The organism is Viscerimonas tarda (genome assembly GCF_054601255.1).
In genome coordinates this window covers 1-57671 of the sequence record NZ_BAAHWV010000017.1, presented here as the reverse complement: position 1 = coordinate 57671, position 57671 = coordinate 1, and the positions used below count along the sequence as shown (strand labels likewise).

Annotated in this window: 37 protein-coding genes (1 of these 37 running past the window's edge); 19 read left to right on the top strand and 18 right to left on the bottom strand. The window is 45.3% G+C overall.

Going from position 1 to position 57671, the window contains the following annotated elements:
* The 12 genes from ACYPWY_RS09125 to ACYPWY_RS09070 form a co-directional block, all read left to right on the top strand.
* Positions 1-684, top strand: the final stretch of a protein-coding gene (locus ACYPWY_RS09125; protein WP_459685218.1) for an efflux RND transporter permease subunit. The gene continues 2340 nt to the left of window position 1, outside the view; the window shows 684 of its 3024 coding nt (coding positions 2341-3024); its start codon lies off the left edge, out of view; it ends in the stop codon at positions 682-684.
* A gap of 126 nt (positions 685-810) precedes the next feature.
* Positions 811-2106, top strand: coding sequence for a TolC family protein (locus tag ACYPWY_RS09120; RefSeq protein ID WP_459685217.1), 1296 nt, complete (start codon positions 811-813; stop codon positions 2104-2106).
* Positions 2107-2566: 460 nt separating this feature from the next.
* Positions 2567-5086 carry a glycoside hydrolase family 95 protein gene (locus tag ACYPWY_RS09115; RefSeq protein ID WP_459685216.1) on the top strand — a complete coding sequence of 840 codons (2520 nt, stop codon included), beginning with the start codon at positions 2567-2569 and terminating at the stop codon, positions 5084-5086.
* 116 nt (positions 5087-5202) lie between these two features.
* Entirely contained in the window at positions 5203-8529 is a 3327-nt protein-coding gene (locus ACYPWY_RS09110; protein ID WP_459685215.1) for a glycosyl hydrolase family 28-related protein, read from the top strand.
* Between the two features lie 185 nt (positions 8530-8714).
* Positions 8715-12008: a glycosyl hydrolase family 28-related protein gene (locus tag ACYPWY_RS09105; RefSeq protein WP_459685214.1), complete on the top strand. Its 3294-nt coding sequence runs from the start codon at positions 8715-8717 to the stop codon at positions 12006-12008.
* 6 nt (positions 12009-12014) lie between these two features.
* Complete coding sequence (locus ACYPWY_RS09100; RefSeq protein ID WP_459685213.1) at positions 12015-14309, top strand: GH92 family glycosyl hydrolase; 2295 nt, start codon at positions 12015-12017, stop codon at positions 14307-14309.
* A 35-nt stretch (positions 14310-14344) separates the two neighbouring features.
* Positions 14345-17026, top strand: coding sequence for a glycoside hydrolase family 3 N-terminal domain-containing protein (locus ACYPWY_RS09095; RefSeq protein ID WP_459685212.1), 2682 nt, complete (start codon positions 14345-14347; stop codon positions 17024-17026).
* A gap of 205 nt (positions 17027-17231) precedes the next feature.
* Positions 17232-18518 carry a glycoside hydrolase family 71/99-like protein gene (locus ACYPWY_RS09090; RefSeq protein ID WP_459685232.1) on the top strand — a complete coding sequence of 429 codons (1287 nt, stop codon included), beginning with the start codon at positions 17232-17234 and terminating at the stop codon, positions 18516-18518.
* Positions 18519-18577: 59 nt separating this feature from the next.
* On the top strand, positions 18578-21442 hold the full coding sequence (locus ACYPWY_RS09085) for a glycoside hydrolase family 3 C-terminal domain-containing protein (protein ID WP_459685211.1): 2865 nt from the start codon (positions 18578-18580) through the stop codon (positions 21440-21442).
* Between the two features lie 200 nt (positions 21443-21642).
* Positions 21643-23376 carry a family 43 glycosylhydrolase gene (locus tag ACYPWY_RS09080; protein WP_459685210.1) on the top strand — a complete coding sequence of 578 codons (1734 nt, stop codon included), beginning with the start codon at positions 21643-21645 and terminating at the stop codon, positions 23374-23376.
* A gap of 27 nt (positions 23377-23403) precedes the next feature.
* A complete protein-coding gene (locus ACYPWY_RS09075) occupies positions 23404-25140 on the top strand; it encodes a family 43 glycosylhydrolase (protein ID WP_459685209.1) in 1737 nt (578 codons plus the stop codon).
* Between the two features lie 25 nt (positions 25141-25165).
* A complete protein-coding gene (locus ACYPWY_RS09070; protein WP_459685208.1) occupies positions 25166-27496 on the top strand; it encodes a glycoside hydrolase family 31 protein in 2331 nt (776 codons plus the stop codon).
* A gap of 246 nt (positions 27497-27742) precedes the next feature.
* Here ACYPWY_RS09070 and ACYPWY_RS09065 read toward each other — a convergent pair whose 3' ends face one another.
* The 7 genes from ACYPWY_RS09065 to ACYPWY_RS09035 form a co-directional block, all read right to left on the bottom strand.
* Positions 27743-28126 carry a VOC family protein gene (locus ACYPWY_RS09065; protein ID WP_459685207.1) on the bottom strand — a complete coding sequence of 128 codons (384 nt, stop codon included), beginning with the start codon at positions 28124-28126 and terminating at the stop codon, positions 27743-27745.
* A 73-nt stretch (positions 28127-28199) separates the two neighbouring features.
* A complete protein-coding gene (locus tag ACYPWY_RS09060; protein ID WP_459685206.1) occupies positions 28200-29606 on the bottom strand; it encodes a TldD/PmbA family protein in 1407 nt (468 codons plus the stop codon).
* Between the two features lie 149 nt (positions 29607-29755).
* On the bottom strand, positions 29756-32308 hold the full coding sequence (locus tag ACYPWY_RS09055) for a hypothetical protein (protein ID WP_459685205.1): 2553 nt from the start codon (positions 32306-32308) through the stop codon (positions 29756-29758).
* 134 nt (positions 32309-32442) lie between these two features.
* On the bottom strand, positions 32443-33852 hold the full coding sequence (locus ACYPWY_RS09050) for a M16 family metallopeptidase (protein WP_459685204.1): 1410 nt from the start codon (positions 33850-33852) through the stop codon (positions 32443-32445).
* Positions 33853-33937: 85 nt separating this feature from the next.
* Entirely contained in the window at positions 33938-35251 is a 1314-nt protein-coding gene (locus ACYPWY_RS09045; protein ID WP_459685203.1) for a M16 family metallopeptidase, read from the bottom strand.
* Between the two features lie 113 nt (positions 35252-35364).
* On the bottom strand, positions 35365-37236 hold the full coding sequence (locus ACYPWY_RS09040; RefSeq protein ID WP_459685202.1) for an ABC-F family ATP-binding cassette domain-containing protein: 1872 nt from the start codon (positions 37234-37236) through the stop codon (positions 35365-35367).
* Between the two features lie 148 nt (positions 37237-37384).
* A complete protein-coding gene (locus tag ACYPWY_RS09035) occupies positions 37385-38977 on the bottom strand; it encodes a mechanosensitive ion channel family protein (RefSeq protein WP_459685201.1) in 1593 nt (530 codons plus the stop codon).
* A gap of 96 nt (positions 38978-39073) precedes the next feature.
* On the opposite strand from ACYPWY_RS09035, the gene ACYPWY_RS09030 reads away from it, so the two are divergent.
* Positions 39074-40534: an ATP-binding cassette domain-containing protein gene (locus ACYPWY_RS09030; RefSeq protein WP_459685200.1), complete on the top strand. Its 1461-nt coding sequence runs from the start codon at positions 39074-39076 to the stop codon at positions 40532-40534.
* Between the two features lie 123 nt (positions 40535-40657).
* A complete protein-coding gene (locus ACYPWY_RS09025; protein WP_459685199.1) occupies positions 40658-41068 on the top strand; it encodes a hypothetical protein in 411 nt (136 codons plus the stop codon).
* A gap of 102 nt (positions 41069-41170) precedes the next feature.
* Here the strand turns inward: ACYPWY_RS09025 and ACYPWY_RS09020 are convergent, their stop codons facing one another.
* Both ACYPWY_RS09020 and ACYPWY_RS09015 read right to left on the bottom strand, forming a co-directional pair.
* Positions 41171-41476, bottom strand: coding sequence for a helix-turn-helix transcriptional regulator (locus ACYPWY_RS09020; RefSeq protein ID WP_459685198.1), 306 nt, complete (start codon positions 41474-41476; stop codon positions 41171-41173).
* Positions 41477-41644: 168 nt separating this feature from the next.
* Positions 41645-42292: an HAD family hydrolase gene (locus ACYPWY_RS09015; RefSeq protein WP_459685197.1), complete on the bottom strand. Its 648-nt coding sequence runs from the start codon at positions 42290-42292 to the stop codon at positions 41645-41647.
* A gap of 419 nt (positions 42293-42711) precedes the next feature.
* On the opposite strand from ACYPWY_RS09015, the gene ACYPWY_RS09010 reads away from it, so the two are divergent.
* Positions 42712-45051 (top strand): DUF2264 domain-containing protein, encoded by a 2340-nt coding sequence (locus ACYPWY_RS09010; RefSeq protein ID WP_459685196.1) that lies wholly within the window; start codon positions 42712-42714, stop codon positions 45049-45051.
* A 193-nt stretch (positions 45052-45244) separates the two neighbouring features.
* Here the strand turns inward: ACYPWY_RS09010 and ACYPWY_RS09005 are convergent, their stop codons facing one another.
* The 8 genes from ACYPWY_RS09005 to ACYPWY_RS08970 form a co-directional block, all read right to left on the bottom strand.
* A complete protein-coding gene (locus ACYPWY_RS09005; RefSeq protein WP_459685195.1) occupies positions 45245-46000 on the bottom strand; it encodes an SDR family NAD(P)-dependent oxidoreductase in 756 nt (251 codons plus the stop codon).
* A gap of 312 nt (positions 46001-46312) precedes the next feature.
* On the bottom strand, positions 46313-48154 hold the full coding sequence (locus tag ACYPWY_RS09000; protein WP_459685194.1) for a 4-hydroxy-3-methylbut-2-en-1-yl diphosphate synthase: 1842 nt from the start codon (positions 48152-48154) through the stop codon (positions 46313-46315).
* Between the two features lie 23 nt (positions 48155-48177).
* Positions 48178-50163: a DNA primase gene (gene dnaG, locus ACYPWY_RS08995; protein ID WP_459685193.1), complete on the bottom strand. Its 1986-nt coding sequence runs from the start codon at positions 50161-50163 to the stop codon at positions 48178-48180.
* 19 nt (positions 50164-50182) lie between these two features.
* A complete protein-coding gene (locus tag ACYPWY_RS08990) occupies positions 50183-50365 on the bottom strand; it encodes a hypothetical protein (protein WP_459685192.1) in 183 nt (60 codons plus the stop codon).
* Positions 50366-50813: 448 nt separating this feature from the next.
* The gene (locus tag ACYPWY_RS08985; protein ID WP_459685191.1) at positions 50814-52205 is read right to left on the bottom strand and encodes a GDSL-type esterase/lipase family protein; all 1392 of its coding nucleotides are present in this window, start codon (positions 52203-52205) and stop codon (positions 50814-50816) included.
* Positions 52206-52207: 2 nt separating this feature from the next.
* Positions 52208-53089, bottom strand: coding sequence for a DUF6599 family protein (locus ACYPWY_RS08980; protein ID WP_459685190.1), 882 nt, complete (start codon positions 53087-53089; stop codon positions 52208-52210).
* A gap of 12 nt (positions 53090-53101) precedes the next feature.
* The gene (locus tag ACYPWY_RS08975; RefSeq protein ID WP_459685189.1) at positions 53102-54007 is read right to left on the bottom strand and encodes an aldo/keto reductase; all 906 of its coding nucleotides are present in this window, start codon (positions 54005-54007) and stop codon (positions 53102-53104) included.
* Between the two features lie 43 nt (positions 54008-54050).
* Positions 54051-55247 (bottom strand): aldo/keto reductase, encoded by a 1197-nt coding sequence (locus ACYPWY_RS08970; protein ID WP_459685188.1) that lies wholly within the window; start codon positions 55245-55247, stop codon positions 54051-54053.
* 440 nt (positions 55248-55687) lie between these two features.
* Here ACYPWY_RS08970 and ACYPWY_RS08965 point away from each other — a divergent pair, with 440 nt between their 5' ends.
* From ACYPWY_RS08965 to ACYPWY_RS08950, 4 genes are all read left to right on the top strand, one after another.
* The gene (locus tag ACYPWY_RS08965) at positions 55688-55858 is read left to right on the top strand and encodes a hypothetical protein (RefSeq protein ID WP_459685187.1); all 171 of its coding nucleotides are present in this window, start codon (positions 55688-55690) and stop codon (positions 55856-55858) included.
* A gap of 545 nt (positions 55859-56403) precedes the next feature.
* Positions 56404-56643, top strand: coding sequence for a 50S ribosomal protein L28 (gene rpmB, locus ACYPWY_RS08960; RefSeq protein WP_459685186.1), 240 nt, complete (start codon positions 56404-56406; stop codon positions 56641-56643).
* A 28-nt stretch (positions 56644-56671) separates the two neighbouring features.
* Positions 56672-56860 (top strand): 50S ribosomal protein L33, encoded by a 189-nt coding sequence (gene rpmG / locus ACYPWY_RS08955; RefSeq protein WP_459685185.1) that lies wholly within the window; start codon positions 56672-56674, stop codon positions 56858-56860.
* 15 nt (positions 56861-56875) lie between these two features.
* Complete coding sequence (locus ACYPWY_RS08950) at positions 56876-57034, top strand: DUF4295 domain-containing protein (protein ID WP_459685184.1); 159 nt, start codon at positions 56876-56878, stop codon at positions 57032-57034.
* A 252-nt stretch (positions 57035-57286) separates the two neighbouring features.
* Here the strand turns inward: ACYPWY_RS08950 and ACYPWY_RS08945 are convergent, their stop codons facing one another.
* Positions 57287-57589 (bottom strand): nucleotidyl transferase AbiEii/AbiGii toxin family protein, encoded by a 303-nt coding sequence (locus ACYPWY_RS08945; protein WP_459685231.1) that lies wholly within the window; start codon positions 57587-57589, stop codon positions 57287-57289.
* Between the last annotated feature and the right edge of the window lie 82 nt (positions 57590-57671).

The window sequence follows — 57671 nt, the reverse complement described above, 5'->3', positions numbered from 1 at the left end:
AGTGTGGCTCCACCTCAGTTGTATCGCTACAACCGCTTTAATTCGGCAACCGTATCCTCAGCTCTTGGCGAAGGGGTTACAATTGGCGATGCCTTGAACGATTTGGATGCAATAGCAAAAGAAACGCTCGACGATACTTTTCGCACAGCCCTTACGGGAGACTCGAAAGATTTCCGCGAAAGTTCATCCAGCCTGATGTTTGCTTTTGTGTTGGCTATCATACTAATCTTCTTGATTCTGGCCGCTCAGTTCGAGAGCTTTAAAGACCCGTTTGTTATTATGCTGACGGTGCCGTTGGCCATTGCCGGCGCCTTGATATTCATGTATTTTGGCGATATAACGATGAACATATTCAGCCAGATTGGTATAATCATGCTGATAGGTCTTGTGGCTAAAAACGGTATCCTGATTGTGGAATTCGCCAACCAGCGTCAGGAAACAGGAATGAACAAACTGGAAGCCATACAGGGAGCTGCCGTTCAGCGCCTGCGCCCGATTCTGATGACGAGCTTTTCGACCATTCTGGGGCTTTTACCTTTGGCCTTTGCCAGCGCAGAGGGCGCCAACGGGCGTATCGCCATGGGGGTGGCAGTAATTGGCGGTATGCTGGTTTCAACCTTCCTCACCATATTTGTGGTGCCGGCCGTATATATGTTTGTATCTACCGATAGAAGCAAGAAATAACAATGAGATTAATAAGAATAATATGCCAATGTGTCAATGAGACTAATGAGTTCATTATCACTTGCGTCAATTTGTATATTATTCACATTGGCACATTATTCGTATTATTCACATCCATTTAACCCTATGAAACGATCAATAATTATACTACTACTGGTTTTCCCTGTTTTGTCGAATGCGCAGGATTTGTACGATCTCAAGCGGTGTATCAAAGTGGGATTGGAGCAAAACTATGCCCTTCGGATTGTGCGGAACGAGCAGACTATTTCGGACAACAACACCACGGCAGGAAATGCCGGTTACTTGCCAACGCTCGATTTGAACGCCGGTTATTCGGGTTCGCTGATGGATACCGATAATGGTACGGTTAAGAATGACGGAGTTCATAACCAGCAATTAAACGCCGGATTAAATCTGAACTGGACGGTATTCGATGGCTTTAATATTCAGGCGAATTACGACAAGCTGAAAGAATTGCAACAGATGGGCGGATTAAATACCCGTGTAGCTATCGAGAATTTCATATCCGGTTTATCTGCCGAGTATTACAATTATGTGCAGCAAAATATCCGCCTGAACAACCTTAAATCGGCGGTAAAACTCTCAAAAGAACGCTTGAGAATTGTTGAAGCGCGCTACAATATTGGCTCCATGTCGCGCCTCGACCTGCAACAGGCAAAAGTAGATTTCAATGCCGATAGCTCGAAGTTAATCAGGCAGTACGAAACGCTTTTTACATCGCGAACAAAACTCAATCAACTGATGGCCGCAAAAGATGTGGAACAGCCCTTGCTTGTTACCGATTCGGTTATTAGCGTCAATGCCTTGCTGCAAAAGGACGAAATCAGGGAAAATACATTGGCTCAGAATCCCTACCTGCTGCTTTCGCGGAAAGATATAAACCTGAGCACCTTGGATTTAAAACAGGCAAAAAGTCCCAATTATCCCTATCTGCGCCTGAATGCCGGATACGGATACACTAAAAATATGTACGACTCCAATACCTCATTTCAAAAAAACAGGGGTCTCAATTACGGACTGACCCTCGGCTACAACCTCTTCGATGGTTTTAACAGCAGCCGCAAACAGAAGAATGCCAAAATACAAGTGCAAAACAAGGAGTTGCAATTTCAGCAGCTTCAACAATCCATCGAAACAGATTTATCCAATGCCTGGATGGCCTACATAAACAACATCGAATTAACCAAGCTGGAAAAAGAAAACCGCGGAACAGCCAGGGAAAACTACGAAATAGCCATCGAACGCTACCGCTTGGGCGATTTGTCGGGTATAGAGTTGCGCGAAGCACAAAACAGCCTCCTCGAAGCCGAAGAACGACTGGTACAAGCCCAATACAGCACAAAACTCTGCGAAATATCACTGATACAAATCAGCGGACAGATAATTAATCTGTTGGATTAGGTTCAAGGTTCAAGGTTCAACGTTGTAGGGGCTGTCTCAAAAGTATTTTTGAACGCAAATAAATTATTTCAATTAAATAAAAAAAAAAGATAGACTGGCTTATTTGCGTAAATTTGTGTAATTCGCGTTCTTTTGAGACAGCCCCACAGGTGATAAATGTAGGGGTGCATCGAATGACACTCAATTTTCAATTCTCCATTCTCAATTCCCTCCCCCCCTTATTGTAAAATATACATACCTGAATTAACCTGTTAAGAATGTAGATTTATAGGCGACACCTAAAAAGCCAAAATCGAACATATAGAAGAATTTAGCCGCTTAACTACGCCCAAATTAGCTAAAAACGCATTTTAATTGAATTTTAATTTCTAATTAATAAAAGATTCATCAATAAAGTAATACCTCGCGCCTATCTTTGCCGGAAAATATACAAATCATTAAATCACAAAATACCATGTTTATGAAGAATCAATGTATTAGATTCAATTTACAAATTGTAGTATTTTTATTTTTTTCCTTTTCGTTTTTCGCTCAGGAAATAAAGGGAGAAAGTAATCAGACGTCCGGCGATGTGCTTCCCGCAAGCCAGCGCAAGGAAAAAATCACCGCAAAATGGACAGATCGCGCCATTTTTTCAGGAAAGAAAGATAAACCGGCAGGCAAAGATGTACTCTGGTACCGCCAGTCGGCCAAAGTATGGGAAGAAGCCTTAGCGATAGGCAACGGCCAGCTGGGTGGAATGATATTCGGCGGCGTTTCGGACGAACGCATACAGTTCAACGAAAGTACGCTGTGGGACGGCTACACATTGGACCCCAATAACAGGGAATCGCTCAAGGCGTTGCCCGAAATACAGAAGTTGATGTTTGAAGGCAAAAACGATGAGGCCGTGAAATTGGCCGGCGAAACAATGATGGGCAAGCCAAAAGGGGTGAAACCATTCCAGTCGCTGGGCGAATTGTGGTTCGATACGCCCGAAGTAAATGCCGCGAACTATGTACGGAGCCTCGATTTGGCTACCGCTATCGTATCGTCAACGTACAATAGCAGAGGGGTTGAATATACCCGCGAAAGTTTTTCTTCGGCAGTTGATAACGTGATTGTCTTGCAGATAAAAGCATCGAAGAGAAATGCCATCAACGGCTCATTCACCTTGCGAAGAGACAAAGATGCCGAGTGCGTACAGCATCCGGCCGATGCCAATTCGCTGCTGCTGAAGGGCCGAATAGACCGCAAAGACGAAGACGGTAATCCGCGCGGATTGAGTTTTGCCTTGCAGGTAAAAGCTGTTGTCGATAAGGGTTCGGTAAGTTTCGAGGGCAATGTGATGAAGGTTAAAGATGCCAATACGCTGACGTTGTACATCGCCGGAGCAACCAATTACCCGGGCTTGAAAAATATAAACAAGGGCATTCGTTTTTCGTCAACCGATCCTGTTGAAGAAAACGTAAAAACAATAAAGAATGCCACTGCTAAATCGTATAACAAGCTGAAAGACGCACATATAAAAGAATACCAACAGTATTACAACCGTTTCCAATTAGACTTGTTGCCCGTATCGGTCGAAAATGCTACTGTACCGACAGACGAATTGATAAAACTGGCAAAAGAAACCGGTAAGCCCGATTTGGGATTGGTAGAAACCTATTTCCAGTTTGGCCGTTACTTGTTGATTTCCAGTTCGCGTCCGGGTACTATGCCCGCCAATTTGCAAGGCCTGTGGGCATGGCAGATGAATCCGCCCTGGAATGCCGATTATCACACCAACATCAATTACCAGATGAATTACTGGCCTGCCGAAATCACCAATCTGTCCGAAACACATCTGCCGATGTTTGATGTGATGGATGCCTTGTCCGAATCGGGAGGTAAAACAGCGCAGATAATGTATGGCGCCAAAGGCTGGGTGGTACACCACTTGACCGATGCCTGGGGATTTACAGCTCCTGCCGACGGCGTTCAGGGTATTTGGCCGGTAGGTTCGGCTTGGTTGGCGCAACATCCTTGGGAACATTATTGCCATACACTGGACAAGGCCTTCCTCAAAGATCAGGCTTATCCGCTGATGAAGGGCGCTGCCGAATTTATTTTAGACTTTTTGGTGGTAGCTCCCCAAGGTACAGCTGTACCCGGAAAATTGGTTACAAATCCGTCTTACTCGCCCGAAAACAGCTTTATTCTGCCAAGTACAGGACGTGGAGCCAGCTTTACTTATGCTGCGACCATGGACTTGGAGATTGTACACGATTTGCTCACCAACTGCATCGAAGCCAGCCGGATTCTGGGCGTGGATGAGGCGTTCAGAGATAAATGCAAGGCTGCGCTTGGCAATCTGGCTCCAATACGCATCAGTAAAGAAACAGGGCGTATTATGGAATGGGTGGAAGATTACAAGGAAATCGACCCGCATCATCGCCACACATCGCATTTGTTCGGCTTGCACCCCGGTAATCAAATATCGGTGGTAGGTACGCCCGAATTGGCTGCGGCTGCCCGCAAAACACTGGAAGCCAGAGGCGATGCCGGAACAGGCTGGGGATTGGCATGGAAAATAAACATGTGGAACCGCTTGCATGACGGGAACCACGCCTTCAAGTTGTTGTCGGTATTGATAAGCGAAAAAACATTGCCCAACTTGTTCGACGATCATTCGCCTTTCCAAATAGACGGAAACTTTGGCGCTACTGCTGCCATTGCCGAAATGCTGGTACAAAGCCAGGTTCGTACTGCCGATGGCGGTTTCGAGTTGCATTTGTTGCCCTCCTTGCCCGACCAGTTTGCCAATGGCTCGGTGAAGGGAGTAAAAGCCCGCGGCGGTTTTGAAGTGGATATGACTTGGAAAAACGGCGAGCTAAGCGCTGCAAAGATAAAATCGGCCAAAGGCGGTAAATTGCATCTGCGCTTGGGCGAAAACAGTCAGGTTTACGATACCAAAGCAGGTGGAACTGTACAAGTGGATGGAAAATTAATTAAAAAATAAGTTTAAAGTTCAAAGTTCAAAGTTTCGGGTTCAATGTTAATACCAACCGGTAACAGTTTGAACCCGCAGCCTGAAACTTTGAACTTTAAACTTTAAACTTTAAACTTAAAAAAGATATGAAAAAAATGAGACCTTTATTTATTTTGTTGCTGTCTGTCTGTTGTTTGCAGACCTATGCCCAGTCTCCAAACTGGAAAGTGATAGAGTCTGAATACGAAACAGACGATGTGGGCGTAATGACTTATAATGTTAAAGATGCACCATTTAATGCCAAAGGCGATGGCGTAACAAACGACCAGCCTGCTATCCGAAATGCAATAGCCAAAGCGAAAGCCGATGGCGGTGGTGTGGTATTTATTCCGAAAGGAATGTATAAAATGAATAATATTATTACGATTCCTTCGGGAGTAACTGTGCGTGGCGAGTGGAAAAAACCCGTCAAGGGGCAGCCCATCGAAGGAACGATACTGATGGCGGCGAATGTTTCCCGAGGGTACGACCGGAACAGGGATGCCTCGTCGTTCATAACCATGCAATCATCTACCAGCCTGACAAACATTGCTATTTGGTATCCCGACCAAAAACCCGGTAATATTGTCGCTTATCCGCCGACTATCATGTACGGACAGGATGGACAATGGGGAAATGACTATTGCAATGTGCGGAATGTTACGCTGGTTAACTCCTACAACGGGGTTTGCTTGTCGAGAACCAACGGCGGTGGCTGTCCGAATATTTACGGATTGTATGGCACGGCTCTTTCGGTAGGTGTTGAAATTGATAACATTGCCGATGTGGGTCGTTTTGAATGGATAGATTTATCGCCCGATTATTGGGCAGGTTCGGGTCTTGCCGATGCTCCTGCGCTGGACGGCGCTCATAAAAGCCATATTTACAACAACGCAACAGGTATTGTGATGAGGCGTAACGACTGGTCATATACTTGTTATGTGAATGTAGAAGGATACAAGACAGGTTTTTCTACACTGACTTCTCCTTCGGGAGTGCCGACAGCCGGTTCCCCGAATGGGCACAACTATAAAATGACATTCAAGAACTGTAAAACAGCCGTGTATAGCGAAAGTAGTGCAGGTGCAGGGCTTATGTTCTCAGGAGTCAATGTAGATAATTGTGAAAATGGACTGGTTGTTGGCAGTGGCGAGGGATCTATTGTTCAGTTGATAGACTGGAATATCAATGCTTCCAAAAATGCTGTTCAGGTGGAGAATAACGCTTCTAAAAAGGTGATGATGCAGCAATGTACTGTTGCCAACGGAAAGGTAATAGCTTTGGGTGGTGTGCTGATGCCGACAAACTGCGATTTTAACAACAGCGCCCCACAAATAACCATCGGTAGTGGCGCCCGTGCCATTATCACCGGAAACAGGTTTGCGCAGGGTGTCGATATTGTTAACAATTCGATGTTTAAATGTGCTATCGACCACACTCCGGTTGCTGCGCCTGCACTTCCGGCTTTTGCCGAGTTTAAAACAAAGGTAGCAAAACCGGCAAAAAACGACCTGTATGTTGTAACTAAAGCGCCTTATTTTGCGTATGGCGACGGGGACACCGATAATACGGCCATTATTCAACAGGCCCTGAACGATGCGGGCGCTAACGGTGGCGGTATTGTGTATATTCCGGCTGGACACTTCAAAGTGTTGGGAAATCTGACCGTGCCTACCGGTGTTGAGTTGAAAGGAACAAACGATTTTGGCTCGGTGCCGAAAGGCCCCGGTTCGGTGCTGGAAGTATATGCCGGAAAAGGAGACCCAACAGCTCAGCCTTTCCTCAAACTCTCGCAAGGCAGCGGTGTCAGGGGAATTGTGTTTAACTATCCCGAACAAATGTGGACCTTGTACCCCAATTGGTACGACTATCCGTATTGTATTCAGGCAACCGGCAGCGATGTGTATATCATGAATATCGGTTTACGCGCCGTAATGCATGGGGTGGATTTGTTTACTTACAAATGCGACAACCACTACGTTGATTACCTGGCCGGACACGTTTTTGAAACAGGTATCAAAGTCGGCGGCGGTTCCGAAAACGGTATAGTATGTAATACCCAGTTTAACACGCTTGTTTACTCAAACGGACGGGAATCCAAGTTCGGAACATGGCCAAACTCACCCGATAACAATTCGGCCACTACGCCAACCGAAGAGTACAACAAGGCAAAAGATGCCTGTTACAATTACAACTGGGATAAGCTTGACTTCCTGACTTTGGGTAATTGCAAGAACGAAACCTTGTATAATATTTTCCATTATGGTTCGCAACGCGGATTGATATTTGGCGATGAAAGCGGCAGCCCGACAGGTATTTCGATGGGTACGGCTATTGACGCATCGCGCAAGGCGGTTACATACCGAAGCCTGGGCGCCGGAGGATTTGATATGATTAACTCTCAAATAGTTTCTACAACCGGTAGCAATACAACCGAACCGACTACCTTTATCGAAACAGCCGCCGGATTTACAGGCACAGCCCGATTGTTCAATTCCGATTACTGGGGTGGAACCAACCGTGCGATTACGGCCAATGGCGGAAACCTCGAACTTTATCAGGCACACTTTAACGCGTCGGGAAGGATTCAGTTTGGACTGATTGCCAATAATGGCTTCATTAAATTATTAAATTCGGATGCTGTGGCTATTTCGACTTTATTGACTACAAATAAAGAATCGCAAGCCTGGATACAATCCTCGGTTCTTAATTACGCAAATACCGATACAACGAAATACAATTCGTGGAAAAATAACCTGTCGGTTTCGCCTGTATTTGCCACAACAGCTACATTGCCACGGACAGGCTGGATAGCCTCTTCGTTCAATTCAAATGCGCACAACAATGCTATTGACGGCAACATAACTACACGATGGAGTACCGTTGGCGCTCAGGCTGCAGGGCAATGGTTCGCCGTAAACACCAAAGCGCCGGTAAAATTCAACAAGATTATTTTGGACTCTTCTCCCAGTTCAAATGACGGTCCTGCGGGATATGCCGTTTATCTATCAAGCAATGGTACAGACTGGGGCGAACCTGTTGCAACAGGCATTGGTGCGAGCGTTACTATTATCAGTATCCCCGAAACCACATCCCAATATGTGAGAGTGCTGCAAACAACTACCGGCGTAAAAAGCGGTTACTGGTCAATCCACGAGTTCTACCTGGCTTATGTAGAGGGAGAGGAAACAGCTGTCCGTCCCGACTATGCACAAAACAATCATCAGGTGTTTGTTGCAGACGGAACGCTTTACTTGGAAGGATTTGCCAGCGAACCTGTTCAGTTGAATGTGTATAGCATTTCGGGACAAAAGGTATTATCCGCTGCTTCGACCACACCGGCTGTTGATGTTAGCTCTTTGCCAAGCGGCGTTTATATCGTTGACATTAAGCAGGGTGGAGAAGTTTACCGTGCCAAGGCGCTGAAAAAATAATATAGAAATGTAGGGGTTGTCTCATAAGTCATCTTTATAAGGTTGTCATTGCAGGCTCCGACCCGCAATCTCCTGACAAGGGCACAAATTTGAACTTCAGTTAGGAGATCCCGTGTCAGGCACGGGATGACAGGCTTTTGAGACAGCCCCCTACACAGAAATTGAAATTGTAACTAAAAAATAAAATGAAAAAAAAATTACACTTGTTGTGTTACTTATTTGTATCCTGTTTGCCGCTAGTGGCGCAAACTCCGGCTCCCGATTGGAAGGTTATCGAATCGGAAAACCCTACGGATGAGGTTGTTGTTCAAACATTCAATGTCGTTACCGATTACAAGGCCAAGGGCGATGGCACAACAAATGACACACAAGCTTTTCAGAATGCACTAAACAGGCTTGGCACACTCAAAGGAGGCGTTTTGTATGTTCCTGCCGGAAAATACAAAATCACAACGAAATTGAATATACCGAAAGGCGTTTCGATACGTGGCGAATGGAAAAAACCCGTAAAAGGACAACCAATAGAAGGAACCATCCTGATGGCCTATTATGGTGCAGGAAGGGATATGATGGACGAATCGTATGCCTTTATTACGATGGAACCTTCCACGCTGGTATCGAACCTCTCTATCTGGTATCCCGAACAAGACCCCGGCAACATCAAAACCTATCCGCCGACTATATTGATGGGGAAACCCAGCTATTGGGGAAATGACTATTGCAATGTGCGGAATGTTACCTTGGTCAATTCGTATAATGGCGTTTGCTCCAACAAAGCAAACGGGGGCGGTTGCCACAATGTGTATGGATTGTACGGAACGCCTCTTTCGATAGGGGTGGAGCTGGATAATCTGGCCGATGTAGGCCGTTTGGAATGGATCGACTTCTCGCCCGAATATTGGGCTGGTTCGGGACTTGCAAATTCTCCGGCATTGAATAGCGCCTATAAGGATTGGATTTACAACAACGGAACAGGTATTATGATGAGGCGTAACGACTGGACATACACTTGTTTTGTGAATATAGATGGATATAAAACGGGTTTCTCGGCAAGTCCGTCCCGTGTACAGGGCAATCCTAACGGACACAACTATGGCGTTAGCTTGAAAAACTGTAAAACAGCCGTTTATGTGGATGCGGTGGCCGAATCGGGAATTATGTTTACACGCTTCAATGTGGACAACTGTGTGAATGGCGTGGTTGTGGCCGACGGCACACCTGGTATTATCCACTTGAATAACTGGACGATTAACGCTACATCCAATGCTGTTTTGGTAAACCCAAATGCGGCAACAAAAGTGATGATGGAACAATGCCTTGTTAATCAGGGTCGTGTGAATATGAAAGGCTCTGTATTACTGGCGAATAACAACGATTTCAACAATGGCGCTCCTCATATAACCATCGGTACAAATGCGCGTGCCAACATCACCGGCAACAGGTTCTCGTCCGGGGAACCTGATATTCAGAATAATTCGATGTTCAAGAATATAATCGACCACACTCCGGTGGCAGTTGCAGCTTTGCCCGCCTTTCCCGAGAGGAGAGCGCCGGTAACAAAACCTGCAAAAACCACAAATGCCGACCTGTACGTCGTAACCAAAGCGCCATACAATGCCGTAGCGAATGGAACCACCGATAACACGGCAGCCATTCAGCAAGCATTGAACGATGCCGGAGCAGCTGGTGGCGGCCTGGTGTATCTGCCTGCCGGAAAATACAAGGTACTGGGCAATCTGACCGTTCCCACAGGGGTGGAATTGAGGGGAGCAAAAGACCTTTCGGCAGTACCTGAGGGGCCTGGCGCCATTCTCGAAGTGTATGCCGGAAAAGACGATAACACAGCAGAGCCTTTTTTGAAGTTATCGGAAAGAAGCGGTATCCGGGGTGTTGATTTCAACTATCCCGAACAGCTGGCTACCTTGATGCCCAACATGCACGAATATCCGTATTGTATCCAACTAATGGGTAAGGATATATATGTTGTGAATGTCGGCATACGCGCTACGATGTACGGCCTGGATTTGTTCAGCTACAAATGCGATAACCATTATGTGGAATACCTCGCCGGCCACGTTTTTAAAGTCGGAATTAAAGTCGGCGGCGGAGCGGAGAATGGCGTTATCTATAATACCCAGTTCAATAACATTGTGTATGCTTACGGAATGCAATCTAAGTTCGGCGAGTTTCCTAACTCACCAACCGACCCAAGCAATAACCCGCTGAAGCAAGATTGCTACGACTATGGCAGTGATAACCAGCAATTCCTGATTTTGGGCAATTGCAAAAACGAGACATTATACAACGATTTTCATATAGGTTCGCAGGTTGGTGTTACCTTTGGCGATGCCTCCGGCGTTCCATCCGGCATATCCATGGGCATGGCTGTTGACGATTCCCGCAGGGCTTTGCGTTTTGTAGGCTTGGCGCCGGAAGGTTTCGACCTCATCAACACGCAGATAGTATCAACATCAACTACTAAGCAGGATACGAAATTCATTGAACTGGATGCCGCATTTACGGGCAAGTCAACCTTGTTCAGCTCCAATTATTGGGGAAGCGCGGCTTATGCCGTAACAGCAGGCGGAGGAGAAGTAGAGCTTATCTGCGCCAATCTCCGCACATCGGGTAGCACGCGCTTTTTGCAGTTGTCGGGCAACCCCTCTGTCAAGGTCGTGAACTCTTATATTGCCAAGAAAAGTATTGTTAATTCGGGCTTTGCATCCAAGGTATCCATACAGTCGTCCCTGGTCGATTTGGTGGATGTTACCGCCGCCCAGTGCGCTTTGTGGAAAAACAATTTGCCAATCAGTCCCGAATTTAATTCGGCAGGAGCATTGAGCCGCACAGGCTGGATAGCCTCCTCATTCAATTCAAATGCGCACAACAATGCCATTGACGGCAATATAAATTCAAGATGGTCGAATATTGGCGCTCAGACAGCAGGGCAATGGTTTGCCGTCAATACCAAAACACCGGTAACATTCAATAAAGTGATTTTAGATTCTTCGCCCAGTGGAAATGACGGCCCGGCCGGTTATGCCCTTTACTTGTCGAACAACGGCGCCGATTGGGGCGATCCTGTTGCAACGGGTGTTGGCGCTGGCGTTACCATTATCAGCATACCGCAAACAACCGCTCAATACGTGAAAGTGGAGCAAACGACCACCGGTGTAAAAAGCAATTACTGGTCAATCCACGAATTTTATTTGTACCAATTGGAAGAAACAGGCATTACAGCCGAAGCTACTTCTCCATCACAGCATCGGATTTATATTGCCGGTGGTACACTATATACACAGGGTCTGACGGATGAATATCCGGCGCAATTGAGTCTGTACAATCTTTCGGGACAGAAAGTGTTGTCGGAAACAGCTGTAACACAAGGTGTTGACATAAGTTATTTGCCTAAAGGTATATATATAGTTGAGGTAAGACAAAACGGTAAAATTTATCGCGAAAAAGTAATTAAAAAATAAAATGAAATGGTAAAGAAGAATTTAGTAAAACTTTTTTTGTTGGCGCTCATATTGTCTTCTTGTTCAACGACAGAAGAGAAGAGCCTGACCGACTATGTTAATCCGTTTATCGGAACAGGAGGCCATGGACATACTTATCCGGGTGCGGTTGTACCTCACGGATTAGTGCAGTTAAGTCCCGATACCCGTTTTGCGGGATGGGATGCTTGTGGCGGATATTATCACGACGATGCCGCTCTGCGTGGTTTTAGCCATACCCACCTGAGTGGAACGGGTATTGGCGATTATGGCGACTTTTTGTTTCTGCCCATTACAGGAACTCCCGTTGAGATAGCTCCCAACGGGGAAGATAAGACGGGCGGATTTGGTTCAAAATTCTCACACGAACAGGAAGTGGCATCCCCGGGTTATTACAAGGTCTTGCTTCAGGATTATAACGTGTTGGCAGAGCTTACAGCCTCAAAACATGCCGGTTATCATCAATATACTTATCCCGAATCAGACAAGGCGGGCGTGTATATCGACCTGACCACCTCGGTGCAGGAGCGCCGTGTGGTTCATGCCGAACTGAAAGTGTTGAGCGATACCGAAATTTCGGGGATGAGACAGGTAAAAGGTTGGGCAACTAACCGTTATGCCTATTTTTATGCCAAGTTTTCTAAACCCTTCAATTACGAAATTGAAGCCGATGGCGAACGGGTGGTACTGAAAGACGAAGCAGAAGCAACAGCTTCCAAGCTGAAAGCATTTATCAACTTCAAGGAGAACACCCAAAAGGATGAAAAGGTAACCGTTCGGGTAGGTATTTCGTTTGTAGATGCCGATGGCGCGAAGAACAATGCCGAAAAAGAACTGGCGAACCGCAGCTTTGACGAAGTCCGTCAGGATGCCGCCAAAGTATGGAACGAAGAATTGGCTAAAATAAAAGTGAAGAGCAGCGACGAAACATCGAAAACCATCTTCTACACAGCCCTTTATCATGCCATGCTCGAACCAACCGTATCTTCGGATGTGGATGGCCGGTACAGAACGATGGATCATCAGATTGCTCAGTCGGACGATTATACCAATTACAGCGTGTTCTCGCTTTGGGATACCTTCCGCGCGCTTCACCCGCTTTACACCATCATCACGCCAGACGATAATCAGGCGATGATTCGCTCCTTGCTCACCAAATACGATGAAGGTGGCATATTGCCCATGTGGGAACTGGCGTCCAACTACACCGGATGTATGATTGGCTACCATGCCGTATCGGTTATCGTGGATTCGTATATGAAAGGCGAACGGAATTTTGATGTGGAGAAAGCGTTTGCTGCGGCTAAACATTCGTCATCTTACGATACATTGAATCTCACCTCGCATATCGACCGCCATATTCTGAATAACAATTTGGCGCCGATAGGAAAATATTACAAAAACACCTTGGGCTACATTCCTTCCGACAAGGAAAACGAATCGGTGGCCAAAGCCTTGGAATATGCTTACAACGACTGGTTGATAGCTCAATTTGCCAAAGATTTGGGCAAAACGGAAGATTACGAAAAATTCACCACCTTGAGCAACAATTACAAGCAATATTTCGACAAGAGCACAGGCTTTATGCGCGGTATCATGTCCGATGGTACATGGAAGACACCTTTCAGTCCGGCTCATTCCGATCACCGGCACGACGATTATTGCGAAGGAAATGCCTGGCAATGGACGTGGTTTGTTCCTCAGGATGTGCAAGGATTGGTTGAGTTAATGGGCGGTCGCGAACAGTTTATTGCCAAACTCGATTCCTTGTTCAGTGTAAGTTCCGAATTGGAAGGCGAAAATATTTCGGCAGATATTTCGGGCTTGATTGGTCAATATGCTCACGGAAACGAACCCAGCCACCAAACCATACACCTCTACAATCAGGTAGGTCAGCCCTGGAGAACACAGGAATTGGTGGATGAAGTGCTTTACACTTTGTATCACAACGACCCCAATGGCCTTTCGGGCAACGAAGACTGCGGACAAATGTCGGCATGGTATGTGCTGAACAGTATGGGATTCTATTCCTATTGCCCCGGCATTCCGGCCTACTCAATCGGTCGTCCTGTTTTTGATGAGGTGGATATACAACTGAAAGACAATAAAGTATTTTCGGTGAAAGTGTTGAACAACAGCAAAGAAAACAAGTACGTGAAATCGGCGAAACTGAACGGTAAACTATTGGATAAACCATTCTTTACCCATGCCGAACTGGTGAACGGCGGCGTGCTGGAAATAGAAATGTCGGCTCAGGCAAACAAGGAATGGGCTGCAAAATAAACCGGCAGATAACAGCAAAATAAATTACAGCGGATATGAATAGAATACCTGAAATAACAAATAAACTGTTGATAGTAGCAGCGCTTGTCGGTTTTTTGACGGGCTGTAACCAATCGCCTGCATACAAAGATTCGTCCTTGTCCATTGACGTGCGGATTGATGATTTGTTGGAACGGATGACCCTCGAAGAAAAAGCGGCGCAGCTCGATATGCTTGCGGCGAACGACGTGCTCGAAAATTCGACACGGTTTTCGGAGGAGAAAATGAGCTATTACATCGACAGCATGTCCATCGGGGCTATTCACGACCTGTATCCTTATTCGGCTGCATTTGCCAATCAATTACAAAAAAGAGCAATAGAGGGTTCCCGCCTGGGAATCCCTCTGTTGTTTATTGAAGAAGCCCTGCACGGATACCAAGGGGCGGGAGCTACCGCTTTTCCGGTTCCGCTGGCAAATGCTTCGGCATGGGACACCACTTTGATGTACAATATTGGGCGCACAGTGGCTACCGAAGCCCGTTCAAAGGGTGTTCATTTTGTGCTTGGCCCAAACCTCGATTTGGCGCGGGAAATCCGTTGGGGACGTGTAGAAGAAACTTTTGGCGAGGATACCTATCTTTCGTCTCGCATGGCTGTGAATATAGTAAAAGGTTTGCAAGGCGATAAATTGTCCGACAATAACGCCGTTGCCGCCGAACCAAAGCACTTCGCCGTACATGCTATTCCCGAAGGCGGAAGTAATGAAGGTCCTGTGATGATAGGAGAACGGGATGCAAGGAGTTATTATTTATATGTGTTTGAGAAAGCCGTTCGCGAAGGTAAAGCCCGTGGAATTATGGCGGCCTACCACGAGATGGACGGTATTCCGAGTGTTGCCAACAAATGGTTGTTGACGACTGTTCTAAGGGATGAATGGGGTTTTGATGGCTTTGTTGTTACCGATTTGGGCGCCATTGCCCGCCAGATAAGAAGCCACCACACGGCAGCCACCGACAAGGAAGCAATAGTAAATGCTATCAGCGCCGGTTTGGACATGCAGTTTTATGATTTTAAATACGAAGATTTTCAGCGAAATATTGTTGAAGCGGTGAAAGACGGTTCGCTGGATGTTAAGTACCTCAACCGTGCGGTGAGGGGAATACTGAGGGTGAAGTTTGAACTCGGCCTTTTCGACAATCCTTATACCGATACAACGCTTGTAGCAAAAGTTTATCATACAAGCGAGAACAAACAACTGGCCTTGGACGCAGCCCGTCAATCGGTGGTGTTGCTAAAGAACGACAACGGAGCATTGCCGTTGAATGAGAAAAATATCAGGAAAATAACATTGGTGGGAAACCTCGCCAATTCTACCTATACCGGAGGCTATTCTCCTGCCGGAGCAGAGGCGATAAGCATATACGAAGCTTTGCAAGCCAAGTATGGGAAAGCCATTACTATCGACTATGTGAACAGCGAAATATCCGACCGTTTTTCAATTATTCCGGCCTCATCCTTGTCGCCGGTTGATAATGGAAAAGCCAAGACGCTGAACGTAGCCTACTATAACAATGCCGAATTGAAGGGCGAACCGGCCTACACAACATACGATGCCGGCTTGACGCCTTATTGGCACAACCTGAGTCCGGCCCCGGGAATCAACCCCGATAACTTTTCGGTACGCTGGTCGGGTTATCTGACCGTTCCGGTTAGCGGATTGTACGAATTTTATTTCCGCCCCGACGACTATGGTAAATTATTCATTAACGACGAACTGTTTATTGATAGCTGGACAAACGTAAACCGGCAAAGCGAAACCAAAAAGCAACTGAAATTGCAGGCCGGTAAGAAAATTCCTTTCCGCATCGAATATGCCGAGATAGACGGCAACGCAGGCATGAATGTGAAATGGCGTTTGGCGGATGTTAAATCATCGTCGTTATATACCGATATTGCACGCTCTGCGGCTACATCCGATCAGGTGATAGTGGTGATGGGCGAAACCCGCGAAGAAGTGGGCGAAAGCCACGACCGGCAAAATCTTTATCCCCACGATATGGACATCGAGGTGGTAAAAGCAGTTGCTAAAACAGGCAAACCATTTGCAACAGTAATGATTACAGGTCGTCCGCTTATTCTGACCGAAATATGCGAATATTCGCCTGCCGTGATACAGAGTTTCTTTGCAGGCGAAGCCGCCGGAAATGCCATTGCAGATGTTTTGTTCGGCGATTACAATCCCTCGGGCAAACTGACAATGAGCTTCCCGAAAAATCAGGGACAGCTGCCGGTCTTTTATTCAAAGAAAAAATCATCGCACCGGCGTTATACCGATGGAGACGGGGCGCCCTTGTTTCCTTTCGGGCACGGATTGAGTTACTCGCAGTTTGAATACGGTCAACTGGCTATTGAACCTGCAGATCCACGGATAACCGACAATGTAACTGTTAGCCTCAGTGTGAAGAATACAAGCAATGTGGCGGGCAGCGAAGCGCTGCAGTTATACATCAACGATAAGGTCAGCAGTGTGGCCACACCCGAAAAGCAATTGAAAGGCTTTGCCAAAATCAAGCTGAAAGCCGGTGAAACGCAAACGGTAAAACTGGTACTGACACCCGAACATTTCTCGTTGCTGAATATAGATATGAAACGCGTAACGGAACCCGGCGAATTTGAAATAATGGTCGGCAGTTCGGCGGCAGACATCCGGCAAACGAAAACAATTACGCTGAAGTAAAAAATGTGGGGGGCAAGTCTTGCGATTGCCCTATTTAATAAGAATATTGATGCAATGTTGCAATTTTCTAACAATAGTGCGTATTAATATGCGATTTTGTCGAATTTTAATAATGAATTAATAAACAATTAAGCCGTTTGTTAATAAAACGGGCTTTTCTTTGTGATATTAATTAAGTCGAATAAAAATGATAAATACAATAGCCATGAAAAAACAGGCAGTTTTATTGCTCGCATTCTTTTGTTTTCAGTTTCTAAGCGCTCAAACAAAACATGCGAAGGAAACCCGATACCCTTCGTATAAAAGTTTAATAATGGCCGGATACCAGGGTTGGTTTCGCGGTCCGTCTGACGGAACGAATCAGGGATATGGGCATTACGGCTCCGGAAAAGCTTTTGACGAAACGCATTGTACGGTGGATATGTGGCCGGATGTATCGGAATACGAAAAGACGTATGATACGCCATTTGTTTTGGCCGATGGTTCAAAAGGCAAGGTTTTTAGCTCGGCGGACAAGTCAACGACCAATCTTCATTTCAAATGGATGAAAGATTACGGTGTTGACGGCGTGTTTATGCAACGTTTTATCGGCTACACACGAGGAACCAACCGGAATACAACGCCCAATGCCATTTTGAAGAACTCGCTGGAAGCCGCCTCACAATCGGAAAGGGCCATTGCTGTGATGTACGACCTTTCGGGTCTTGCACGGTCGGGCGAAGACTTGTCGATGATAATTGAGGACTGGAAATATTTGGTTGACGAACTTAAAGTTACCAACCAGCAAGGCAATAAAACCTATTTGTATCACAACGGAAAACCGGTGGTGGCCATTTGGGGCGTAGGCTTCCCCGACAGACCTTATAATATACGAAACATTGGCTTGGAACGCTTGTTCGATTTCCTGAAAAACGACCCCGAATACGGCGGTTGCGCCATTATGCTGGGTGTGCCGACAGCTTGGCGCAGTTTGAATGCCGATTGCATAAACGACCCCTATCTGCATACCCTGATAAAGCAAGTCGATATAGTATTGCCATGGACGGTTCAACGTTTTACACCGCTGTTGCACAACGATATGGATCGCTACCGCGATTTGGTAATTGATGATATTCAGTGGTGCAGGGAGAATAAGCTGGAGTATGTGCCTTGTGTTTGCCCCGGATTTAGCTGGCACAATTTAAGCGCTCGTGAATTTCCCGATGATGTAAAACCAAGCGGTTCTATTCCGCGTCAGGGTGGCCGGTTCTACTGGCAACAACTTTCTACGGCTATCCTTGCCGGTGGCGAGATGCTGTATGTGGCCATGTTCGACGAAATTGACGAAGCTACGGCCATCTTCAAAACCACCAACAATACGCCGGTGAGCAAAACAGCCCGGTTTATTGATTTGGATGGCAAACCTTCCGACCACTATTTGTGGTTGACAGGCGAAGCAGGCAAAATCCTGAAAAAACAAAAACCTTTGGTAACGAAGATTCCCGAAAGGTGATAAACAGCCCCCAATTATAATCGTTATATAATCTCTAAATTTAGACCAATTAAAAGAAGATGAAAAAATTAATTCTAAGTGTTTTATTGTGTTTCTCTTTGATTAATGTATGTACGGCACAGCAGACGGGCATCGCTACTGTTTCTACATCTGTTAATGCAAATACGGTTAGCTCGCTTTTTGATAATAACCCGCAAACAAGCTGGAATTTATCGGCGAAAGACCTGGCTGCCGGCCAGTGGTTGTTGTTCACGCTTCAATCATCGGGCGACGTGAAGGAAATTATCATTCAAAGTGATGGAATTTCGGCTCAGGATTTGCAAAAAGCATTGGATATATATGTTACCTACGACCCGATGAACTTGGGCACGCCGGTGAAATACACGGTAAAAGGAAACAACAAGCAATACACTATTTCATTTCCGCCCAAATACGGAGCGCACTTGAAAATAGATATTAAAGGCGGCGTATTCACTAAAGCCATTTCTATCAAGGAAATAACTGTTTTCCTGACCGAAGCGGAAGTGAAAGCAGATAGCAATACGCCTGCCGACAGACCCTATATGAACCCCAAAATGCCATTGGAACAACGGGTTGCAAGCGTTCTTTCGTTGATGACGGTGGAAGAAAAAATTCTTCTCCTTCGCGAAGGTTGGGGCATCCCCGGACTACCTCGTCTTGGTATTCCCGATATTAAGAAAGTGGAAGCTATACATGGCTTTTCGTATGGTAGCGGCGCAACCATTTTCCCGCAATCGCTGGCAATGGGCGCCACATGGAACAAAAAACTGGTTGAAGAAACGGCCATTGCTATCGCCGACGAAACATTGGCTGCGGGCGCTATACAGGCCTGGTCTCCTGTTTTGGACGTAGCACAGGATGCACGCTGGGGACGCTGCGAAGAAACCTACGGCGAAGATCCGTATCTAGTTTCGGAAATCGGTGGTTCCTGGGTAAAAGGTTACCAATCGAAAGGCCTGATGACTACTCCGAAGCATTTTGGCGGTCATGGCGCTCCTTTGGGTGGACGCGACTCGCACGATATTGGCTTGTCGGAACGCGAATGGCGCGAAATTCATTTGGTTCCTTTCCGCGATATTTTCAAGAAATACAACTACCAGTCGCTGATGATGTCGTACTCCGACTATTTGGGAGTTCCCGTGGCAAAAAGCACGGTGCTGTTGAAAGACATCCTTCGCGATGAGTGGGGATTCGACGGTTTTATCGTGAGCGATTGCGGCGCGATACGAAACCTGACAGCGAATAAGCATTATACAGCCATAGATAAGGTGGAAGCAGCAAAACAGGCTTTGGCGGCCGGAATTGCAACCAACTGCGGCGATACTTACAACGACAAAGCGGTGGTAGCTGCGGCAGTAAGCGGCGAAATTAGCATAAAAGACATTGACTATTGCTGTGCTACCTTGTTGCGCACCATGTTCCGAAACGGATTGTTTGAACATAACCCATCCAAATCGCTTGACTGGAATAAAGTATATCCGGGATGGAACTCGGACGAACACAGAGCATTGGCGCGTAAACTGGCTCGCGAATCATTTGTTTTGTTGGAAAACAAAAACAACGTCTTGCCATTATCAAAAACCATCAAATCAATTGCCGTGATTGGTCCCGGCGCCGATGACCTCCAGCCCGGAGACTACACCGGCAAACCCCAACCCGGACAATTGAAATCGGTATTAACCGGAATTAAGGCTGCCGTTGGCGCTCAAACAAAGGTGGTATATGAAAAAGGCTGCGAATTTTCTACTTCGGAAGTAGCATCGCAAATAGATAAAGCTGTGAAAGCCGCTCAACTGGCCGATGTAGCTGTTTTGGTACTTGGCGACTGTAGCAGTAGCGAAGGCATTAAAGGTATCAAGAAAACATCGGGCGAAAATGACGACTTGGCAACATTGGTTTTACCCGGCGATCAGCAAAAACTCTTGGAAGCTGTTTGCGCAACAGGAAAACCGGTTGTGTTGGTGCTTCAGGCAGGTCGTCCGTATAACCTGAGCTTTGCCGCTGCAAATTGTCAGGCTATTCTGGTCAACTGGTTGCCCGGTCAGGAAGGTGGTTATGCAACTGCCGATGTACTGTTTGGCGATTACAATCCTGCCGGACGTTTGCCGATGACATTCCCGCAACACGTAGGACAACTTCCGCTGTACTACAATTTCAAAACCTCGGGTAGAAGGTACGAATATGTGGATATGGAATATTATCCTTTGTATCATTTCGGTTACGGCTTGAGCTATACTACATTTGAATATTCGGATTTGAAAACATCGGTTGAAGGCAACGGCAATGTAAAAGTGCAGGCTAGGGTGAAAAATACCGGTTCAAAAGAAGGAGACGAAGTGGTGCAATTGTATGTTACCGACATGTATGGCAGCGTGAAAACCCGGGTGATGGAATTGAAAGGTTTTGAACGTATCCACCTGAATGCAGGCGAATCGAAAACAGTGAACTTTACGCTGACGCCTTACCAATTGTCGTTGTTGAACGAAAGAATGGATCGCGTGGTAGAAAAAGGACAATTCAAGATTATGGTTGGCGGTAGCAGCCCGTCGTATGTGGCCAAAGACCGGATAAAAGACAGTGTAGGTTTCACCGAAGCTAAATTCGGTGTTAATACTACTATTGATTATGCACAGTCGTTTGCCGCCGATTTCACCATCAAGCTGGTTGGAGTGGCAGAAAATTTGGTTGACAAAACAAAAACGGCAACAGTGGCTGTGAAGAATGTAGGAACGCTGACGGATATAGGTACGGTAGCATTGTTTGTAGATGGAACGAAAGCAGGTGATGACCGTCATTACGAGCTTGATCCGGGACAGGAAAAACAAATCCGTTTCGAGATAAGCAATCCTAACTATTCTAAATTATTGTTTACAACAAAATACAAGAATGTGGTAGTTGATTAACAATATCAACGACTGCAACACATAGCTAATAAACAATCCTCTATTATTTTAATTACTAGCAAAAGGCCTGTCTGCTCTGCAATATGAGCAGACTCCTTTTGGTAGTTTCCGAGGCCGCAGGCCTTTTTGTCATTTTTCTTAAGCAGGTCGTTTAGACCCGCCGTGATATTAAAATAGATTCTAACAAACCCAAAATAACCATGAAAAAAGCGCTTATTGCAACATTCCTTTTCACAGTTGTAGGCCTTGTTTATTTAGAGGCGCAGAACAGCCGGATTGTCGCCAATCCGATTAATTTGAACTACCGCTTTCGTCCGGCAGATGATAAACTTCCGAGGCGTGAAGCGGCTGACCCGGTCTGCGAGTACTTCAAGGGAAAATACTACCTGTTTGCCTCCAAGTCGGGAGGTTACTGGAGTTCGCCCGATTTGGCGGAATGGACCTACATCAAGACCAGCACTATCGAAACTATAGAAGATTATGCACCCACGGTACTCGTCATGGGCGATGTGCTATATTACATGGGCTCGTCGGGGAATAGCCCGGCTATTTATAAAACAACGAACCCCGATTTGGACAATTGGGAACGTATTGACTCAAAGTTTAAGTATTCGCTGAGTGGTGGCGATGTTGCTTTTTATCAGGACGAAGACGGCAAGGTGTATATGTACTGGGGTTGCTCCGATAAAGAGCCTATCGCCGGAGCCGAAGTTGACCCCAATGACGGCTTCAACGTGATAGGGGAAGCAAAAGTGTTAATCACACATCATCCGGTTGAATACGGCTGGGAAGTAAGAGGACACAATAACGAAACCAATAAAGCAGGCTATAACGAAGGCCCGTGCATAGTAAAATACAAAGGCAAATATTACCTTCAGTATGCAGGCCCGGGAACAGAGGTGCGGGTTTATGGCGATGGCATCTACACTTCCGATAATCCGCTGGGACCTTACACCTACGAAGAAAGCAGTCCGTTTACATTCAAGCCGGGCGGTTTCATCGGAGGATCGGGTCATGGACATACCTTCCAGGATAAGTATGGCAACTATTGGCACGTGGCAACCATGAAAATATCGCAACGCCACATGTTTGAACGCCGCTTGGGCTTGTTCCCCGTCTATATCTCGAAAGAGGACGATGTATTGCACTCGCACACCGTTCTGACGGACTATCCTTTCTACATTCCCGATAAAAAAACCGACTTGGAAAAGAATGATTTATCCAAGGGTTGGAACATTCTTTCGTACAACAAAAAAGCCACAGCATCTTCCTCGTTGCCTCAATTTGAAATTGAGAAAGCGAATGACGAACAGGTAGAAACATGGTGGTCGGCTCAAACGGGCAATGCCGGTGAATGGTGGCAGGTTGATTTGGGTAAACAGATGGATGTGAGGGCTATTCAGGCCAATTTTGCCGATCAGGATTTTACGCTGTTGGCCGATAATTCGTACTTCAACTACCAATATTACATCGAATCTTCGGATAATGGCGTGAATTGGACGCGCATAGTTGACCGCACAGCCAATGTAAAAGATATGCCGCACGACTTTATTGTGCTGGACAAAGCCTTGAAAACTCAGTTTTTGCGCATAACCAACAGCCAAAACATCAAGGAGGGTAAATTCTCGTTGTACGATTTCCGTGTGTTTGGCAATGGCAAGGGAAAAGCGCCGAAAGCCGTTACGAACTTTAAAGCGACCCGCGAAGAAGATCGTCGCCGTATTGAGTTCAGTTGGGACAAAGTGGAAGGCGCTACGGGCTACATCGTCAACTGGGGCGTGAAAAAGAGTCAGTTGAAAAATGCCAGCATGGTAATGGATGCCACTACCTTGGAAGCAGGCTATTTCAACCGCGATTCGGAATACTTTTTCTCCATTGATTCGTTTAACGAAAACGGCATTACCAAAGGAAAAGAAGTAGTTAGCGTAAAATAATAAGAAACTGTTTAATTTTTAGTATCCATGAAAAAATCAACATTACTAATCGCATTGCTCCTGATAGCAGTGGGATTGCCGTTAAATGCACAGAAAAAGCACATTGTTGCCAATCCAATCAATCTGAACTACCGGTTTTACCCCGAAGACGAGTTTCAGAGCAGGCGCGAAGCTGCCGACCCGGTCTGCGAATATTTCAAGGGGAAATATTACCTGTTTGCTTCCAAGTCGGGGGGGTATTGGAGTTCGCCCGATTTAGCGAAATGGACCTATGTGAGGGCAAGCAGTATTTCGACCATCGAAAATTACGCGCCAACCATTTTGGTGTTGGATGACGCCATCTATTTTATGGGCTCGTGGAATCCGGTTAAGATATACAAAAATACCAATCCCGATTTGGACAATTGGGAACTGATAGATACGAAATTTAAATTCCAGATAGCCGGAAGTCAAGACCCGGCGTTTTACAAAGACGACGACGGACGGGTATATATGTACTGGGGTTGCTCGGACAAAGACCCCATAATAGGCGTGGAGGTGGATCCGAAAGACGGGTTTAAAGTGATAGGAGAAGCCAAAGTGTTGATAACACACAACTTCAAAAAATACGGTTGGGAAGAAAAAGGGCCGGATAACAGTATGGGAAAAGACGGCTACAACGAAGGCCCTTGCATGATTAAGTACAAAGGCCGCTATTACCTCCAATACGCCGCACCCGGAACAGAAGTACGCGTGTATGGCGATGGCATCTACACCTCCGACAATCCGCTGGGGCCTTACACCTACGAAGAAAGCAACCCGTTCACATTCAAGCCGGGCGGTTTTATCGGTGGGGCAGGGCATGGGCACACCTTTCAGGATAAGTATGGCAACTATTGGCATGTGGCAAGCATGAAAATATCGGAGCGGCATAGTTTTGAACGCCGTTTAGGTTTGTTTCCCGTTTATGTTTCGGCAGACGATGTATTTCATTCACACACCGCTCTGACGGATTACCCGTTCTATATTCCCGAAAAAAAGATGAATTTTGAGAAAAATGATTTATCCATGGGCTGGAATATTCTTTCATATGGCAAAAAATCCACAGCCTCTTCTTTTCTGCCCAAGCACGAAATAGAGAAAGGAAACGACGAGCAGGTAGAAAGCTGGTGGTCGGCTCAAACGGGCAATGCCGGTGAATGGTGGCAGATTGATTTAGGCAAGCAAATGGATGTGAGGGCTATTCAGGTAAATCTTGCCGATCAGGATTTTAAGCTCAGGGCAATTGACGGCATTTCCTATTTCAGCTACCAATATTATGTGGAAAGCTCAAGCGACGGCAAAAACTGGACGCGCATCGTTGACCGCACAGCCAACGTAAAAGATATGCCGCACGATTTTATTGTGTTGGACAAAGCCTTGAAAACTCAGTTTTTGCGCATAACCAACAGCCAAAACATCAAGGAGGGTAAATTCTCATTGTACGATTTCCGTGTGTTTGGCAATGGCAAGGGAAAAGCGCCAAAAGCCGTTACAAACTTTAAGGCTACCCGCGAAGAAGACCGCCGCCGCATTGAGTTCAGTTGGGACAAAGTGGAAGGCGCTACGGGCTACATCATTAACTGGGGCGTGAAGAAAGACCAGTTGAAAAATGCCAGCATGGTAATGGATGCTACCACCTTGGAGGCAGGCTATTTCAATCGCGATTCGGAATACTTTTTCTCCATTGATTCGTTTAACGAAAACGGCATTACCAAAGGGAAAGAAGTGTATAGCGTAAAATAATTTGTATTATAAATAAATCAAAATAATGAAAAATAGGAATAGGTATATTTTATTAATTGCTGTTTTTTTGCAGGGTATCTGTCTCTTGGTATCGGGCGAAACGAAACAAAGTCCGTATGTCGCTTCCTGGGATATTTACGTTAATTCGTGGGAAAAGAAACAGGGCGCTCTTGTTATCGAAACAGTAGAAGGCATACTGAAACTGCGTCCATACGATTTTGGCGCGTTGAATGTGCAACTTATCCCTTTTGCCGAAAAAGAAGATAAAAGTTATGCCGTAATAAAAGATTTTCAGTCGGTTGATTTTCAGGTAGTTGAAGATGAGGATAACCTGACGTTGGCAACCCCTCAATTTAAGGTAGTACTTCAGAAATTCACCGGGCAAATCAGTTTCTACAATGCAAAAAATAAACAACTGCTGAAAGAGATAACCAACAAGCGGGAATCGTTCAAAGGCGATTCCATTGTGCCCAAACAGCTCTTTCAACTAACCGAAAATGAGGCGCTCTTTGGCTTGGGTCAATTCAGGGACAATGCCCTTAACTTGCGGGGAAAAAAGCGTGAACTGGTGCAGTTTAACACGCAAGCCGCCGTTCCGGTTATTTATTCTACGGCAGGCTGGGGCTTGTTGTGGGATAATCCCTCCCGCACGGTGTACGAAGATACGCCGAAAGGAATGAGTTTTGCTTCGGATTTTGGGAATAAAATCAGCTACTATGTGTTTGTTGGCGAGTCGCTGGATGCGCTTGTAGGCTCCTACCGCCAGTTGACAGGCGAAGCGCCGATGATTCCGTATTGGACATTGGGCTACCACCAAAGCCGGAATAAATACGCCACTCAGGACGAAATTCTGACTGTTTCGGAAAAAATGCAGCAGGAACAAATTCAAATGAGTTCGATTTTTGTCGATTATTTTTACTGGCAAAAATACGGAACAGGCTCACACCGGTTTGATGAAACGCTTTTTCCCAATCCCAAAGGAATGCTGGAAACATTGCACAATAAATACCAGACCAATGTGGTTATTACCATTTGGCCGACTTTTAAGAAAGGAACGCCCCACTACGAAGAGTTGGACGCTAAAGGCCTGTTGCTTAACGGGGCGCGGGCATTGGATGGCGTAATCTATGATGTGTATAACCCCGAAGCCAGGGAAGTTTATTGGAAACAAATTCTTCCGCTGGTAAATTTGGGCATAGACGGTTGGTTTTTGGATGGCCCCGAACCCGACCAAGTTCCATCGTTTTTGCCAGTAAACACCTATGCAGGGCCTGCACAGCGCGTAAGAAATATCTATCCGCTGCTACACGCCGAAAATTTTTACGACCATTTGGTAGAATTGCATCCCAATAAGCGGCCTTATATCCTTACCCGTTGCGCTTGGGCATCCCAACAACGCGCCGGAACAGCAATCTGGTCGGGAGATATTCCAACGACTTTTGACGAGCTGGAAAAACAAGTGGTTGCCGGATTAAACTTTGTGGCAACAGGCATTCCGTATTGGACGACCGATATTGGCGGTTATTCGGGTGGAGATCCTGCTTCCGAAGAATACAGGGAACTGTTCACCCGTTGGTTTGAATATGGTACTTTCTGCCCCGTCTTCCGGTGCCATGGACGCCGTTACCCGGGCGATACCAAAGCCCCCAACGAATTGTGGGCGTATGGAAAAGATGTTCAGGCAATTTGTACCGCTTACATCAACCTGCGATATAGCCTGATGCCGTATATTTACACGCTTACAGGCGATATTACGCACAAAAACTATACGCCAATGCGCTTGCTGGCTTTCGATTTTCCCGAAGACAAAAACGTGTTGGACTGCAAAGACCAGTTTATGTATGGCCCGTCGCTGCTGGTGTGTCCGGTGTTGAAAGCAGGCTTTAGCAGCAGGGAAGTGTATCTGCCGGCAGGATACAAATGGATCGACTTTTGGACAGGCAAATCCTATACCGGAGGACAACGGATTGCAGCGGATGCGCCCAAAGATAAGATTCCGTTGTATGTGAAATCAGGCTCCATCATCCCCACATATCAGGACGCTAAAAAGAGCAATACGCCCGATAGCCCGATGAAGATATTCGTTTATACAGGCGATAACGGTAGCTTTGAACTATACAAAGACGATGGCGACTCGTTCGACTACCAAAAAAACAACTACGCCTACATCCCTTTTAGCTGGAACGACAAGACGAAAGAATTAACCATTGATTCTCAGAAAGGAAATTACAATAGCGGTAAAACGCAGACTTTCCAACTGGTATTGGTTGATGGCAAACAAGGAGGGGATATAAATTCCCTTCCGGTTAAGAAGATAATAAAATATATGGGTAAGAAGTTGAGTATTAAACTATAAAAGGTTCAGAACTTCGTAGGGGCAGGTTTTAAACCTGCCCTTGTGGAAAGTCAAAGCAGGGTCGTGGCGTATCGCGACCTTATTTGTCCGAACTATGATTTTAACAAGATTTCTAAGATTTGCAGGATTTTTATCGTAGGGGGCAGACCTGTGTGTCTGCCCTCTGATTTTGCCTTTGTTGGGAGATTGCGGGTCAGAGCCCGCAATGACACTGACTTTTGCGCGCCACGTTTCTATCGGCCAATATTACTTTCTGTCAATGGGGATAATCTCAATCCAATAATCGTCGGGATCGTTGATGAAATAGATGCCCATTTGTTTGTTCTCGAAACATACCCATCCGTTTTCCTTGTGGTATTTGCGCACTTCCTCGTAATCGCCTTCCACCCTGAAACAAAGATGGCTTTCGTTCTCGCCCAATTCGTAGGGCTGTGGATGGTCGCGTAACCAAGTTAACTCTAAGCGGAAAGCGGAAACGCCATCGGATAAAAATACGATAACGAATGAACCGTCTTCTGCCTCTTGCCGTCTTACTTCCCTTAGCGACAAGGATTTACTGTAAAACTCCAGACTTTTCTCCAGGTTTACTACATCAATGTTGAAATGATCGAAATGACTTTTTACTTCCATAATTTTTATATATTAAGCCCCCCGCCCCCCGTAGGGGGGATCCAAAATCCCCCCTACGGGGAGCGGGGGGCTGCTAGTTTCCTCCTACTGTCAAACTTTTGACTAAAACCGATGGCAGGCCTTGTCCGACTGGCATACTTTGTCCGTCTTTTCCGCAAGTCCAGGCGCTTTCGTCAATTTTCAGGTTATTGCCTACCATAGTTATATCGGCTAAGGCTTGCGGTCCGTTGCCGATGATATTTATGTCCTTGACGGGCTGTGTGAGTTTGCCGTTCTCGATTAAGTAGCCCGTTTTAACGAAAAAGCTGAAATCGCCGGCGCCTATCTGCACTTGTCCGTTGGTGAAATTATCGACAAAGATACCATTTTTTATGTTAGCTATCATCTCTTCTTGCAGCACACTTCCCTGCTCCATGTAGGTTACGCGCATACGGGGCAGGGGGGCGTGCCTGAACGACTGCCGCCTGCCATTGCCCGTAGGGTTCACGCCGTAATAGCCCGCGCTGATGCGATCGTGCAGGTAACTTTCCAAAATTCCATCCTTAACAATATAGGTTTTTTGTCCCTCTATGCCTTCATCGTCGAAATTTATACTGCCGCGGGCATTGTCAATCGTCCCGTCATCGACAACATTTATCGAAGGGTGGCAAATCTGTTTCCCCAGTTTATCGGAGAATATCGAAATATTTTTGCGGTTAAAATCCGCTTCAAAAGCATGACCGATAGCCTCATGCAGCAATATGCCCGAACTGCCGGCGCCCATCACCACAGGCATTTCGCCGCCTTTGGGTTTCACCGCCTCAAACATCAACGAGGTTTGTGCCACCGATTCCCTTGCCAGTGTTTCTATCAGTTCATCACTCAAAAACTCGAAGCCTTTGCGGTAGGCGCGGGAAGCGAATCCGTTTTCTATGCAGCCTTCCTGCTCCATCGTACACCCTCCGTACATGACGCACATAGGCCGGTAATCGCTGCACAATGTACCCTCGGAGTTGAAAAACAGGATATAGGAAGCGCTATCGACAAGGCTTACATTGGCTTTTATCACCCGCGAGTCTAAGCTGAATATCCGCTCGTTGAGTTTTTCCATGAAAGCTTTCTTGTCGGCAACCGATACGTCCTGCCAGCTTTTCGTTATTTTGTAATGATTTCTAAATTCTTTTTCTTCAATCTGCACCGGATTTAGCTGCCTCGGCATCGTTGCTATACTGGCTGCCGTGCGGGCCGCCTGAAGCATATCCTCAAGCCCCGTACTTTCCACGTAGGCATATCCCGTCTGATTGCCGACCACCACACGGATTCCCACGCCATAATCCACGTTGGAAGACGCCCGGTTTACCTCGCCATCGCGCAACGATATGCTGTTATTGAATGTATGCTCGAAAAACAAATCGGCATAATCGCCCCCTTTGCTCATGGCCTCGCCAATAACAACCAGCAGGTCGTGTTTCGATACATTGAAGTGGTTAAGTAGTTGCATAAGTTTTGAGTTTATCCTCACCCCCGGCCAGTACACCACCTCGCCACTTTGTGGCGCTCCTCCAAAGGAGGGGAATTAATTCCCCTCCTTTGGAGGGGTAGGAGTGGTGTATTTTTTTGGTAAGTACAGTTATCTGAGGAGCGTAAAGTTTATTTTTTTAAAAATTCATACTCATATACTTTCGGTTCTATGGCTTTTGCCAAAAGCTTTAATTTATCACGTAAATTACCGATTAATTCCGTATAGTTGGAGTCATTGCTCGAATTGTTCATCTTGCCTGCATCGTTACGCCCCTGAAAATATTCACGAATGTCGTAGAATGAGGCGTTTACATTGTAATTAACCTGTTCACTTGCGGCATCCATCCTTCCAAATTGTACGTGGTAATATTTCCATAATTCCCGTCCTGCATCGAATACGGCGATGGCAGCAGGAGAGAATTGTAGCCCATTCCCCAGCTTTAAAGAGGAGTTGCAAAGCAACGGAGAGACCACCCCTCCTTTGGAGGTTCTTCCCTCCAGCTCTGTAGAATCTTGCGAAAATAAATCCCTTGGCTTATCCGCTTTTATTTTTCCAGCAATGAAGTCGGTCATGAAGTTACTCTCGAACTTGTCGCGGGCGTTTACTTCCGCTTCGGTGAAAGGTATCCAATGATTGACTCCGTATTTCGATTGAATGTTGTTGTTGAATAGTGTATAGGCCAAACAATTATTCTGAAATTCTTTATCGGTTTTCCATCTTTCATTTGGATATAGGAACTGGTCGCGGTCGTTGAGCCAATTGGCTTCAATAACTTTGCGGACGGCAAAATATATACAGGACTCCAATAGATTGTTTTTATTTATTAAAAATTGTCCCGCCTCTGTATTATAATCCATACTTGGATGAACAATCTGGATCATGTTCTGATTTTGAAAGTCATTTCCTTTAAATGGAAATTTACCAATTATATTTTTATTGGGCTTTCCTCTTAATGGTTTTATCCAATCATTTATGTAATCACTATTGTCGTATGCAAAATAACTCTTTGTTTCAATAAACTCACCGATTTTATTGTAAACATCGGCTACTACATGCTCAAATCTTTCTTTTTTACTTGTATCCCATATCATAAAACCGATTGGGAATTGACCTTTTACGTTGTCAAAGGTATTTGCAGGACATACGAAAATTTTTTCAAGCTTCGCTTGAAAAAAATCCCTGAAATTAATAAAATGTTGTCCTGACAGAATTTTCAACTTTGAAAATTCTGTCAGGACAACGCCGTTAATTTCGCAATAAATTCTTGTAAAGAATTGTGCAAAAAGTTCTGCATTTCCTTGTCCTAATAATTTTGCATATCTTTTATTTACAGCACTTTGTTCGACTCCTCTATTACCTTCGACTCCTTTTTCTAAAGTCTTTTTATTACTTGCTTCCGCATACGGCGGATTAATATAAATAATCAGGTTCTTTCGCTTCTCAAGGTCGTTGATAATATCCTGTAAGCCTTGTGGAAGTTTATCAAAATCATCGTTTAGAAAGTCGAATTGGAAGACGTGGCTTTCGAGCAGGTTGGCGCCGTTTTTTATGCGGTCGTGCATCACGTCCACATCCTGTTTATCCAGCGTAGATGCCCAGATGTTGTACTTGTTGGTTAGTCCGGCAAGTAAGTTACCGGTGCCTGCGGCGCAATCCCACACATAGTATTCGTCCTGCCAATCTTCACCAAATACATCGGCAATGTATTTTTGCGATAGCTCCACCCAAATGCCTGGTGTGAAAAAACTTCCTTTTCGTTCACGCACATCTTGCGGTACAATCTGGTCGCGGCGTTCAATAATATAATCCCAGTATTCCTCTTTGGGGGGTCGCTCGTATTTGTTCCAAAATTGTTTGTACGCCTTTTGGTTGTCCGTAAATTCGACCGTACTTGATGTAAACGCCCCGTATTCGTCCTTATGCCGATTCATTTCGTAGCGCGTAGCACGCAGTACAACAAAAAGTTTTTCTTTCAAAGAGGTATATTCCTTACCCCCTTCTAGTGGAGAAGAAAGCAAATCGGCCAAATAAAAATCGCCACTAATAATTCCGTTTTTTTTTGCAGCCTCCCAATTGAACGAAATAGTTGGCAGCACAGCTTCGAGCCATTTGTTGTAAATGATAATGAAGTTATTTTTGTCGATTTTTATTTTTGTAGCATCGCCCTTGCCGACAATGAAATTATCACGGATAAATTTTCGCAGTTCTTTTTCGTCTGTTTCAAAATCAAACAAATAGGTTTCCCAAGGAATATCATTTTCGATAACCTTTTTTACTTGTTCGTAAACTTGCTTAAATTCTTTCGTTTCGTGATTTGATGACGTAACATTCCAGTTAAAATCGTTTTGGTAAAAAATATCCTGAATATCGCTATAGGGTACAAAAGCAATTTTTTCGCAATCGAAACATCCCAAAAATGGTGGTGGCAAATGGTTGTCAAATGTCCGTGCTTTGCCGATGGTCAACACAAGCTGGGTTAACATAACCAAAATGTCGGTAGGCCTTTGCTTCGCTTCAGCCCAAAGCAGATATTCATCGGCAAAATCAATACTTCCTTTGCTGCGTTTTAGTTTTACGGCAAAGTCTATAAAGCCTTTTATGTCGGTACAATCATACCGCTCAAAGAAATCCTGTCCAACTTTATTTTTCAGTTCCTCTTCTCGGATATTGGAATATTTCATACAAAAATAATTTGTTCGTAAATATACGAATTAATTTGGAGTTTATCATCCTTGTGTCTTTACCACTTCTAGGAGCCCATGCAAAGGAGTGTACCACCCCGTCGCTCCGCGCCACCCCTCCAAAGGAGGGGAAGTTATTCTACCTCATTTCCATCCTTATCAAAATACCGAACCGTAAAACCCAATTTCTTCAAACCATCGAGCACTTCGGATGCTTTTCCTACCACTACAATTCGTACGCCTTGGTGCAAGATGTATTTTTGGGCGGCAGCTTGCACTTGTTCCAATGTTACGGCGTTGATGCTTTGAATGTAGTTCTCGTAAAAACTGGCCGGAAGGTTTTGTGTTTTTTCCTGAAGGGCGAATCCGGCGATTGTTTGGGGTTTTTCGGCGTTCATCACAAAGTTGCCCAGGTATTTTGCTTTGGCCAAATCCAGGTCGCTTTGTGCCGGAAGCGTTTCGCGTATTCGTTGCAGTTCGTTAAGTATCTCTACCACAGAACTGTCGGCGACTGCGCTCCTCACCGATGCGCTGGCTCTGAAGCTGGAAATATATTTGCTGCCCCTCAAGCTCGAGTAGGCGCCGTATGTCCAGCCATGTCTTTCGCGCAAGTTCTTAAACAGGCGCCCCTCGGCGCCGCTACCCAATATCTGATTGGCGAGCAGGGCGGCAAAATAATCGGGAGAGGTCATTTTAAAATCAACGATATTCCCTGCATATATTTCGGTTTGAGCGGCATTGGGCGCATCCACAAAATCAATTTCGGTTTTGCTGAGGTTTACCGGTTCGGTATAAACACTTTTAGGAGCGGACGCTTGTTTCCATGATGAGAAATTAGCCGTTACCAGGTTTTTCACCTCCTCGGATTTCACATCTCCCACAATGACCAAATAGGCGTTTTCGGGCACAAAATATTTTTTGTAGTAATCCCGAATATCCGTCAGCGTAACCTTATTGATACTTTCTTCGCTCAAATATTCGCCCGAAGGATGATTTTTTCCGAAGGTCAACACCCTGTTCACGCGGCTGGCGATGGCGGGCACATTTTTTTCGTTGGCTCTCAGGTCTTCGAGCAATTTGGCCTTTTCGCTATCAAATTCTTCTTGTGTGAATAGCGGGTCTAAGGCTCCCTGGGCGGTTAGCGAAAGAATTTCGGGGAAGAAGCGCGAAAGCGTTGAACCACTGATGCTATGCACGCTAAAGTTGACCGAAGCGCCGTAATAGTCAATCTGTTCGTTAAACTCATCCTTGCTTATTTTTGTGGCGCCATTGCCCATAACGCTGCTGGCCAAATCGTCCACCCCTTTTATCTCTCCTTCGAGCGATGGCGGATTATCCAGCGACAACGAAAATGTTACCTGAGGCAGTTTGTGATTTTCTACCACCAACACAGTCAACCCGTTGGCTAGCTTAAATGTTTCGGGCTTTTGTAGATTAATTTTGGGTGCAGGCCCTGCTTTCGGTTGTACCGACCTGTCGATTTGCGCCTGCAATGAAAAAGAGATTGTCAATCCGACAACGATGGAATATAGTAGTTGTTTCATAATTTTGTTTATTAAGCCCCCTAAATCCCCCGTAGGGGGAGTTTAAAAGCCTCCCCTGCAGGGAGGTTGGGAGGGGCTGCTGTTATTATTTTTCCGGTACATAATCCAGTACCAGTCGTTGATTTGGGTTCAGGTATTTGTTGGCTATATCGCGTATTTCTTCGCGTGTAATCGAGCGGTATATATCAATCTCTTTGTTGATTAAATTCACATCCTTGTAGAGCATGTAATAAGTCGCCAGGCTGCTGGCAACGCCCTCCAGCGTTGAATTTTGGCGCACAAAATTGTTCTCTATCTTATTCTGGAGTTTCTCGTATTCTTTTTGCGATATAAGTTCGGTTTGGAGTTTCAGTATTTCCTCGTCGATGCCTTTCACTATGTCTTCGCTGGTTTTGCCGCTCATGGGCAGACCGAAAACGATGTATGCGCCATAGTCTTCCTGCGAAAAATTGAGGGCTTCAACTTCCAAGGCCACTTTTTCTTTGTCCACCAGCTTCGAGTACAATCGTGCGCTTTTTCCTCCCGTCAATATGTCCGAAATCATATCCAGCACGTAGGCATCGCGGTCTTTCATCGATGGTGTGCGGTAGGCCACAAGCGCCGCCGGAATCTGAATATTGGGGTCCTCGTATGTTGCATTCAGTTGCGTGAGGATGGGCTTTTCTTTATATTCCGGTTTTTCGATTGCCGCCCCGGGCTGAATTTCCTTGAAATAATAGTCGATCCACTCTTTGGCTTGAGCGGGTTCAAAATCGCCGGCAACAATCAGCACGGCATTGTTAGGTACATAAAATTTTTTGAAAAAAGCCTTAAATTCATCCAGCGAAGCCACATTCAAATGTTCCATCGAACCAATTGTCAGCCAGCGATAGGGGTGATTTTTAAACAAATTCGAGTTGATGGCGTTCAATAGTTGCCCGTATGGACTGTTGTCGTATCGCTTACGCCTTTCTTCCTTCACCACTTCGCGCTGAATATCAACGCCTATCTGGTTAATTACCGGATGAAACATGCGTTCCGATTCCATCCACAAGGCCAGTTGCAGGTTGTTGGACGGAAATATTTCGTAATAATAAGTTCGGTCGGAGCTTGTGTTTGCATTGTTTGCACCGCCGTTCAAACCTACAATTTTATCCCATTCGCCGCGCGCGATGTTTTCCGTTCCTTCAAACAAAAGATGCTCGAAGAAGTGAGCAAAGCCCGTCCGTTCGGGATTTTCGTCTTTCGACCCCACATGATACATCACCGAAGTAACCACCACGGGAGCCGATTTATCCTGATGCAGGATAACGTGCAAGCCGTTGCTCAAGGTGTATTCCTCAAACTCGACATGCTGGGCAAAAGCAGCCGTATTTGCCAACACAAACAGGCTGAATAATACAATTAAAATTCTTTTCATATAATTTTCTACGTTTATAAGTTCAAATCCCAGCCCCCTAAATCCCCCGTAGGGGGAGTTTAAAAGCCTCCCCTGCGGGGAGGTTGGAGGGGCTGCGTCCCCCTACGGGGGATTTAGGGGGCTAATTCCATCCACCGCATAGTTTTTTCATCAATTTCGGCAATCAATTGGCTGATACGATTCGATTTATTTAACAACTCACCGGTGGATAATGTTCCGCTCGATAGTTCGGTTTCCAGCTTTATTTTTTCGGCTTCGAGTTGCGGAATAAGCGTGTCCAGTTCTTCTAATTCGCGCTTCTCCTTGAAACTCAGTTTTTTCTTTTCGTCATTTTGAGGTCGCTCGTTTTTTGCTTTCTCCTCTTTGGGCGCCGCTGCCTGTACTTTTTCTTTTTCCAGCAGTTCCTGAACTTCTTTCCATTCGCGATACTGCGAATAATTGCCCGGAAAATCCTTTATTTGCGCTTTTCCGCCGAAAGCAAGCAGGTGATCGACCACTTTGTCCATAAAATAACGGTCGTGCGACACAACAATCACGCAACCCTTGAAACTCCGCAAATATTCTTCGAGGATATTGAGTGTAACAATATCAAGGTCGTTAGTCGGTTCATCCAGCACCAGAAAATTTGGGTTTCGGATAAGCGCCGTACACAAGTATAGCCGTCGCCTTTCGCCTCCCGACAGCTTGTAGACAAAACTGTGTTGCTTTTCGGGCGTGAACAGGAAATGTTGCAGAAACTGCGAGGCTGTCAACCGGTTGTTGTTGCCCAAGTCGATTACTTCGGCGATGTTTTGCACCACATCCAACACCTTCATCTGCTCGTCGAATTGCAAGCCATCCTGACTGTAATAGCCAAAATTGACCGTTTCGCCAATATCAAATTCGCCTTTATCGGGTTTTACCTCGCCCATCAGCATTTTGATGAAAGTTGATTTGCCGGCGCCATTGTTGCCTACAATCCCCATTTTTTCGTAGCGGGCAAAGATGTAGTTGAAATCCTCCAGTATTTTAATGTCTCCGAAGGATTTATAAATGTGTTTGGCCTCAAAAATCTTGTTACCAATGTACGAACCCTTCATTTCCAGCTTCACATTGCCGGTATCCCGCACTTGTTGCGCTTTTTTCTCCAGCTCGTAATAGGCGTCTATGCGCGATTTGGCTTTGGTGGCGCGTGCCTGCGGTTGTCGGCGCATCCAGTCCAGTTCCTTTCGCAACAGGTTGTTGGCGCGGTCTATCTCGGCGCCTTGCGTATTGATGCGTTCGTCCCGCTTTTCGAGGAAGTAGGAATAGTTTCCCTTGTACTGGAACAACTGTTTTTGGTCAATTTCTATAATTTCGGAACAAACCCTGTCGAGGAAATAGCGGTCGTGGGTTACCATCAAAATGCTCAGCCGCGTACGCTGAAGGTAGCCTTCGAGCCATTCGGTCATCTCGAGGTCGAGGTGATTGGTTGGCTCGTCGAGGATAATTAAATCGGGTTCGGTAATGAGCACGTTTGCCAGCGCCACCCGCTTTAGCTGACCACCCGATAATTGCGCTATTTTCTGCTCGAAATCGGTGATCTTCAGCTGCGAAAGTATTTGCTTGGCACGCTGTTCGTAGTCCCAGGCCTTCAAAGCATCCATTTGCTGCAAAACAGCATCCAGCTTTGACTGGTCGCCCGAAGCCATTACGCATTCGTATTCGGCAATGATGTCGGTGATTTCGTTCCCAGCATGAAAACAGGCCTCGAGTACCGACAAATTTTCGGGATATTTGGGGTCTTGTTCGAGGTAGGCCACCTTCACATCGCGGCGAAACACAATCGCGCCCTTATCGTACGATTCTTTTCCTGTAATAATATTCAGCAGTGTGGTTTTTCCCGTCCCGTTTTTCGCGATAAGTCCAATTCGCTGCCCATCGGCAATGCCAAAAGATATATTTTCGAATAAGACAAGCTCGCCGAAACTTTTCGCAAGCCCATCTATTTGTAGAATTGATGCCATTTTCACATAAGAATTTCATACAAAGTTAAGGGAAAACTCGCAAGATGCAAGTGATAGGGTTCAAAGTTCCAAGTTCCGTAGGAGCGAACCTGTGTGTTCGCCCTCATAATCTGGGCAGACACATAGGTCTGCCCCTACACTCTAATCTCTAACCATTAACTTTCACACTCGTCCGATAATGCGGCGATAGCAATTCCAGTCCTTCGCGGTTGAATACGTCCTGTATGTTTTTATTCAGGTCGGAATAGATGGCGGGCATTTCGTTGGCTTCTTTTGTATATACATTTATCTGGTACTCAACATAAAAGTCATCGAGGGCTGTTTGCAGAACGTAGGGTTTTGGCTCTTGCAATACGTGCCGGGTGTTGGTCGCCGCTTCTATCAGGGCTTCGTGTACTTTTCGCCAAGGGGTTTCATAGCCCATCGTTATGGTTTCGTACAAAATAAGTCCGTAATCTTGTGCCGAGGTAGTGTAATTGATGGTCTGCGCCGTCATTATATTGGCATTCGGAATAGTAATCAGTTCATTTTTAGGTGTTTTTATGCGTGTAACCAGTGGCGTTTTTTCTACCACATTTCCCAAAAATTCCCCCATTTTTATGCGGTCTCCCACTTTGAAAGGGCGCATGTAGGTGATAACCAGCCCCGATACCATATTGCTGATGACCGATGTAGAACCCAACGAAAACAAAATACCCATAAAAACCGAAACTCCCTGAAAAACAGGGGAATCCGACCCTGGCAAGTGCGGAAATATCAGGATGAACATGAATATGTACAAGATGGTTCTTACGATATTGTAGGTAGGAATCGCCCAATCGGGGAAGAAGCCGTTGATGGTTATGGCGCCGTCGTGTATTTTGTCGGCTACCGTCCGAATGGCTTTTATCAAGTACCTGAATATCAATATAATAATTATTATGTAGAAGAGGTCGGGTATAAACGTCTTTATAGCAACGAATACTTTTTTAAGGGGGGTCAGTATATAGTCAATCAACCTGTCCGAAAGCCAAACGGTTTCGGGGAACAGCCGGAAGAAAGTGAACAGGCAAAAGCAAATAATGATAAGGATGCCAATCAATCGAAAGACTTTCAGAACCCAAAGCAATAACGAAATTTGCTTGTCGGCGTCAATAACTGTATATAGTTTTTTTATCGTTCGGCCTTTCTGTTTCTTGACCAATTTTCTCAGTTTCGAGAACAGTATAATCAAGTATCTGAGGCACAGACCGGTTACTGCCAGAATAAGAATAGATAAGCCGATTTGTTTAAGCACAATTTGCCAGCTATGCTGCTCTTTTTCCTTTCGGATGCTATCGACAATGATTTGGGTGTATTCTTTTGCAATTTCCGCTTTGGATTTACCTGTCTCCTTCGATTGCCGGTCGTTGACGGACATTATCGTTTTATCAATGTAGAGTATGTTATAATCGCTTTCGACAATACCTACATGCAGCGAGTCGGCATCGAAAAAAGGGTCTTTCTCCAGCTCTATGATATTTTTTTCGATGGTATGCGCCCGCTGTTTTACCCCAACGGCGCCCAAATCGCCATAAACATAAAATAGCGTATCGCTGAATGGGGCAACCGGCGCGCTTCGCAGGTTTAGCGCTTTTATGGTGTCGATGGCTACTTCTTTCGTCAGCCCGGTTTGTCCTTTTGCGACTGTTTTTTGCGCAAAAGAGGGCGAAGATATTAACGATGAGAGTATTACTACTAATGTTATTCCAATATACCGCATAGTCTTCTATCAATTAATTTCACACAATTGTGCGAATTTAGCTAAATAAATGATTGTTTCAAGTTATTTGATGTATTTTATTGCTAATTTTGATACATGAACGACACTATTATACAAATAGAAAATGCGATACCGCGTTTAAACGAGCTTGCATTCAATCATCCGGTCAACTGGCGTATCAACAAAAACGAGCATTGGGCGGTTATCGGCCCCAATGGTTCGGGCAAAACAATATTGATAGATATGCTTACGGCCAGGTACGCCTTGAAGTCGGGACAAGTAATCTGCAAAGACCCGTCAGGGAACGACCGGAGCATCTCCGGCCTTGTGAAAAGCGTAGCATTCAGCGATATTTACAGTTTATCGGACATAAAAAATAGCTATTACCAGCAGCGATGGAATACCGGCGACATTCACGAGGCGCCGCTTGTGAAAGATTTACTCACTGCCGGAGCCTCCGAACATGGCTGGGTGGAGTTTCTGATACAAAACTTTGCCATCGAAGATTTGGTCGATAAACCCATCAATTTGCTGTCGAGCGGCGAATTGCGAAAATTTCTCATTGTCCGTTCCCTGCTCAAAAAGCCTCAACTGTTGATTCTGGACAATCCGTTTATTGGCCTCGATAAAAAGTCGCGCGGAATACTGAATGACTTATTCGTAAAACTGGCCAATTTGGAAGGCTTGCAAATTGTATTGGTGTTGTCGAATGTCAGCGATATTCCCGGCATGATTACGCATATATTGCCGATTAAAAATAAAACGGTTTACGCCGCCACGTCCCGCGAAGATTTCCTGCACAACGAAAACCTGCAAAAAGACCTCTTCGTTGATGCCGAAAACCTGGATTGGGAACTGTTGAACGAAGACGACAGACCGGTTCTCCCATTCGATAATTCGCTCGAATTTAGGAATATACACATAAAATATGGACAAAGAACTATCCTGAATGGCATAAACTGGCAGCTGAAAAGAGGCGAGAAGTGGGCGCTGCTTGGCGAAAACGGCGCCGGAAAATCGACACTGCTGAGCCTTGTTACAGGCGACAATCCGCAGGCCTATGCCAATGATATAAGCCTGTTCGACCGGAAAAGAGGGAGCGGCGAAAGCATTTGGGACATCAAAAAACACATCGGCTACATATCGCCCGAAATGCACCTCTATTACCAGAAAAATGTATCCTGCCTCGACATTGCCGGATCGGGCTTCTTCGATACAATAGGTTTGTACCGTAAATGCACGGATGAGCAGGAACAGGAAGCCTTGAAATGGATGGCGCTTTTCGGGGTCGAGCGCCTCCGCAACACCTCGTTTTTGCAGGTGTCATCGGGTGAGCAACGCCTGGCGCTTCTTGCCCGCGTATTTGTGAAACGCCCCGATTTGCTTATCCTCGACGAACCGCTGCATGGCCTGGATTCGTCCAATAAAAAACGTGTGAAAGCCATTATCGAAAAATATTGCACAAACAGCAAGTCGCTGATATACGTTACCCATTACGAGCACGAAATTCCCTCCGTTGTGGATAAGCGACTGGTATTGGTAAAAAACGAGAACTGAAAAATTAACAGCTACTTTGTTAAACCTTTTAGTTTAGTAGCAGTCCAAACTATAAATTCATTATATTTGCAACAATGTTGTGGATTTACTTTACAAAATATAAACAATTTAGTGATTAAAAACATGAAACTGAAAAATTTACTCTTTGCGGCATCTATGATTGCCATGTTAACATTGTTCGGCAGTTGCCATGAGTTGGATTCTACCGATATTTACCATTATCGTATAGATTATGTAGAAGGAAATCGTCAAGGGGCACAACTTATTTACGATTATGCTTATAGACAAGGTGTTTTTACCGGCGATTTATCGTTTACCTCTCAAACTACCCGCGACAATGACAACAAAGCATTGGATGTGCTTGATGAAAATGCGGCTAAAATCAGACGCTCCGATTTGAAAGAAATATTGAGCGGAAGATCGTGGATCAATGAATCACGGGTCGTGTTTTATTACAGTGTTTTTAGCGGTACTATGGCAGAGCCCATACTTATTGGAGAGCGGGAATATGTAATTGACCCCAAGTTGTGGTAAAGCAGTAGATTCCATGCTATTTTAAACGCAAAGGCGCGAATGTTTTGATTAACTGTTCGCGCCTTTGTGCGTTTCTTATCTATTACTCCGTGAAATAAAGATTTACATAAGCGCAAACTTTAATCCTAATGCTTGAGAAATAGTTAGGAAAGTAGATAACTGCATATCGGTTTCGCCTTTTTCCAACAAGGCAACGTATTCTCTTTTCTTTCCGATTCTTTCGGCAAGTTGTTTTTGTGTAATCTTCAATTCCTTGCGCTTATCCCGCAATACTTCGCCGTAATACCAAGCAAGGGCTTTGTTTTCAAATTCTATTCGCGACGGTGTGCCGGATTTGCCATGACGTTCATCAAGTAGATCATCTACCGTACGCAATTTTGCTAATTTTTCAGGGTTTAACTGTATCATAAATCCAACGATTTTAATATATTAATAGCCTTTTTTATCTGTTTATTATAATCTTTCGTATCCTTTTTCATAAACGCAAACCTTGAAAAAAGTCCAAATAGGCTGATGCTTAAAGGCTTTCAGCCTTAACTTTCTTGCCTATAACTCCCTGAAAAAACAACCCCCGCATTACCCTCTGCTAAAAGAAATCAAATCATCCAAGCCAAAATTCACAAAATCAGGAATGATTTTATCGCATTTGCCTTCGAGCGATTCTTTGGAGTTGGTGGTGGAGAGACCGATTACTGTCATACCGGCTCTGTTTCCCGATTCCAGTCCGGCGAATGAGTCCTCAAAGACAAAGCAATCTTCGGGTTTGTAGCCTAAATCTTTCGCGGCCAACAGATAACACATGGGGTCGGGCTTGCCCACAGTTATGCGGTTTGCCGAAACGATGGTGTCGAATACCTTTCTGAAATCGACTTCCTTATAAACTGCCGCCAGCTTGACGTCGTCCGAACTGGTTACCATTCCGATTGGTATTCCGTTGTCTTTCAATTCTTTAATAAACTTTGTCGCTCCGGCTATTTCGGGAAACTTCATAGTTTTTTCGTATGCTATCGACTCATCAATCAACGATTGTTTTTCGTTTTTGTTGAGGTGAGAGAAATACCTGGCCAATATATTGGGCAAAGTTGTTCCTTTTACTACCTTTTCGAGGTTTTCGACTCCTGAATTGTACTTCTCGCCCAAATGCTTCCAAAGTACATCGTATTGCGTTTCGGTATCAATCAAAACCCCGTCCATATCAAACAGCGCACAAAATTTTTCTTTCATAACTTGCTTCTTTCTTAAAAACGACATCAAAGATATGAGAATAATGTGAATAATGTGCCAATATGCCAATGATAATAATGTGCTGATGTGTTGATGTGCTAATTGGCGCGAAGCGATAAAAAACGCTGTCATTGCGAGCGCCGACACGCAATCTCTTAATTATTCACATCAACACATCAGCATATCAACACATTATTCACATTAGCATTCTGTGTTTATTGCGCTCATTACCTCATTTTCTTAACTTAATGACATTGGGCTTTAGCTTACGGTTAATAAAGTGTCGTCCCATGCGGGACTAAATACGGGGTGTTATCGGTGAACCCTTTTTCAAGGTTTGCCCTGGAAGGGGTGATAGGTTTTCTGTTTTTTGTAAAATTATTTTTATATATTTGTACGCCAATTAATTAAAAAATATCATGAAGAGAGCATTTGTTTTTATTTTTTTGTGTTTGCCGCTTCTTCTTCGAGCGCAAGAAACTACTGTGCAGACTAAAGATGCAATACGTAACATCATCGTCAAAGTCAATGACGCTTGGCAGGCCGGCAACCCTAATCCGGGCGATCCTTTTTGGCGCCGTGCGGCCTATCATACCGGTAATATGGCTGCTTATTTTGCCACAGGCAAAGAGGCGTACCTCAACTATTCCGAAAAATGGGCGGAACAAAACCAGTGGAAAGGGGCTACATCAAACGATAAAAGCGAATGGAAGTATAGTTATGGAGAAAAGCCTGAATATGTGCTCTTTGGCGATTGGCAAATCTGTTTTCAAACCTACATCGACTTGTATCAACTTCAACCGGACGAAAAGAAAATAGCCCGCGCCATGGAGGTGATGGAGTATGAAATGAGTACGCCCAACAACGATTATTGGTGGTGGGCCGACGGGTTGTATATGGTGATGCCGGTAATGACCAAATTGTATAAAGTAACAGGCAAAGAAATTTATTTGCAAAAACTCTACGAGTACTTTTCGTATGCCAAAAACCTGATGTATGATGCCGATGCCGGATTGTTTTATCGGGATGCTAAATATATTTACCCAAAACACAAAACCAATCAGGGGCTCAAAGACTTCTGGTCGAGGGGAAACGGTTGGGTGTTCGCCGGATTGGCTAAAGTGCTGCAAGACTTGCCTGCAACCGATGCGCATCGAGACGAATACATACAGATTTATCAACGGATGGCAAAGGCGCTCAAGGCATCGCAACAAGCCGAAGGCCATTGGACAAGAAGTATCCTGGATGCCGCTCAAGCCCCCGGATTTGAAACGAGCGGAACAGCGTTTTTTACCTACGCCTATCTGTGGGGAATCAATAATGGCCTGTTGGAAAGGGATATTTATGCGCCCGTGATAGATAAAAGCTGGAACTATTTGACTGCCATAGCTTTGCAGCCGAGCGGAAAAATAGGCTACGTGCAACCCATTGGCGAACGCGCCGACCAACACGCCAATGTGAACAACGAAACAACTGCCGACTTTGGCGTAGGCGCCTTTCTCCTGGCTGCTTGCGAAATGCTCAACAGCCCCCTGAATCCCCCGAAGGGGGACTTTAAAACTTCCCTCTCCTTGAGGGGAGAGGTTGGGGGAGGGGACGACCGCGCCTATTGGACTGATTTGGCGTATCGGATGGCGGCGCCGGTGTTGAGCAATATGAGTAAAGGCGAGTTAAAAAAGAATATGCAGGTAGAAGTCAGCCCCACCTGGGATGGTCGGAGCAAAGATGTTACCTACATGGAGTGCTTCGGACGGTTGATGTCGGGTATTGCCCCTTGGCTTAGCCTGCCCGATGACGATACGGAGGAAGGAAAGCAACGCAAACAACTGCGCGAATGGGCCTTGAAAAGTTATGTTCATGCTGTCGATCCTCAAAGTCCCGATTATTTGCTTTGGCGCAACGAAGGTCAGCCTTTGGTGGATGCCGCCTACATTGCCAGCAGTTTTCTTCGCGCTCCCGAACAATTGTGGCAACCGCTTGACGAACAGACAAAAAAACGGTATATTGCCGAATTTCAACAGTTGCGCCGGATTGATCCGCCCAATACCAATTGGTTACTGTTTTCGGCCATGATAGAAACCTTCCTGATGCAGGCAGACGCTCAATACGACATGTACCGCATACATTCGGCTATCCGTAAAATAGAAGACTGGTACGTGGGCGATGGCTGGTATTCGGACGGCGAGCATTTTGCTTTCGATTATTACAACAGTTATGTCATTCAACCCATGTATGTGCAGGTTTTGCAGGTATTGGTGGACAGAAAAATACAACTGCGCGACAAAGCCTTGGAATCGGTAGCCAAAAACCTGGATGATGCCAAGAAGCGGATGCAACGCTACGGCATGATACTCGAACGGTTTATTTCGCCCGAAGCCTCATTTCCCACATTCGGACGTTCCATGACTTACCGCATGGGCGTTTTTCAACCCCTGTCGTTGTTGGCTTGGAAAGGCTATTTGCCGAAAGAACTGCCCGAAGGACAGGTTCGCAACGCACTGACTTCGGTCATGAAGCGCATGTTTTCGCAGGAGGGGAATTTCAACGAAAAAGGCTTCCTGCAACTGGGTTTTGCCGGTCATCAGACCGGTTTGGCGGATTGGTACACCAACAACGGAAGCATGTATCTTACATCCGAAGTCCTTCTTCCATTGGGACTTCCGGCAAGCCATCCGTTCTGGACAACCGCCCCCTTGGATTGGACAGGAAAAAAGGCATGGAACGGCAAAAGTTTCCCTAAAGATCACTCGATAAGATAAAAATAATAAATAAATTAGCATAAAAAGGCCAATTTGCTCTTTCAGCCTTAACCTGACTGAACACCTACGGCGTTCTGGTTAGTCTTGGAATGTTTTTCTATTGATATGCAAGTCCTAACGGACTACGAGATCCCGTGTCAAGCACGGGATGACAGATTTTTGAGACAGCCCCTTTTTCGTTTACTAACCGCTCTTATTTAGCCAAATAACCGCCATCCACCGCAAAGTAGCTGCCATTGCAAAACGAGGCTCTATCGCTGCTCAACCACAATACCAAATCCACAATCTCGTCAATCCGCCCCAATCGTCCCATGGGGTGTTTCGAGACCAGGAAATCGTAGGCCTCCTTGTCTTCCGTCAGCTTTTTTGTCAGTTGGGTTTCCACAAATCCGGGACCGACAACGTTTGCCCGAATACCCAATTTGCCGTATTCCAAAGCCACATTTTTGGTTAACCCGACCACGCCATGTTTGGCCGCCACATAGCCACACGAACCGGCAAAGCCCACTTGTCCCAGAATGGAGGACATGTTGACAATAACGCCACCGCCGGTTCTCAGCATGGATGGTATTTGATAATGCATTCCATAAAATACGCTGGACAGGTTGATTTGAATAATCTTGTCCCAGGCATCAACCGGATAATCGCCAATGGGAGCGTTCGATCCCCCAATACCGGCATTGTTGAATGCCAGATTTAACTTGCCAAACTCCTGAATGGCTTTTTTCACTACGTTTTCATTGTCTTCGGGTTTTCCCACATCTGCTTTCACAAAAATAGCCTTTCCGCCCGATTTTAGAATTTTATCCACTGTTTCTTCGCCTTTCTCCACATCAATATCCGAAACAACGACCTTAGCGCCTTCCTTCACATACAACAACGACATTGCCTGACCAAAACCGGAACCTCCTCCGCTTACAATGGCCACTTTTCCTTCTAATAGTCTCATGATTTCTACAATTTAATGGTTAAGCCAATCCTATAACCGGCTTCGATAAGTACAGCTTGCTTGTCAATATCTCTCTTCTTCAAATATAGGCATAATATTTGAGAAAACCTAGTTTATTGGGGGTTAATATGGGGCAAATGCATGAAAAATTTTAGAACCATTGTTACGAATGAGATTCCGACCAGAGGGAGGAATCTCCTGCTCATATCAGCAACTTTACCGAAAGGCATAAGCAGTAAATTTTTTCATGCGTTTGCCCTGAGAGTTTATAAGGGCTTTTGTTCATTAAATATATTTCACCCCACTTTCAAACTATTCATCCACCCAATCCCCATTATCCTTAATCAGTTGAATTAACCGTTCCACTGCTTGTTCGGAGGGGATGCTTTTTTCGATGGCTTGTTTTTTCTTGTAGAGCGTTACTTTCCCTTTTTCGGCTCCCACGTAGCCATAATCGGCATCGGCCATTTCGCCCGGACCGTTGACGATGCATCCCATTATGCCTATTTTGAGGCGCTTGAGGTGTGAGGTGGCTTCTTTTATCTGGGCGATGGTGGTTTGCAAATCGAACAGGGTGCGTCCACAGCTGGGGCAGGAGATGTATTCGGTTTTGCTGGTGCGCATACGGGCGGCCTGCAAAATGCCGAAAAGGCAGGCGTCTGTCTTTTCCGGCAATATCTTGCCCGAATTGCTGATTGTCAGTCCATTGCCGAACCCATCGAGAAGTATTGTTCCGAAATCGGCGCTTGCCTTGATTTGTAGATCTTCGATTTCGTTTTCGGCATATTGAAGCTGTAACACGACCGGCGTCTCGCAGTTTTCATTCATTAAGGCATGAATAAAGGCGCGCAATTCACCTACCGGATTGATGTGTTCCGAGCTTAAAATAACAACAACCGTCTCGTTTTGCTTAAGAAAGGAGAGTATCTTTTCGTCCAGTTCGGGATAGCTAAGCCGAAGAAATTTAAGGTTGGTATCGGTACTTTCTATTTTTTGATAGTTCGATGTGTTAAATAACGGGTAGGTGTTTTCTTCACCTGTCCAGTAACCGGCATCAATAATGGCAGGGATGAACTTCGGCGCATTGGCCGGAAGTTTCTCGCCAACATACACATAGTCGGGCAGGAACTGTGTGTTAAAATCCAGATTGCCTGTTGTTCTGTCCGAAATAACAACCGGGGCATTGTCGCCGCCGATATTTCTCAGGCTGTATGTTTTGCGCTTGTCGGTAGCAAAAGGCGAAAAGTCTTTGTTCTGGACGGCCTTTATTTCCGCATGATTCTGTCTTTGGGTAATGTATCCGGCCAATTTTTGGGCGACAGGCGCCTCACGTTCGGGGTCTTCGCTTAGCGATACGCGGATGGTATCGCCGATGCCGTCGGCCAGTAAAGCGCCGATGCCGACAGCCGATTTTATGCGCCCGTCTTCTCCGTCTCCGGCTTCGGTAACGCCCAGATGCAGCGGAAACGCCCAGCCTTCTTTTTCCATTCCGGCGACCAACAACCTCACCGATTTGGTCATAACTACCGTGTTGGACGCTTTTATGGATATAACAATATCGTGAAAATCAGCCTGCACACAAATGCGGAGAAACTCCATGCACGATTCTACAATACCTGCCGGAGTGTCTCCATAACGGCTCATAATCCGGTCGGAAAGCGATCCGTGATTCACCCCGATGCGCAAGGCCGTTTTATGCTCTTTGCATATATCCAGCAGGGGTTGCAAGCGGGTTTTTATTTTTTCTATTTCGGTGGCGTATTCTTCGGCGGTGTATTCAAATGTGGCGAAGGTTTTTACTCTGTCAACAAAATTACCCGGATTAATGCGCACTTTTTCCACCGTTCTGGCTGCTGCCTCTGCCGCTTTCGGGTTGAAATGGATGTCGGCAATAAGCGGGGTGGTGTAGCCTTGTTGGCGGACAATTTCCTTTATGTTTTTCAGGTTTTCGGCTTCTCTCACTCCTTGAGCGGTCAGACGAACGTAATCGGCTCCGGCTTCTATTATGCGGATTACCTGCTCGGCGCTGGCCTGCGTATCGTTGGTATTGGTATTGGTCATCGACTGAATCCGAATGGGATTCTGCCCGCCGACCGGGGTGTCTCCGATTTGCGTTTCGGAGGATATTCTTCTTTTATAATTAAAATAGTTCATAAGGTTTTAACATTTTTCTAGTTCTACCAGCGCACGATAATCCGTTCGCCCAATGCTTTGGCCAGGGTCTTTTTTATTTCGAGTAATTTGTTTTTCTTTTGCAACAATTCGATTACTGCATCTGTATTTTTTTCTTTTTCCTTTTCTTTCATCAACGTCATCAATGCCTTTATTTGCAGGGAGATATAGGCATCCTTCAACTCGGTGAGCACACGCGGAACAAGCACGGCCAGATTTTTCTCTTCGGCTAGTGGCGTATCTTCCTTTTTCAGGTTTTCGCCAAATTTTTTGAGGTGTATTTTACTCAATTCGTACCTGTCTTCGAGTATTTCGGCGGTAATTCGGCTGATTTCCTGATTGGGGTGCGCCAAAAAATAACGGCTGGAAACAAAATCCGCATCGTTCAGGTGTTGCAGGCATTCATCCAGCATTTGTTTATAGAGTTGATGCTGGAACCAAAGCCCATCGCGTTTCAGGTCAAAATCAATGTATTGCATCACTGTAGTTGGATTTGTTTCCTGCTCGGGGTCGTTGTTCGTAAACAGCCTTTTGTCGCCGTAACGCACCAAGTAATACAGGATGGAATACTCAAATTTATCGAGTTCCGATTCCTCTAATTTGATTATATTCTGAGGTGGAGGCGTTTCCGATGGTTCTGGTTCTTCGTTCGATGCTGTGTTTTGTCTCAGTGGCTTCTTTTCGAGGGCAGTCAGTCGTTTTTTGTTGACTTCTCCTATCAAAACCCGCTCATCTACACCCATCAACACACTGCAATCTTTGAGGTAAACCGTGCGAATAATTCCATCGGGAATAATGGAAATGCTGTTTACGATGTCCGAAATAAGCGCCGCCCGTTTAATCGGGTCGTTTCCGGCATCGTCCAACAGCAACTGTGTTTTGAAGCGAATGAAATCGGTTTCGTGTTCTTTTATGTAATTGTTGAAACTTTGGGCATTTTGTTTTCGGGCAAACGAATCGGGGTCTTCGCCATCGGGAAGCAGCAGGACTTTAATATTCATCCCTTCTTCCAGTAGCAAGTCGATTCCGCGCAGGGCGGCTTTTATACCGGCGGCATCACCGTCGTAAATCACTGTTACGTTGGGGGTAAACCGGTGTATCAGCTTAATTTGTCCGTGCGTAAGGGCAGTACCCGACGAAGCGACCACATTCTCAATACCGGCCTGATGCATCGAAATAACATCGGTATAGCCTTCCACCAAAAAACAGCAGTCGGCCTTTGTAATGGCTTGTTTGGCCAGAAACAACCCGTAAAGCACATCGCTTTTATGATAAATAACACTTTCGGGCGAGTTGATGTATTTCCCCGTGTTTTCCACTTTCTTCAGAATACGCCCGCCAAAAGCAATCACTTTGCCCGATAGCGTGTGAACCGGAAACATCACCCGCCCACGAAAACGGTCAACCACGTAATTGTTGTCCCCCTCAATGGTGAGGCCGGTTTTCACCAGATAGTCCTTGTTGTAGCCATTCCTCAGCGCTTCCTGTGTGAATGCATCCTTTTGTTCGAGGCTGTAACCCAGTTCAAACTTGCGGATAATATCTTCACGGAAACCTCTTTCTTTAAAATAGCTTAGTCCAATCGTTTTCCCTTCGAGGTGGTTATGCAAGGTGTTTTGGAAATAGGTTCGGGCATAATCGTTCAGGATGAAAAGGCTTTCACGCTCGTTGTAGGCTTCTTTTTGTTCGTCTGTCAGCTCCCGTTCCTCGACCTCAATGTTGTATTTTTTTGCCAGATATTTCAGCGCCTCGGTATAGCTCAACTGCTCGTGCTTCATAATGAAATGAACAGCCGAACCACCCTCGCCGCACGAAAAGCACTTGCATATATTTTTTGAGGGAGAAACGTAAAACGAAGGCGTCCTGTCGGAGTGAAACGGGCACAACCCCACCATGTTCACCCCCCTTTTCTTGAGGGTAACAAACTCCGACACCACATCAACAATCTGTGCGGCATCCATGATGCGGTTTATCGTAAACTGGTCTATCATCGTTTTTGACTAAGCAAATTTACGAAAAAATAATGGTTAATGGGTAATCATCGGCGAATGTTTTCAGGGCAAACGCATGAAAATTTGGCTGCTTATACCTTTCGGTAAAGTTTCTGATATGAGCAGGAGATTCCTCCCTTTGGTCGGAATGACGGTCTCCTTTTTGGGAGAGGGGATGAGGAAGTGGCGGCGAAGCCGCCACTTCCTCATCCCTTAAACCACTAACAGGCGAGTCATTCCGACCAAAGGGAGGAATCTCATCCGTAACAGTAGTACTAAATTTTTCATGCGTTTGCCCTGCGAATGTTTTAAACGCAAAGACGGAAAGGCGCGAAGATAATGTGCTAATATGCCAATGTGAGTAATTGGAGCGAAGCGACTATAAACTGACTGTCATTGCGGGCTCCGACCCCGCAATGACAGAAATAAATATGATCGCGGCACGCCACGACCATACATTATTCCTGTTATTCACATTGCAATTTATAAAATTATTTGCGCGAATTTGCGTAATCCGCGTTCTTTCTGTGTTCGACTATTTACCCCCCCACATTTCCGGTAGGTTCCGAGATTGCGGGTCAAGCCCGCAATGACAATTCTTGTAGGGGCGTTTCGCAAAACGCCCCAATCTATCTCACCCCTGCATCCATTCACCTGTAAGTCGCCTCCAATATAAAATCAACTATGGGTGTTGGATTGGGCAGGCTGTGCGGATGGTGCTTGAATCCGGGTTTGACTATTACGGTAATCTCTCCCTTGGCTTCTTTTATCTTTTTCTCGAACAAAAATGTTTGGGTTTCGGGCGAAACTACTTCGTCGGCATCGCCACACAGTATCAGGATGGGGTATTTTCCTTTCACTATCTCTTTTATTTTGTCCATCGGGCTTTGCCTGAAGTTTGCTACATCTTCTTTTGTTTTCAGGTTATAGTCTGCCATAAAGTCTTTTGTCATCTGGCCTTCCATGCGTCCCAAGAAGAATTTGTAGTCGAGCAGGGGATTGTCCACATACACGCAATTCACTTTGTCGGGATTTGCTATCGCCCAGTTGAACGAATACACGCCACCACGGCTCATGCCCTCCATCGCCGACTTTTTCGACAAGCCCGCTTTTTGCAGCAGCTTGTAAAAACCTTTCCACAGAGCTATGTTCTCCTTGTTGCCCATCAGTTCGGCTGCATCGCAATATACTACGTGGAAACCGCGTTCCAACAAGGCCACTTCGGCTTGTGGCTCGTGTCCCCAAAAGCGTGTGCGCCATATCCACGGATGACCTTCTGCTGCGACTTTCGGTTTGGCTATTTTGCAATCCCGCCCCTTATATTTGAAGCTGGCACAGGCATATCCGCAATAGGAACCGGTGGTGTAAGGCAGGTCTAATTTCTTGAAAATATCGAATCCGGCATCTGTCTTCAGCACAATCTGGTCGTACAATCGCTTGGCGACTATGGCCGATGCTTCTTTGTTCGGGTGAACATTATCGGCATACAAATCCCGTCTTCCGAGAAATAGCGGATGCATATCTATTATTTCCATGTTGTCCTCAAAGGCAACTTGCCGGAGGCGGGGAATAATCCGCTGCACAATAACCGGATCGAATATCTGGTTGGTGTCAGGCTCAAAAGAGGTGAACGGCAGCAGCACAATAACACGCGGATGAGACGGCAAGTCGGTAAACGATTTCACCAAATCGCGGCAATCCTGCTGCATTTCGTTGTAAAAAGGACGGTTGATTCCCTTGGCATCGTTTCCGCCCAAGTCGATAAAAACAATGTCGGGATTGCTTTTCAAGGCTGCCTGATAGGCTCCGGTTTTCCAATACGGCAGATTTCCTTTGCGCAAGAGGGTGGTACCGCTTACACCATAATTGTCAACCTGATAGCCGGATCCGAGTAAACTGCCCAACTGCCCGGGGTAAGAATTTGTTTTGTGGTTTCCGGCGCCAACGCCTTCGGTGATGCTTGCGCCCACACAAGCTACTTTTATCTGTGCCTGAGCCGTTGAAAACAGAAATACGGAAAGGGCTATCAGTATAGTTCTCATAACTAGTTGTTTTTCAGGTTAGATAAGTTGGTATATACCTCGTTGAGTAACTCGTAGGCATTGGCCGCTTTGCTTCCGCTTTCCGAGAAAATACCGATGAGGTACTGTCCTTTCCAAAGCGCGGGAATATCGCCGTTGTACCGGTCTTTAATCGTCAATTCTCCCTCCCGAAAATCCAGGGCTTGCTTGGTGAAACCGAAATATTTGTTCAGGACTTCCTTGGCTCCATCGCTGGTTTTGGCGTCAATAACAAATAGCTGGAAGGGTTTGTTGTTGCTGTCGTTGTAAGTGCAGGTATAAACTTCGCTCAGAAATTCGTGGCCGATGTAGTTGGATGTAATGTAGGTTTCGGTGTGTGCAACTTTTCCATTGGCCGGAAATGCTTTCACAACCGGCGGATAACCGGCATTCGGATCTATTTTTTTGGCCAGTTCGCCGGCTATCTGCACCAATAGTTCACCAACGTTAGTGGATGAACTGCCCGACATTTTCACATAAACGCTTCCGGCAAAAAAGTAGAAGTTTTCGTCATCGCCCTGTGCTTCACCGCCAATAGGGTAGAATTTAAGTTCGGACGACCGTTCGGAAGTGTACATCCCAAAAGCGTCTTCGGGGCTTTCGTGCCGGTAGGCTTGTATGGTTATGTAGTCGTCTCCCTTGGTATATTCCATGGCGGTCATTTCCCTGAATTTATTTTCGATAAACAGGGGAGCCGCTCCGTTTATCCGGTCGAAAAGATTTTCGGGGTTGAATGTTTCGATGTTTTCGCTAATCGTCCATCCGGTTATTTCCGGCAATCCCAATTTCAGTTCTGCCGGCGTTTGTGCCGCCAATCCTTCTATTCCGAGTACGAATGCTGCCAACAGGCATTTAAAAGTTTTCATAAATATAAATGGTTATGTTAAAAATTCAGTCAGGTATTCTGCTTCGTCCGCAGTCAAGCTCCCTTGGGTGGCGGCGATGCATTCTTCCAATTGAGCGTAGCCCGATAATTCGGGGACTGCTGTTGTGATGTATTTGTTTTGCCAAATCCATTTGAGGCAGGCTTGTGCGTTTATCTTCTTTTGTTCTGTGCCTCCGTCCATTGTTTTCATGGCAATGATGCCCATTCCGGCTTCGGCTGCCTGTTTTATTGCGTTGTTGGTTTCGTTCAGGTTCTTTATTCTGAAGTTGTAGCTTATCAATGCCACATCGTAAATACCTGCTGCAATGGCTGTTTCAACTAATTCGGGCAGTTGGTTCTGAGACGAAAACCCAATGAAACGGGCTTTTCCATCCGCCTTTATTTTCTTCACGGCAGCTATAACCCGCTCGTCTTTAAGTTTATCCGCCCGATGAATGGAATGCAGGTAGAGCAGATCGACATAGTCCATCTTTAACCGTCTGAGGCTTATGTCCAGTTTCCGGTTCAGTTCTTCTTCAAAGTTATCCCTTAGTGGGTAATCGAACATTATCTTGGTCGAAATAAAGTACTTGTCGCGCGCTTTCCTTTCAAAGAAATTCCCCAACAGTTCTTCGTTTTTCCCATTCTGATAGCTATGTGCGGTATCGAAATGGAACAATCCGGCCTTGAAAGCGGCTTTCAGCACATTGCGGTTATCAGGCCTGTCGATACCCAGACTCAGGATGGGGAGCATTACGCCAGTTTTTCCCAATGGGCGCATCGGTATTTTCCGCGCTTCTGTCGCCGTAATTTCATCTAAAGTAAATGCGCTGAGATTGGACATTAAGAATACTCCGGCGCCCATTGTAGTGGAGAGCCGGAGAAAACTTCTTCTGTCGATTATCCCTTCTTTCTTCATATTCAATTCGCTGGAGTACAGGATGATAGAAACGAAAGAATTGTCAGGTTAAAAATTCGTTCGGTACTTGCATCACCGGCATGATAGCCGCAATTTTTCTGGCTACATCAAAGCCCGACGGGCATTTTACTTTACATGAGCTACATCCCGAGCAGTCATCTTGTTGGGCTAGATTCAATCCCAAGAGGGTATCTTTGGCCAGTTGTGCATGTTGATAGCCATACGAGTACATGTAGGCCCTCATGATTTCGGGAATCGGCAGATGTTTTGTGCACTGCGTTTGACAGGTGTCGCAGCGTTGGCAGAACAGCATTTCTTTATCAAGCAAGCCCGCCAGATACTCTTCTTCGCCCGAAGTCAGGGTCGAATTTTGGGCTGCGGCCAGGCATTCGTCAAATTCGTCGTAGTTCGAGAATCCGGGAATGGCTGTGGCGATGTTTTCGTTTTTCCATACCCATTTGAGGCAGGCTTGTGCGTTTATTTTCTTTTTACCTTCGGCATCTTCCTTGGCGCCGGTCATTGATTTCATGGCAATAATGCCTATCCCTGCTTTTACGGCGCGCTCTATGGCTTCGTCGGTTTCCTTCATGTTCTTCAGCTTGAAGTTGTAGCTCACCAGTATCACATCGTAGATTCCGGCATCGATGGCCGCATGAATCTGGTCGGGTTTAAGCGCATGGGTCGAGAACCCGATAAAGCGGGCTTTGCCTTCTGCTTTTACTTTTTTCAGCATGGCAATCATTCGCTCGTCGCTTACTTCGGGAACACCGCGCAAGGCATGTGCATAAAAAATATCCACATATTTCATTTTGAGCCGCTGTAAACTCAAGTCCAGTTTGTCGGCCAGTTCTTTTTCCGCATTTTCTTCCAGCGGGTATTTCAACTCAACTTTCGTTGAAATGAGGAACGAATCGCGGGGTTTGTCTTCAAAGAAGTTCCCCAGCATTTCTTCATTTTTCCCGTTCTGATAGCCATGAGCCGTATCGAAATGGAACAAGCCCGAATTGTAAGCGGCACGCACTACATTCGGATTATCGGCACGCATAACCCCCATGCTCAGGATGGGAACTTTTATGCCTGTTTTGCCCAGTGTGCGCACAGGAATTTTGCCCGGTTCGTCTGCAACTACCGCCGATTTGTTTAATGTAGATGCTGTAACTTCGGGAATAAACAATGCTCCCGCTCCAACTGTGGCCGAAAGTCGAAGAAAATCTCTCCGGTTGACACCTCTTTCTTTCATGTTCTTAATGTATTAAGCAAGTGTATATTATTTCATGATTTAATAGACTACGCCATCCCACAGTTCAAGCCTTTACAGGGATTTGCTACTGTGTTTTTTATTCCTACAAATATAGGAATATATATTTGAATCGGCACAAGTTTTAGGTTCAAAAATTTCTAGGGATGAACCTTAAAGCAAACGCATGAAAGAAGTCCGAATAGGCTAAGGCTGAAAGCCTTTAAGCATTAGCATAGGGCAACTACCTATGTAACAGCAGGATAGCGATTAAGACCTGAAAGGGCGCAAGCAATAATCGTCCTCAAAAGGCTCACGCCCTTTCAGGGCTAATACGCCGATTCATAGCTATATATGGCGTTGCCCAGTTGTGTTCGGAAGATTGTAATTATTTTGAATAACAAAGATAGAGAAATAATTGATTGAATATAAATTATAAAGCTATGAGACGAATAGGATTTTTAAATTGTGCTTTAGTTTGTTTTCTTTTTGTGTGTACTGTCGCTTGCGATAAAGAAAATCCAATCGCTGAAGATACTCTTCCTGCAATAGTTAAGGATGCTTTTTTGAACAGATATCCCAAAGCCGTTATCTCAGTTTCCCGCAAAAACTAGCAATAATGTAGAGCATTATGTTTTTCTTAATGATGACGGGTTGTTTCTTGCAAAGTTCACATGGATTATCAACGACCCCTCCTGCTTTATTGAGCTGCCGGAAAGCCACTTTAGCTGAGTACTTTATCTTCCATGAGGGAAGTATCAAATATGTTTTTTTTGGTGGAATAATCGCAACAGAACACGGTTTTTGGAAGGAAACAAGGTATGAATTGAGTAAAGACACCGAAGTACCGGACAATGTAGCTCAACAGTGGAAAAAAAACAGATCCGGATTTCACTTATACAAACCTTTATTACATCGAAGCAGAATGGGAAAATCAGTATCTTTTTGTGGATATGAACCATAAGAGTGAATTAGGCTACTATATCGGTGAAAATTCTAAATCATTTTAAGAACGTCCAAGTCCATTTGCCCTAAAATTAATTATAAAATAAATTTGTCAGAAAAAAAAAAGTACTATCTTTGCACCCTCGATTAACCATTACAATTCCATACAAAGTACAAGTTAATTAAGAAAGCAAATAATAAAAAAACAATAGCAATGTCCAGGATTTGTCAAATAACAGGAAAAAAAGCTATGGTTGGCAACAATGTTTCCCACTCTAACAAGAGAACAAAGCGGAAATTTAACGTCAACCTATTCAAAAAGAAGTTCTACTGGGTAGAAGAAGATTGTTGGGTTAGCCTGAATATATCGGCTGCAGGTCTTCGTTTGATTAATAAAATCGGGTTGGATGCAGCAATTAAGAAGGCTGCAAACGACGGTTCTTTGAATGCATAAATTAATTTAAAGGAGGAACTGTAAAGAAATGGCTAAAAAAAGTAAAGGCAACAGGGTACAAGTGATACTCGAATGCACCGAACATAAAGAAAGTGGTCTGCCGGGAACATCAAGGTACATAACCACCAAAAACAGAAAGAATACGACTGAAAGGCTTGAGTTGAAAAAATACAACCCAATCCTCAAGAGAATGACCGTTCACAAAGAAATCAAGTAAAGGAGATAAACTACTATGGCAAAGAAAACAGTCGCAGGTTACCGTGACCAATCTTCGAAAGATGGTCGTAGTTACACAAAAGTGATTAAAGTGGAAAAGTCGCCAAAAACAGGGGCTTATACATTTAAAGAAGAAATGGTTCCGAACGAAGCCGTAAAGGACTATTTTAAATAGGATACTCAGAGTATTAGAGATATTAAAAGCCTCTTGCCATTATTGGTTGAGAGGCTTTTATTGTTTCCATCTTTAGTTGTTTTTGTGGGGTGGAAAAGCCCGCCCCTGATTAGCTATTTGACAGATTTCTTTTCCGGCTTATACTCTTTTAGATTTTCGATGTAGCCGGGTAATTCGTCCCAATTCGGGTTGTCACATTTCAAATCAATGCAAATATCATATACCTGTTTTTTCTTGGGCTTCTACATTCCTTTATAAATCGTTACATAGAAATATGGGACGGCCGCCGCCTAAAAGAGAATAGAAAAAACCTTTTTTTATCTGTTCAAAATCGGTTATCCTGTTGAAAATCAATTTTATATCAAATAAATCGCGTAGGTGTTGCCTGTCGAGCGCTGCTGATATTTTGCCTCCATAAAGTTGTGATACAGATACGATTCTTGATTCGCAAAAGGTTTTAAATTCTATTTGCGCCAAATTACATAACGGTAGAACTAACGATGGCCCTACCGTAAGCCTTCGCTCCTCCGCATCTTGCCCAGTTTGCCCGCTCACCTTACCTTTGCCAAAAAAAAAGAAATGCACAAGCCAAGTAAACGCAGATTAAGTACAGAGGAAGGCTTCGCCATCATTGCGA

Bases quoted from the DNA above. Each gene is read 5' to 3' on its own strand.
- ACYPWY_RS09085 (WP_459685211.1), top strand. From the start codon at position 18,578: ATGAAAAAATTAATTCTAAGTGTTTTATTGTGTTTCTCTTTGATTAAT.
- ACYPWY_RS09115 (WP_459685216.1), top strand. From the start codon at position 2,567: ATGAAGAATCAATGTATTAGATTCAATTTACAAATTGTAGTATTTTTA.
- ACYPWY_RS09120 (WP_459685217.1), top strand. From the start codon at position 811: ATGAAACGATCAATAATTATACTACTACTGGTTTTCCCTGTTTTGTCG.
- ACYPWY_RS08950 (WP_459685184.1), top strand. From the start codon at position 56,876: ATGGCAAAGAAAACAGTCGCAGGTTACCGTGACCAATCTTCGAAAGAT.
- ACYPWY_RS09040 (WP_459685202.1), bottom strand. From the start codon at position 37,236: ATGGCATCAATTCTACAAATAGATGGGCTTGCGAAAAGTTTCGGCGAG.
- ACYPWY_RS09030 (WP_459685200.1), top strand. From the start codon at position 39,074: ATGAACGACACTATTATACAAATAGAAAATGCGATACCGCGTTTAAAC.
- ACYPWY_RS09080 (WP_459685210.1), top strand. From the start codon at position 21,643: ATGAAAAAAGCGCTTATTGCAACATTCCTTTTCACAGTTGTAGGCCTT.
- ACYPWY_RS09090 (WP_459685232.1), top strand. From the start codon at position 17,232: ATGAAAAAACAGGCAGTTTTATTGCTCGCATTCTTTTGTTTTCAGTTT.
- ACYPWY_RS09035 (WP_459685201.1), bottom strand. From the start codon at position 38,977: ATGCGGTATATTGGAATAACATTAGTAGTAATACTCTCATCGTTAATA.
- ACYPWY_RS09060 (WP_459685206.1), bottom strand. From the start codon at position 29,606: ATGCAACTACTTAACCACTTCAATGTATCGAAACACGACCTGCTGGTT.
- ACYPWY_RS09015 (WP_459685197.1), bottom strand. From the start codon at position 42,292: ATGAAAGAAAAATTTTGTGCGCTGTTTGATATGGACGGGGTTTTGATT.
- ACYPWY_RS09105 (WP_459685214.1), top strand. From the start codon at position 8,715: ATGAAAAAAAAATTACACTTGTTGTGTTACTTATTTGTATCCTGTTTG.
- ACYPWY_RS08980 (WP_459685190.1), bottom strand. From the start codon at position 53,089: ATGAAAACTTTTAAATGCCTGTTGGCAGCATTCGTACTCGGAATAGAA.
- ACYPWY_RS09070 (WP_459685208.1), top strand. From the start codon at position 25,166: ATGAAAAATAGGAATAGGTATATTTTATTAATTGCTGTTTTTTTGCAG.
- ACYPWY_RS09020 (WP_459685198.1), bottom strand. From the start codon at position 41,476: ATGATACAGTTAAACCCTGAAAAATTAGCAAAATTGCGTACGGTAGAT.
- ACYPWY_RS09100 (WP_459685213.1), top strand. From the start codon at position 12,015: ATGGTAAAGAAGAATTTAGTAAAACTTTTTTTGTTGGCGCTCATATTG.
- rpmG (WP_459685185.1), top strand. From the start codon at position 56,672: ATGGCTAAAAAAAGTAAAGGCAACAGGGTACAAGTGATACTCGAATGC.
- ACYPWY_RS09005 (WP_459685195.1), bottom strand. From the start codon at position 46,000: ATGAGACTATTAGAAGGAAAAGTGGCCATTGTAAGCGGAGGAGGTTCC.
- ACYPWY_RS09025 (WP_459685199.1), top strand. From the start codon at position 40,658: ATGAAACTGAAAAATTTACTCTTTGCGGCATCTATGATTGCCATGTTA.
- ACYPWY_RS08975 (WP_459685189.1), bottom strand. From the start codon at position 54,007: ATGAAGAAAGAAGGGATAATCGACAGAAGAAGTTTTCTCCGGCTCTCC.
- rpmB (WP_459685186.1), top strand. From the start codon at position 56,404: ATGTCCAGGATTTGTCAAATAACAGGAAAAAAAGCTATGGTTGGCAAC.
- ACYPWY_RS09010 (WP_459685196.1), top strand. From the start codon at position 42,712: ATGAAGAGAGCATTTGTTTTTATTTTTTTGTGTTTGCCGCTTCTTCTT.
- ACYPWY_RS09050 (WP_459685204.1), bottom strand. From the start codon at position 33,852: ATGAAACAACTACTATATTCCATCGTTGTCGGATTGACAATCTCTTTT.
- ACYPWY_RS08965 (WP_459685187.1), top strand. From the start codon at position 55,688: ATGAGACGAATAGGATTTTTAAATTGTGCTTTAGTTTGTTTTCTTTTT.
- ACYPWY_RS09095 (WP_459685212.1), top strand. From the start codon at position 14,345: ATGAATAGAATACCTGAAATAACAAATAAACTGTTGATAGTAGCAGCG.
- ACYPWY_RS09075 (WP_459685209.1), top strand. From the start codon at position 23,404: ATGAAAAAATCAACATTACTAATCGCATTGCTCCTGATAGCAGTGGGA.
- ACYPWY_RS08970 (WP_459685188.1), bottom strand. From the start codon at position 55,247: ATGAAAGAAAGAGGTGTCAACCGGAGAGATTTTCTTCGACTTTCGGCC.
- ACYPWY_RS08985 (WP_459685191.1), bottom strand. From the start codon at position 52,205: ATGAGAACTATACTGATAGCCCTTTCCGTATTTCTGTTTTCAACGGCT.
- ACYPWY_RS09000 (WP_459685194.1), bottom strand. From the start codon at position 48,154: ATGAACTATTTTAATTATAAAAGAAGAATATCCTCCGAAACGCAAATC.
- ACYPWY_RS09045 (WP_459685203.1), bottom strand. From the start codon at position 35,251: ATGAAAAGAATTTTAATTGTATTATTCAGCCTGTTTGTGTTGGCAAAT.
- ACYPWY_RS09110 (WP_459685215.1), top strand. From the start codon at position 5,203: ATGAAAAAAATGAGACCTTTATTTATTTTGTTGCTGTCTGTCTGTTGT.
- dnaG (WP_459685193.1), bottom strand. From the start codon at position 50,163: ATGATAGACCAGTTTACGATAAACCGCATCATGGATGCCGCACAGATT.
- ACYPWY_RS09065 (WP_459685207.1), bottom strand. From the start codon at position 28,126: ATGGAAGTAAAAAGTCATTTCGATCATTTCAACATTGATGTAGTAAAC.
- ACYPWY_RS09055 (WP_459685205.1), bottom strand. From the start codon at position 32,308: ATGAAATATTCCAATATCCGAGAAGAGGAACTGAAAAATAAAGTTGGA.